Here is a 42,086-nt window from a genome sequence, read left to right on the forward strand (position 1 = left end):
GCTGGCGCGAGCAGATCGCGATGCTGCGTGAATTTGCCTGAGTTTGCCTGAAGTGCGCGGCGAAAAGCTTCGTGATGTTGTCATCGTCGATGTGCTAGCGTGTTCTGCGGCGCGCGCGCTTCATGGGCACGGCCAACGCAAAAACAAACGCTACCGGAATAACGATGCAGACCACGGTACTCACAGACTGGCAGCAGTTCATGGCGCTGACGACGCAACTCGACGGCTGGGCGTTTCGCGGCCAGCTGAACGCGCAGTGGCACCTCGAAAGCTCGCTCACGCGCTACATGCGCGACTACGTGGGCGACCGGCTGCAATGGCGTCAGCGCGAGGAGCGCGCCATTCGTGTGTTTCGCCGCAAGGCGCACAACTTTCTCGCGCATCCGGACCTGCTCAAGGACGACCTGCGCTGTCTCGCGCTCATGCAGCACCACGGCGCGCCCACGCGGCTACTCGACTTCACCAAGAGCCCGTTCGTCGCGGCCTTTTTCGCGCTCGAACGCGCAACCGGCGACGCGGCCGTCTACGCGCTGAACACCCCTGCGCTCTGGAACAGCCGCGCGCTGCCCAAGGCCAATCCCACGCTCACGCGCGACGTGATCGACCCGCGCGCGCACGACAACTTCGAGCGCTACTTCTTTAGCAACACGAACGAAATTCTCTGGTCGGGCGAACCGACCGAGATGGACGACCGGCTCGTCGCGCAGTCGGGCACGTTCGTCGTGCCGGGCGTGATCGACAAGCCCTTGCAGGCAATTCTGGAAGGCTATGAGAGCCACGAGGAACTGCTGCACAAGATCGTGCTGCCTGAACGCATCCGCATGGACGCGATGAAGTGGCTCTACCGCATGAACATCACGAATGCGTCTCTGTTTCCGGGGCTCGACGGGCTCGCGCGATCCATTGCGGTGGAGCTGGAGATCGTGTGGTCGGGCATGGTGGTGCCGGTTGCGGGCTCGCCGAACTGAATCGGCTCCGGCCCGCAGCGGCCACACTCACGGCGTTTCGGGCCGCGGCAGATTGAGGCCGGGCGCAAGGCGCGTGGCCTTGAATTCCGTCACTTCGTAGGTGGCGACGCCATGTTGCGCGAAGGGATCGGCTGCGAGCAGCGCATCGAGCCGCTCGCGCGGCATGTGCGAAGCGATGACTATGCCGCCGTCGCGCGGCATTTTCGGACCGGCGGCAATGAAATTGCCGGCTTCGAACTGCGCGTCGAGGTACGTGCGATGCGCGGGAAGGGCGTCGTCGATGCGCTCGAGCGAAGCGGTATAGATCAGCGAAACGATGTACATGGGTGGTCGATAGAAAACGGGCGGAGTGTCTATGTTATCGCGCGAGACCGCGCAGCGCCGCATGCTGTAGCAGCATGATCGTCTTGCCGTCCACGATCTCGCCGCGCTCGATCATCCTTAGCGCCTCGCCAAGCGGCACTTCGACCACTTCCAGATCCTCGCCTTCCTCCTCGACTCCGCCGCCCGCGCCGGGCCGCTCGGCGGGGTCGTATTCGCCCAGGTAGAAGTAAAGCTTCTCCGTCACGGAGCCCGGACTCATGTACGCCTCGAACGCCTTGCGCAGATTGCGCACGCGGTAGCCCGTCTCTTCCTCGACTTCGGCGCGGATGCGCTCGTCGGGCGCGGCGTCGTCGAGCAGGCCGCCCGGCGCCTCGATCATCATGCCGTCGTGTCCGTTGACGAACGTCGGCATGCGAAATTGCCGCGTGAGCACGACGTTGCCGCTTCTCGGGTCGTGCAGCAGGATGGTCGCGCCGTTGCCGCGATCGTAGGTTTCGCGGCTCTGGCGTTGCCACGTGCCATTGCTGCGCAGGAAGTCGAAGGTCACCTTGCGGAGCACATACCAGTCGTCGGACAGCACGGTGGTTTCGATCATTCGCACGCGGTCTTTCGTTGCAGTCATCTCGTTCCCCTTGGTCAGCATTCGCCATTCATGGTATCGTGCAGTTTCGTGCAAAATCAAGAAAATTCGTGCAAACCGGTTCGTGCCATTCTCATGCTCACAGATCAACGAAAGAAAGCGATACTCGCAGCGCTCAAGCGCGACGGTCAGGTGCTTGCCGGCGAACTGAGCGCGAAATTCGGCGTTTCCGAGGACACGGTGCGGCGCGACCTGCGCGAACTGGCGGCCGAAGGCCTCTTGCAGCGCGTGCACGGCGGCGCGCTGCCGGCTTCGCCGGCGGTGGCGCCCATTGCCGAGCGGCGCGGCATGGAGGTGGCGGCCAAACGGCGCATCGCGCAAAAGGCCGCGGACATGATCGCGCCGGGGCAGGTGGCGATCGTCGATGGCGGGACGACTTCGGCGCTTCTAGTCGAGTGCCTGCCGCGTGATCTGCAGGCGACCATCGTCACGCATAGCCCCGGTGTCGCGGTGGCGCTCGCGGAGCATCCCACCATCGAGGTCGTGCTGATCGGCGGGAAGCTCTACAAGCATTCGATGGTCACGGTAGGCGCGGCGGCCGTGGAGGCGATCGCGCACATTCACGCAGACCTGTACTTCATGGGCGTGACGGGCGTTCACCTACAAGCCGGGCTGAGCACCGGCGATTTCGAGGAATCCTATGTAAAGCGCGCACTGGCCGCGCGCGCGGCTGAAACGGTCGTACTGGCGTCGGCCGCGAAGCTCAACGCCGCATCGCCGTACTGCATCGGCCCGATCGGCATGGCGCAGACCATCGTCGTCGAGCGTTCGACGGATGCGAAGCTGATCGAGCCGATCGAAGCAGCTGGTGTGACGGTGGTGCGCGCTTGAGTTCGTGCGCGCGCCGTCACGCCAAGCGCGAGGCACCAGCTTCTGCACGCGCCAGTTCAGCAGTTCGGCGACGAAGAGCCCATGCTTCACGGGCGAGCGGCCGCCCGCCATGCGCGCAGCAGGGCGCGTTCCCCGAACTCAACACAAACTCTGCCCGCGCGCACCCTAAAGAAAATGCGCGCGCAACCGATAGTGCAGTAATCGAGCGGAGGATTCCCATCCCCTAGCCGTTTTGCATACCAAGGTGGCCCATGAGCCCAGCGCCAAAGTCCCTGCCGCATTCCGCGTTCGACACCAGCGTCTTGCCTCGCGATCAGCAGTTTTCCGCATGGCGCGAGGCGGTGAGCGTCATCTTCGATACGCAGACCGCCGAAGCGCGCGATGCCGGTTTTGGCTCCACCGTGAGTGGCTATCTGTTCGGCGACGTGGTGCTGGGCTCGATACGCACGGGCGCGCAGCGCTACGACCGCTCGAACGCCAAGATCGGGCGCGACGGCCACGATCAATATGTTCTGCAGTTCTATCTAGGCGGCCATTGCCGCGCGCGCGACGGCGGCCCGGAGGCGTGTACGCAACCGGGCGACATGTTCATTGTGGACGCGGCCCAACCGCTCGCAACCGAAGCCACGCAAAGCGAATTCCTGAATCTGGCGGTGCCGCGGCGCTTGCTCGCCCCTTTGCTGACTGCGCCCGACCAGCAGAGCATGCGTGTGATTCGCGGCGCCGATCCGACGGTTGCACTATTGCGCGAGCATCTGGGCGCGCTTTACCGGCACGCACCGCAGATGACGCTTACCCACGCCCAGGCCGTCATGCCCGCGACGCTTCAACTCGCGGCCAGCGCGCTCAATGCGAGCGTGAGCCCGGAACACATGCCGGCGGTTCAGCAATGCGCGTTCGTATCGATCTGCCGCTATGTGGAGAAGCGCCTGACCGATCCGCAACTGAACGCGGAATGGGTTGCGCGTGCATTCGGCATGTCGCGCGCCACGCTGTACCGCCTTTTCGAGCAGGAGGGCGGTTTCGCGACTTATGTGCGCGAGCGCCGCTTGCGGCGCTGCCGCGAGATGCTCGCCGACCCGGCGCGACGCAGCATGTCTATTGCGGGCATTGCCGCCGCACACGGATTCACCGACGCCGCGAACTTCACGCGGGCGTTTCGCCGCTCGATTGGCCTTTCGCCGCGGGCGGTACGCATGCTGGCGCTTAGTGGGGATAGCGAGCTGGCGAAAGAGGCGACGGCGGACGACTGGCGCTACTGGATGGCCTTGATGCGTTGAGCATGAATCGCGCGGATCGTGCAAGCCGCGCGTGAGACAAAACAACAAGTATTTGAGACGTAACGACAGATTTGGCTTCGAGCACCGCCGATTCATTGCCGCGTCATGCGCCTCCTGCAAAGATGCAGGCGCCTGCGAGATCCAGGCAAACGGGGGAAACATGAAAAAGGCCCACAAAAGGCCGCGTCAAGGCGGCCTGTACTACTACGAAGCGGCGTATTCGCTCGAACTCGCGCGCGGCGCGTCGCATATTTCCAGCATGCTTTCGGCGGCGACACAGGAAGGCGCCGTCCACGAAGTGATGCACGAATTCATCGCGACCCACGGCAGGGCCGCGCTGGACGCGTTTTGCTGGCTGCTGGCCGAGCGGCTGGAAAAGCGTGGCTGCGCGGCGGCTGCCATGAAAGCCCGGGACTTCGACGGGTCCCGCCGGATGCGGGAGCTGGCCTGCGCAAAGATCCACGCAATGGTCTTGCTGAACAACGCGTCGAATTGAGGCGGCCGGTTCGCCGGCGCCGCCTCGATCGCTTCGAGTATTTCGTGAGTGCGCTCAGCGGGCGAGCCTGAACGCTCCAACGGCATCGCGCAGCGAGTCGGCCTGCTCGCTGAGCGCCATGGCGGCCGCGGCCGCTTCTTCCACGAGCGCGGCGTTCTGCTGCGAGACCTGGTCCATCTGCGTGACCGCGAGATTCACCTGCTCGATGCCGTCGCGCTGCTCTTCGGACGCGTTTGCGATCTCGTGCATGATGGTCGTCACGCGGCCAATGGACTCGCCAATCTCGTTCATCGTCTCGCCGGCCGAGCGCACATACTCCGAGCCCGACGAAACGTGTTCGACCGATTCGGCGATCAGCGTTTTGATCTCTTTGGCGGCGGCCGCCGAACGCTGCGCAAGCGAGCGCACCTCGCTCGCGACAACGGCGAATCCGCGGCCCTGTTCGCCCGCGCGCGCAGCTTCCACCGCCGCATTGAGCGCGAGGATATTGGTCTGGAAAGCAATGCCTTCGATGATGCCGGTGATATCGGCGATCTTCTGCGAGCTGCCGTCGATGCGCTCCATCGTCTGCACCGCGTTGCTCACGACCTGCGAGCCGCGATTGGCGACTTCCTGCGCGCTGTTGGCGAGCGTTTGCGCGGTGCGCGCGTTCTCGGCGTTCTGCTTGACCGTCGCGGTGAGCTGCTCCATGCTCGCGGCCGTTTCCTGAAGCGAGGCCGCCTGCTCTTCGGTGCGCTGCGACAGGTCGTCGTTGCCAGCGGCAATCTGGCGCGTCGCCGTGGAAATGGACTCGGAGCTATGGCTGACCTTGCGCAACGTGTGTGCGAGGGCGTCCTGCATGGCCTTGAGGCTCGCCACGAGGCGGCCCATTTCGTCGCTGGAACGCGTTTCGAGGTTCGCGGTCAGGTCGCCGTCCGCAATGCGCTGGAGTGCGCCCTGAACGTTCTCGAGAGGCGCTGCGATCGCGCGGTGCAATCCCGCGGCGCACACGCCCGCCACCGCGAGGCCGAGCACGATCAGCGCGATGCTGCCGGCCCGCAGCCACGAATAGCGGTCCTGCGCGCGGTCGAACGCCTGCTCGCCATGCGCCTTCTGCCATGCCTCCAGCGCAGTCGAGGCCTTGGTAAGCGCGACCGAGAGCGGCGGAATCTGCTTCATCGCGATATCGTCCTGACCCTGGCGGTCGCCTTGCTTGATCGCGGCCATGAGCGGCTGGATGCCTTGCTCCAGCATGCCGGTGAGGGCGACCTGAACGCCGTCGGCGAGCGCCTGTTCTTCGGGGTCGTGCGGCAGTGAACGGTAAACCTCCCACGCCTTGTTCGAGGTGGCGAGATAGTTCTGCGCTTTTTCGAGCAAAGGCAGAACGTCGGGCGCGTCGGGGTGCAGGAGGATGCGGTCGAGCGTCGTGCGCGCGATAGTCAGATTCAGGTTCGTCTTGCCGATGTTGATGGCGGCGACCAGCTGGTTCGAGTAGGCATAGCCGAGCGCCGTATTGGTGCGCGACATGCCCGCAAGGCCGGAAACGCCGGCTGCCACGATCAGCAAGGCCAGCACTCCGACCGCGATGCGCAGACGGACAGAGATAGAGAGTCGTGCAAACACGAAGTTGGCTCCAGAACGCGAGGGGCTACGTAGCAGAAAAACGGTCGTGCTTCGCGCGTGAGACGGCAAAGCACTGAACCTGTTTACGGCTCTGGGTGAAGGAACTGAAGGTCGGCGCCGGAGTCTTTGCGCAATGGTGGTTTTCCCCAGTTTATTGGGGGGAATCGCGCGCGCCTCAGCGCGCCACGGATTTGAAGAGGCGGTTCTTTTCGAGTGTCGCCGCGTCGGGCGTTTTGGCGTTTTCTTCCGCGCTTGCGGGGGCGCTGGTGTCTTCGAGCGCTGGCCGGTGGCCGCAAGCGATGTGAACGCGCATTCGCGGCCGCGCTCGTCGCCGTGCAGGCGCACATCGGCGGCTTCGAACGTCACGTCCGCGCGCGCGTTCCAGAGCAGGGTGGCCACGTCTTCGAGCGTGGCCGTCTGCGCCATGGCGATGCCGTCGCGTCCCCGGTAATACGGTCGGCCCTTTGGAAACGGTGGTGATGCTGCTGTAGATGCACGGCTCCGCGCCGAAGATCGTGCCCGCGGCGAGCGCCTCGCGCTTGCGGCTCACCTGCTTCTTGCGGCACAGGCTTGCGACGTCTTCGGCGCGGTAGATGCTCTTCGATAGTGGGGGCTCGGTCGTCGTTGCTGCTGATTCAGGCGTGGCGGGCGCGGCGCCTGGAGGCTGGTCCGTTGCGACGTCGTCATCGTTGCCCTCGTCGTCGAGGATGTCGAGCAGCGAGACGAGGTTCTCGATATCGGCGTCCGCCGTGAGTCTCGGCTTGAGCGCCGCGACGAGTGCGGCTTTGCTCGCCTGCCAGTTCGTGCGCGTGACGTACGGCGGCTCGAATACGGCATCGCTCCCCGTACTGGCCACGACGAGTTCCTTGCGCGGAATCGACGCGCTGATCTGGGCGTGTTCGCGCACGGTTTCGTCGAACGCGTCTATGAGCGGTACGCCGTAGAACGTAGGAGCTCCGCGCGAGTTCCGCGCGGATCGCGCAGGAGCCGTTACATGCGCTGCGCGTCGAGACCGAGCGCGTCGCCGTCGGGGATCTCGCTACCGAGGTACGGGCAGACGTTCATCTTGCAGTTTTCTCAAATATTTAGGAATCTTTACTAAATGGAAGTGGAGAAATAATCCGGCGCGTATTAGATGACTGAGCTAAGGCAATGCTGATCAAGCCGTGTAAACGCGACTGATCGCGATGCTGCATGCGTAGACTTTCCTAATCACCGATGAAGATGGTCATTCCGGTTCGTTTTGTCGCGCCACGGGCGCTCTATGCGGGCTTTTCGCCCGCGCTTCGCCCATTACGGGCGGACCTGTCCCGTAAATCGGCCTCGCGACAGGTAAAGGTTTGCCAAGGCGAGTGCAACGAAGGCGCGATTGGCGTTTTTCGCCAGACCCCGATAGCGCACCTTCGTGAAACCCCACAACCGTTTGACCACGGCGAACACATGTTCGACCCGGGCGCGAATCTTCGACTTGTTGCGGTTCTTGCGACGCGCCACTTCATCGACGCTGTCCTTGCGGCGCGTGCGCTGATTGGTGAAGTCGCGGGCTTTTGGAGCCTTGCCCTAAATCATTAAGTGTTGTGAAGTCGATGCAAATTCGGATTTATCTGGTGATGATTCTTCGGCCAGTAGACTAGTCTCGTCTACTACACGCTTGAAGCGATTCGCATAACGGCACCCAATTTTTGGTTATAGCTGCGCGTCGTCGTAAAACAATTGAAAAGCGCTCCGCGTCGCGCTGGGCTTCATTCAGTATTACGGGTACAGGCAATGCATAACCGTTGTTACCGGCTTGTTTTCAACAAGCTCAGGGGTATGCTGGTCGCCGTTTCTGAAACGGCAACTGGACACGGCAACGCGAGTCATGGAGAAACCGGGCCTTCATGCACACTTCGGTCCTTCACGCTTTTCGCCATGCGCCGCGTTGTATTTGCCGCGCTTGCGCGATGCCAAATACGACAAGCGGACCCACCTACTACTATCACATGGCCACGCTCGACGCGAACATTTTGGTTCCGTTCGCGGTCGCCAGTCAGTCGCTTCGTTATGTCGGAACCTTTCATGGGCAGTTCACGAATGACGAGCTGAACTATATCGACGACCTGACGATTGGTAGCCGCTATACGGTGAGAGGTTTCAGCGGCCAGACGATGCTCGCGGCGGAAAAAGGCTTCTACTGGCGGAACGAACTCCAGTATCCGCTCGGGCAATCGGGGCAGGTTCTCTATGCGGGTGTCGACTACGGCCACCTGTGGGGTCCGGCGACCGCTTTTCTCGCGGGCACGCAGCTCGCGGGTGCGGCTATCGGCCTGAAAGGTTCGGTGCCGTCTCGCTTTGGCGCCTACAGCTATGACGTATTCGCGGGTACGCCAATCTATGCACCGTCAGGTTTTCCCGCGCCGAGCGTAACGCTGGGCTTTCAGGTAACAGCGCAATTCTGATGAACGATTCACCGACCATAAGGAGATAACAACGATGGGAAAGAGTAAATTGCTGGCGGTTTTGATGGGTGCTTCCGTGCTGCTGGCGGCATGCGGTGGCGGTAACGGGAGTGGCTCGAATGCCGCGGCAGGCGGAGCGGCGTCAGCAGCCTCCGCTCCCGGCGGAGCCTCGACACCGCAAGCTTCGGCCCAGACGGCGTGCCGGCCGGACGGCAACTTCACTTATTCGGGATCGGCCCCGCAGGTGGCGGCGAACAACGGTCAACTGGCTGTGGTTGTTGTGCCGAGTTTGCCGGCGGCGAATTCGAAGAACAGGAACATGACTGCATCGAATGCGCCCGCATCGAGCCAGGTTCAACAGACCGGTGGTGCATTTACCACGCTTGCGTCGTCGGCTGCGGCGACCGACTGCCTTGGGCTCGCCAAGGGTGCGGTGACCGAAATCGAGGGCGTCGGTAGCGATGTTGCGATTGGCCGGTGGAATCAGGCCATGGACATGGACGCCAATACGTATACGAGCGCGCAGGGCGTTCACTATGCGGTCGGCACGCCGCTGTCATTGTCCGCGACGAGCGGCGCGCTCGCATGTACCCAACTGATCGCTGATACGGTGGCGAACAATGATGGCGGAGTAACCGGTACGCTCGCAACGGCTACGGCCACGCTCGATCTCGTGGCACGCACGTTGAACAATCTGAGCCTGTCGATCAATCTGGCGGGTACCCAGTATGCGCTGACGAACTCGCAGTCGCCGTTGAATGGGATTTCGACGACCGGGCAGTTGTCCGTTCAGTCGGTTGTCGTGGGGCACGACGCGACGAAGCCGCTGGTTGCCGTTGGTTACTCGGCCACGTTGCCGAATAAGCAGGGGATTGGTGGCGTCGTCGTGTTGCAGTGCCGGTGAGGCGCCTGGGCCGGGATCTTAGCTGCGCCCGGAATGCCTGAAGCGCTTGAGCACGAGCACGCAGAGCGCCGGCAAATGCACGACGCCCATGCCGCACGCGATCATCGCCCACGGCGGCGCGATCGTGCCGGACATCATCGCGCCGACCACGCCGAAGCACAGGCCGGCCAGCAATAGCGTGGCGTGGGCGACGATGCGCTTCGGGCCTCGCTCGGTGAAGCGCGGAATGTTCACGTGGACATATACCACGATCAGCAAGGCGACGGTGGCAACGGCGGGGAACAGCATGTTCGAATCCTCGAGTCCAGCAGCGATGACGGTAAAGTCTTCGACTGTAAGGGAGGATTGCCGTTGCGTCGATGGCTAATGGCTTCGGTCTAGCACCAAACCACGCTGTCGTACGCCACCGTACGGCGATACACGTTCTTGCCGCGCCAGCTGGAAAACTCCATATACGCGCATTCCAGCACCAGAATCCAGTTCGTGACCCGCATCGCCGCCCCCAGGTTATTCGTTCGACTGCGAGACCAGTCTATGACCCGGGAGCGGCGGACAATGCGGCGAGCAACGCGCGATAACGCGTCCAGTTCGCCGCATTGCTGGATCAGGCGTGCGGCGCGAGCGGCATGAGTACGAAATCGAACGTGGAGCGCCAGGGTGCGACGCTGTCGGCCACCCGCTCGTATGGCGCGACGAGTGACGCTTTCACCCCGAACACGGCGTCCGACTGCAGGTACGGATCGTCGCCCACGAAGGTATGCGTGACCACTTTCTGGTAGCCCGGCGCGGTGATGAGGAAATGCATGTGCGCGGGCCGGTACGGGTGGCGGCCGAGGGTGGCGAGCATCTTGCCCACCGGGCCGTCGTGCGGGATCGGGTACGAGACCGGCTTGATGCCGACGAAGCGATAGGCGCCGTCCGCGCCGGTCGTGAAGATGCCGCGGTTGTTCCATTTTGGCTGTACGCCTGGCTGCTGCACATCGTAGTAGCCGTCGGCGTTGTCGGACCACACGTCGATGCGCGCGCCTTCCACCGGGCTGCCTTCGAGGTCGAGCACGCGGCCCTCGAACAGGCAGCGCTCGCCTTTGCCGTCGGCGGTGATGCACTCGCCCATCTCTCGCTCGGGCGCGCCGGCCACGTGGAACGGGCCGAACACGGTGTTTTCGGTGGCGGCGCCCGGGCGGCGGTTGTTGATGGCGTCCACGAGCATGGAAAACCCTAGCGCATCCGAGAGCAGGATGAACTCCTGGCGCTCGGCGCTGCAGAGCTGGCCTGCCGTGGTGAGGAAGTCGATGGCGGTTTCCCATTCCGGCTGCGTGAGCTGCACTTCTTTCGCGAACGCGTGGAGATGTCGCACGAGCGCGCTCATCACCTCGCGCACGCGCTCGTCGGCGTTTTCGCCAATACGCGCATTGACGGCCTCGGCGGAGGCGGCTTCGCTGAAGAACTGGGTCATGGTTAGGGGTTACCTGTAGGGTTGCCGCCTGATCGCGGTGACGTAGAGGCCGGGCCGTAACAGCACGTATTGTGCGCCTGTCGCCATCGGGAACCAAAATCTGGTCCAATTAGCCGATTCGCTTAGCCGTTCCCATTCGTCATGCTGAAAAACCTCTGGTACGTCGTGGCTGCCGCCGCGGACCTGCGTGAGCAGTTGCTGCCGGTCACGCTGCTCGGCCACCGTTTCGTCGCGTTTCGCGACGCTCAGGGCCGCGCGCAACTGCTCTCCGATATCTGCGTGCATCGCGGCGCCTCGCTTGCGGCAGGGCGCCGCGTGAACGGCGAGGTGCAGTGCCCCTACCACGGCTGGCGCTATGGCGCTGACGGCGTTTGCACCCACATCCCCGCGCAGCCGCAGGCGCGCATTCCAGCGCGCGCGCGCGTGGACAGCTACCCCGTGGTGGAGCGTCACGGCTGGATCTGGGCGTTCGTGGGCGACCTGCCCGAAGCCGGGCGGCCGCCGCTGCCCGATCTCGGCTGGGCCGACGATGCGGGTGTGCGAGTCGTGCACGGCACTTACGCGTGGGAGGCGAACTGGGAGCGCGTGATCGAGAACGGACTGGATTTCGCGCATGCGCCGTTCGTGCACGGGAGTTCGTTCGGCGCGCCCGACCGCCCTGAAATCGACGCGGTCAACGTGAACGCCGACGCGTGGAGCGGCCACGCGCGGCTCGTGATGCGGCGACCGGTGCGCAAGGGCTGGCTGCGCCGCGCACCCACGGGCGAACATGTCGACGTGGTCACGCAAACGGGCTTTCACTTGAGCGGCCCGTGCGCGACGCTCGAACTCACCCTGGCCAACGGCTGGCGCATTCATATCGCGTCGGCGCACGTGCCGGTGGACGTGGGGCGCACGCAGACGTTCTGGATGATGGGCCGCAGTTTCCTGCGCAATCCGCTCTTCGACGGACGTTTCCGTGCGCGCAATCTGCGCATTTTCGAGGAAGATCACGCCGTGCTTCGGCGCATCCGGCCGGTTCGCGTGCCAGAGAGTTGGCAGAACGAGGTATCGGTGAAGTCGGATGCCTTGCAGATCGCGTTCAGGCAGCGCGTGCTGGCGCTGGCGGAGGGCGGCTGGAACGCGCCGGAGGCGTCGCAGGGGAGCCGCGTCGCCACGGTGATTGCTTGCCCGATGCGGCTCACGGTGAACACGTGGGCGCTGGAGGCGGTCGACGCCCCCGAGGCGCCCCCAATGGCCGCGAACACCGGGACAACGCCGCGCTGAACGCCGGCGTGCCCTCGACGCGATGTGCGGCTCCGAATACCCGCTTGCCGTTCGGAGCCACGCGCCAGACCCGAAGCTCAGTGGCGCGGCGTGACCGGCTCGACAGCGGCCCAGTACGGCTCGGCGCCGTAGTACGCGTGCAGCGTGCTGCCCCACGTCGCGTCGGCCATCGAGGGCCAGTTGTCCCGGTCGAAGCCCGGCGCTTCCTTCACGCGCTCGGACGACACATTGAGCAGGAAGCACTTGCGGCTCGTGTCGAGCATGAGCACGCCCCAGGGAATGGCAAGCAGCTTGTCGCCAATGCCGAGAAAGCCGCCGCTCGACATCACCACGTAGGCCACGCGGCCGCTCTGCACGTCGAGCATGATTTCCTTGATCTTGCCGACTTCCTGGCCGTCCGAACTCAGCACGCGGTCGCTATCGAGCGTGCTCGCGGCCATCACGTCGGGGCCCGGCCCCGCGGCGCTTACGCGGCCCTTGCCGACGATGCGCGCGCCATTGCCAGTTGGCATGGGCGGAGGAATGAAGGTGGGCATGATGGTCTCCAAATATGAGGGGAACAATGTTGAGCCCGGCCAGACTCCCGACGATTCCCGTGTCAGGCGGCAGGCGATGCCGCGGCGGTTCTGGCCGCCTGCTGCGTGATACAGCAAGCGGCGTACCGCGCCGCGCCCGTCGATTCGATGCGCCGGCGCGAGGCGCATCGGGGGCGTTCCTGCCTGTTTGGAGACCCGCTTTGGGGCGCGCCGTCGATGCCTCAGGACGCAGGCGCGGCCGCCTTCTGCGGGGTGTCGACGTCGTAGCGTTTCGCCTGCTCGAAGAACGCGCGCTCGGCGGCCTTGTTCATCACCAGAATGCTGATGCGCCGGTTCAGCGGGCTGTCCGCAGTGTCGTGGTCGAGCGGCAGGACGTCGGCGAGGCCGCGCACCTGGAGCAGTTTCTCCTCGCTCAGGTGGCCGGCCACCAGCGCGCGGCGCGCGGCGTTGGCGCGCTCGCTCGAAAGCTCCCAGTTCGAGTAGCCGGTGAGGCCGCCCGAGTAGGGCACCGAGTCGGTGTGACCCGCGATCCACACGCCGCTGTCCACGTCGTTGAGCGCGCTGCCGATCTGCACAAGGATCTCGTAGGCATAGTCTTCGAGCTTCGCGCTGCCGGTCGCGAACATGGGATGCTTGAGCGAATCGACCAGCTCGATGCGCAGGCCTTCGTCCGTGATCGACATGCGGATCTGGTCGCGGTACGCGCGCAACTCCGGCTTGCGCTCGATGAGCGCCGAGAGTTTTTCCTTGAGCTGCGAAAGGCGCGACTTGTCGACCGCTTCCACGTGCACGGCGCGCGAGAGCGTGGGCTGCGCGTTCGAGCCGCCCACGGCCGGCGTCTTGCTCGAAATGTCACGGCCGCCGCCTTGCACCACGCTCGGGTTGGCAATCTATTCAGGCCGGCTCGACGAGACGCTTGAGCCGCGCCTCGTTCGCCGCGCGATCCACGTTCAGCAAGGCATCGATTTCACGCGCCGCCATCGCTTTGCCGAAGAAATAGCCCTGCGCGTAGTCGCAGCCCTTCGCTGCCAGCGTGCGCGCGAGTTCTGCGGTCTCCACGCCCTCGGCCACCGTGCTCATGCCCAGGTTCGTGGAGAGCGCGATGATCGCGTCGACGATCTTGGCGCTCTCGTTGCACGAGGCCATGGAGAGCACGAAGGAGCGGTCGATCTTCAACTTGTCCACCTTCAGCTCGCGCAGGTGCTGCAGGCTCGAATAGCCGGTGCCGAAGTCGTCGAGCGACATGCGCAGCCCCGCGTTGCGGAAGTCCGCGAGCACCGCGCGCGCCGCGTCGAAGTCGTACATCAGCGCCGATTCGGTGATCTCGATCTCCATGCGCTCGGGCGGCATGCCCTCGTCGGCGAGGATCGTGAGAAGCAGCGCCGCGAGTTGCGTGTCCTTGAACTGCGCAGGCGAGAGATTGAGCGCGAGGTGGTAGCGCGAGGGCCAGCGCAGCGCGTCGCGGCACGCGCGCCGCAATATCGAAGCCGTGAACGCGGGCGAAATCCCCATCTGCTCGATGAGCGGCACGAACACCTCGGGCGAGATCCAGCCGCGCTGCTCGTGATGCCAGCGCGCGAGAATCTCGAAGCCGGTGGTCTGGCCGTCGGCGAGGCGCACGAGCGGCTGGTAGAACGGCCGGATCTCGCCGCCCGCGAGCGCGCGACGCAGGTCCGATTCGAGCGAGGCCTGCAGGCGCAGTTCGTCGTCCATCTTCTGCTCGAAGAAGCGGTAAGTGCCCTTGCCTTCGCATTTGGCGCGATACATGGCGATATCGGCGGCGCGCAGGAGCGCGTCCGGGTCGCCGCCGTCGCGCGGGCAGCATGCAATGCCAATGCTCGCGTCCACGTTGATGCGCAGCTTGCCGATGTCGATGGGCGCGCGCGTGGCGGCGAGCATGCGCTGCGCCAGTTCGCTCGCGGCCTCGATGTGGTCGTCGCGGTGCACGCGGGCGAGCACGGCGAACTCGTCGCCGCCCAGGCGCGCGACCGTATCGCCGTCGCGTACCACGCGGCGCAGGCGCGCGGCGATCTCGCACAGCACCGTGTCGCCCGCGGCGTGACCGTGAAAGTCGTTGACGGGCTTGAAGCGGTCAAGGTCGATCACGAACACGAGGTAGTCGGGCGAACGGTGCTGCGTTCGCTCCAGCGCCGCGCTCATCTCCACCGCGAGCAAACGCCGGTTGGGCAGGCCCGTGAGCGGATCGTGGCGCGCCAGCGCCTGGGCGTGGGCCTCGGCGGCGCGCGTGGCCTCGTGGGCGATATGCAGCTCGCGGGACTTTTCGCACAACGTATCGAAGGCATGCGCCATCGCGCCGATCTCGTCGGTGCGATTCATGTCGGGCAATGCGCGCATGTCTTCGCCGTGTGCGAGGCGCACGAGCGAATCGGTCAAGGTATGCAGCGGACGCAGCAGCGTGCGCTCGAGGTAGTGCAGCAGCGCGAGGCCAAAGGCGAGCGTGGCGAGCGCGATCGCAACGGCGGCTTCGAGCGTGTGATGCACGCGTAGGATGCCGTGTTGGACCTGGCTGTGCAGCCGCTCGACAGCAAGCTCGCGCGGCGCGACGGAAACGGCTTGCCTATGCGGCGCTTCGCTTTCCGGCGGGGCGCTTTCGTCGTTCCATGTGGTATCCACGCGTTCGAAGGCATGCCCAAACGCGATCAACTGGCTTGCGAGCAGCGTGGTTTGCGCGGCGAACAAGGCAAAGAACAGGCCGATGAAGAACTTCGTGCGTGCGCGGATAGAGGCGCGCAACGTAGCGCGCGCACGAACTATCCAGGGAAGCGCCGCCGTGGGATTCAGGGCAACGGCGGGATCGGGCATGGCCGCCACGGTTTCCTGTCTCATGTCTCGATATCCGTGTGGCGTTAGATTCTGCGAGTGCGCACCTGCGCCGCGAGGCGGCGCATGGCGTAGTGATGCGACGTGCCGGTTTGCGCGTGAGCGCTGCGCGACGGTGCGCGACGCGCACGGGGCGCAGCGCTCATGCGTGTGCTGGCGCCACAGCCGACGGCAATACGCGCCGCGGCGGCGATGGGGGTGCTCTGTTTCAGTCGCAGTGTTTGCGCGAGGGTTCTCATGGTGACACCGGAAGGGGTGGAGCTTTGCCCTTTTTACGGCGATGAAAAAGCGTTGCTGAAGTCGCCAGACATGTTTTTTTTGAGGGCTTGATCGATTTCGCAACACGCTAACCAGCCGGTTAAAAACGGTATCTAATTCGGATGACGAAGCAATTCCGCCGCAGTGAAATTTCAGGGAGAAGATGCGTCATGCCTGTGGGGCCGGGCCACGCGAGCAGCGCGGGTATGACGGCGGCTGCGCTCGATGATTGCGCAACCACACGCGTACCGAACGTTCGTGCGCTTAAATTGCGGTTCCTGCATAAGGGAAATGCCTGGCGCGCAAGGCTTGCGCGAGACGCGTGGTTCGGGCAATCCCGTGCTTCAGTTTTTGCTTAATCCGGCCGTAAACCCAGCTAAGGCGCGCCGGTACGGGAAGCGCCACGCAACCGTATCCGCCCTGCCGGGCCCTCACACGATGATCACTGCTCCGCTTCCTCTGGATGAGGACGTCCGCCTTCGGGCGCTGCGGCAACTTGACATACTCGACACCGATCCCGAAGAGGCATTCGACCGCATCTCGCGGCTCGCCGCCTTCGCGTTCGACATGCCAATCGCGCTGATCTCGCTCGTGGACGAAAACCGCCAATGGTTCAAGTCGCACCATGGGCTGGCGGCTTGCGAAACGCCGCGCAGCGTATCGTTCTGTGCACACGCCGTGCTGAGCAAGCGCATGCTCGTGGTGGAAGACGCGTTGGACGACGAGCGCTTTCTCGACAATCCGCTCGTCACGGGCGCGCCGAACATCCGCTTCTATGCGGGCTCGCCGCTGCGCCTCGCCGACGGCCAGGTGGTCGGCACGCTTTGCCTGATCGACGAAAAGCCGCGCACGTTCGACGCAGCACAGGCCGCCATGCTCGCGGATTTCGCGCATCTCGTCGAACGCGAGCTGGAATTGCGCCGGCAGTTGAACCGCTCGCGTACGGCGCACGAGCGCGACCGCCGTTCGCTCGCCATCAGCGAGGCGCGCTTTCGGACCGTGTTCCAGCAAACGCCGATCGGCAAGGCCGTGGTCGATCTCGACGGCCGTTTTCTCGACGTGAACCAGAAGTTCTCGGAGATCATCGGCTACGAGGAGAGCGAGCTGCGCCGCCGCACGTTCGCATCGGTCACGCACCCGGCCGACATCGCCGCCGATCTCGCGCAAGTGGCGGAATTGCTCGCGGGCCGCCAGGCCACGTATGCGATCGAAAAGCGCTATTTGCGGCCCGACGGCCAGGCCGTGTGGGTCAATCTCGCGGTGTCGCTCGTGCGCGACGTGTCGGGCACGCCGCTGCATTTCATCGCGGCGGTGCAGGACATTACGACCCGCAAGAAGAGCGAAGAGGCGCTGCGCAACTATCATGTCGAGCTCGAAGAGCGCGTGCGCGAACGCACGGCGGAGTTGCGGCGCAGCCGCGACGCGCTGCAGACCATCACCGACAACGTGCCGGCGCTGATCGCCGTGGTCGATCGTGATCTTCGCTACCAGTTCAACAATGAGACGTTCAAGCGCGTGTTCGGCGCGGAGCCGGCGGTGCTGCGCGGGCGCAGCTTGAGCGAAACGCTGCGTCCCGAAGTGTTCGAGCAGTTGCAGCCGCTCTTTGCGCGAGCGCTGGCCGGCGAACGCGTGACTTGCGACGAGGTGCGTTATCGCGCCGACGCCGACCGCGTATGGTCGGCCACCTACATTCCGGCCAAGCGCGAAGGCAAGGTGACGGGCTTCTACGTGATGGCGCACGACGTGACCGAGCAGCGCCGCACCGAGCAACGCCTGCGCGAAGGCGCGCTGATCGACCCGCTCACGGGACTCGCCAACCGGCGCGCGCTGCAGGAGGCGCTGGGCGAACTGCGCGCGAGCGGTGAGCCCTTCGCGCTCTTCTTCATGGACATGGATGGCTTCAAGTCCATCAACGACCGCTACGGCCACGATGTGGGCGACGCTTTGCTCAAGGAGGTCGCGCGCAGGCTCGTCGCCACCGTGCGCACGGGCGACGTGGTGAGCCGCCTGGGCGGCGACGAATTCGTGGTGGCGAGCCGCGGCGTGAGCGACGCGCGCACCGGCGAGCGCATTGCGGCGGCCATTTGCCGCGAGGTGTCGAAGGCGTTCGTTGTTGCGGGCCGCGTGATCGAGACGAGCGCGAGCGTGGGCGTCGTGCTGACTGGCGTGGCAGGTGCGGCGGGTGTGGTGGACGCAACGAGCGCGGTGCTCTCGGCCGAGGCCGAGAACAGGACGCTGGCCGACGATCCGCTTTGTCTCGCCGATGCGGCCATGTATGAAGCCAAGCGCGCGGGGCGCAATACGTGGCGGTTGGCGCCGGGCGCTGAAGCGATGATGGCGTCGTGAAGCTGCGCACTCCATTTTCATGTGACTGATTCGATTGCCGCTAGCGCCTTGCTGGCGGCAAGTGCGGCTCCGCTCCCCACGCGCAGCCTCTCGCGTTATCTCGCCTGCGGGCAACATGTCTTTCCGGCTTCTGCTCCTGCCGGGCTCTCCCTCCAAAATCCTGCAACGTGTTCGGGGTGCGCAGCTTCGTGTTTCGTTGCGCCCGGTCAAGCTAACTGTCCCCTTGCTTTGCTCGAATAGGGTAAACCCAGGGCGCGATGAAAATTAATTTTCACTAAGATCCGTTCATGTAATTTCATTTACGGACTTGCCGTCCTAACCCCCGTACACGCATGCCAACCCGACCGTCAACTCCCGACACGCCCGAAGCCGAGATCGTCGCGCGCATCACCGCCGCGATGTCCGTTCTCACGCCGGGCCACCGGCGCATGGCGGAGTACGTGCTCGCGAACCTGTTCCACGCCGCGACCATGCGCATCGACGAACTGGCTGGCGCGGTGGGCGCTTCGGTGGCCACGGCCAACCGCTTTGCGCGCTCGCTCGGGTTCGACGGCTATCCGCAGTTTCGCGAGGCGCTCGTGCGCGGCTTCGAGGCCACGCTCGCGCCGGTCGAGCGGCTGCGCAGCGCGCAGGAATCGCCAACCAGCGGCGCCGGGTTGTTCGGCGCCTCGCTGGAGCAGGCCGAGTCGAACCTGCGTTTGTCGCGCCAGTCGATCGACAGCGAAGCGGCCGCAGCAGCGGTGGACGCGATTCTTTCGGCGCGCCGCGTCTACGTGATCGGTTCGGGCACGAGCGCGTTTCTCGCCGGGCTCATGGAGAACGCGCTGCTGCCGTATCTGGACAACGTGCAGGCGCTCGCCTCGGTCGGCGGTCCCACGCATTCGGCGCGCAGGCTGCTCGGCGCGAACAAGGACGATCTGGTGATCGGCATCGCGTTTCCGCGCTACGTGGACGACACGATCAAGCTCTCGCGCCACGCCGCGAAGCTGGGCGCGCGCGTGCTCGCGCTCACCGACAGCATCGACTCGCCGCTCGCACGCTTCGCCGATCTCACGCTGCTGATCCGCTCCGAACGTCGCCTTGCGGCGAACTCGGAAGCCGCTGTGCTGGCCGTCATCGAAGCGCTTTGCGACGCCGTGGCGTTGCGCGCGAAGGATTCCGTCGTCGCCGCGGCGGCCATCACCGAATCGGTGCTGCCGTGGCTCACCTCGGCCTCGGCGCAGGCGCCTGCCGCGCCTTCGGCCCCATCTTCCCCAACGAAAAAGAAATCATGAAATCGAACGCAGTCATTGCCATTCACGGCGGCGCCGGCACGATCCTGCGCGCTTCGATGGCGCCCGAAGTCGAAACCCGGTATCTCGACGCGCTGAACCGCATTCTCGCGGCTGGCCAGCGCATCCTGGCCGTTGGCGGCAGCGCGCTCGACGCAGTCGAGGAAGCGGTGCGCCTGCTCGAAGACTGTCCGCTTTTCAACGCGGGCCACGGCGCGGTCTTCACGTCCGCGGGCACGCATGAACTCGACGCCTCGATCATGGACGGCCGCACGCTCGAAGCGGGTGCCGTGTGCTGCGTGAAGCGCGTGCGCAATCCCGTGCGGGCGGCGCGCCGCGTGCTCGAGAAGAGCGAGCACGTGCTCTTCACGGGCGAAGGCGCGGAAGCATTTGCGGCGGCACAGGGCCTCGAATTCGTCGATCCCGGCTATTTTCACACTGATGCGCGCTACCGCCAGTGGCAGCTCGCACGCGGCGAAGCGCGCGCGATGCTCGATCACGATGGGGCAACCCTTCAGGCAAATGTCGAGGCTAAGGCCGCTGCAAACGCATCGGAAGACAGCCTGCCGCACGAGCCGATCGACCCGAACCGCAAATACGGCACGGTGGGCGCGGTGGCGCTCGACGCGCACGGCCATCTCGCGGCGGCGACTTCGACCGGCGGCATCACGAACAAGCAGGTGGGCCGCGTGGGCGACGCGCCGCTGATCGGCGCGGGCTGCTATGCCGACGACGCCACCTGTGCGGTGTCCACCACGGGATCGGGCGAAATGTTCATGCGCATGGTTGCGGCCTACGACGTGGCGGCGCAAATGAAATATCGCGGCGTTTCGCTTTCCGAAGCAGCCACGAATGTGGTGATGGAGCAATTGCCGCGCATCGACGGCCGTGGCGGCCTGGTCGCCGTGGACGCCCAAGGCAACGTGGTCCTGCCGTTCAACACCGAAGGCATGTATCGTGGCTACGCGCGCGTGGGCGAAGCGCCCGTTGCGTCGATCTATCGCTGAGCGGCGCATCGCTTTGCGCATCAAACGAAGGAATCCTCATCGTGCAGATGTCCTCGCACTCTCCTGATACGGCGGTGGCCAGCGATAAGGCCACGCTGCCGCCGAACCGCGTGATCGACGTGCGCGATCTCAGCGTGTCGTTCCGGCGCGGCGCGGGCACATTCGAAGCCGTGCGCAATCTGTCGTTCCACGTCGATCGGGGCGAGACGCTCGCCATCGTCGGCGAATCGGGCTCGGGCAAGTCGGTCACGTCGCTTTCGCTGATGCGGCTAGTCGAGCACGGCGGCGGCAGCATTGCAAACGGCAGCATCGACCTGCGCCGCCGCAAGGGCAGCGTGCTCGATCTCACGCGTGCGAATGGGTCGACCATGCGCTCGGTGCGCGGCGCGGACATCGCGATGATCTTCCAGGAGCCGATGACCTCGCTGAACCCGGTGTTCACGGTGGGTAACCAGATCAGCGAGGCGATCGCGTTGCATCAGCAGATGAACGCCGCGCAGGCGCGCGCCGAAACGCTGCGCCTGCTCGACCTCGTGCGCATTCCCGAGGCGCGCCGCGTGATGGACCGCTTCCCGCATCAGCTTTCGGGCGGCATGCGCCAGCGCGTGATGATTGCGATGGCGCTCTCGTGCAAGCCCGCGCTCCTGATCGCCGACGAACCGACCACGGCGCTCGACGTGACGATCCAGGCGCAGATCCTGCAGCTCATTCGCGGCCTGCAGGATGAGATGGAGATGGGCGTTGTCTTCATCACGCACGACATGGGCGTGGTGGCCGAAGTGGCGGACCGCATCCTCGTGATGTATCGCGGGGAGAAAGTCGAAGAGGGCGCATCCGATGCGCTTTTCGCCGCGCCTTCGCATCGCTACACGCAGGCGTTGCTCGCCGCCGTGCCGAAGCTCGGCGCGATGCGGGGCACTGACTTGCCAGAGAAGTTCCCGCTGCTTTCGACGAGCGAAGCGGCGCGCCCGGTGGCCACGTCAAACCTTCCGGCGAACGTGCCGAAAACGCACGCGGCGCCGGTCCTGCGCGTGCGTGAGCTCGTCACGCGTTTCCCCGTGCGCAGCGGTCTGTTCGGCAAGGTCACGGGCCGCGTGCATGCGGTCGAAAAAGTCAGCTTCGATCTTCACGCTGGCGAAACGCTCGCGCTGGTGGGCGAGTCCGGTTGCGGAAAATCGACCACGGGCCGCTCGCTGCTGCGGCTCGTAGAGAGCCAGAGCGGCACGATCGAATTCGCCGGCCAGAATATCAGCACCCTCACTGGGCCCGCGCTGCAGACGTTGCGCCGCGATATCCAGTTCATTTTCCAGGACCCGTTCGCTTCGCTCAATCCGCGCCTCACGGTGGGCTTCTCGATCATGGAGCCGCTGCTCGTGCACGGCATTGCGAAGGGTGGAGAGGCGCAGGCGCGCGTGGAATGGCTGCTCGATCGTGTGGGCTTGCCGAAGTCGGCGGCGGGCCGTTATCCGCACGAATTCTCGGGAGGCCAGCGTCAGCGCATTGCCATCGCGCGCGCGCTTTCGATGAACCCGAAAGTCGTGATCGCCGACGAATCGGTGTCGGCGCTCGACGTTTCCGTGCAGGCGCAGATCGTCAACCTGATGCTCGACCTGCAGCAGGAGCTTGGCGTGGCGTATCTCTTCATCTCGCACGATATGGCCGTGGTGGAACGCGTGAGCCATCGCGTCGCGGTGATGTATCTGGGGCAGATCGTCGAGATCGGCCCGCGCCGCGCCGTGTTCGAGAACCCGCAGCACGCCTATACGAAGAAGCTCATGGGCGCGGTGCCGATCGCCGATCCGGCGCGCCGCCACGCGAAGCGCGTGCTCGCCGCCGACGAACTGCCGAGCCCGATTCGCGCAACCGTCGACGAGCCGCAGGTCCTGCCGCTCGTGGCGGTCGGCCCCGATCACTTCGTTGCGAAGCATCGAGTGGGCGGCGCTTACTGAACGCGCCGTCAAGTCACACAATCGTTCGCTTTCTAGCTGGATCATTTCGCTGAGTCGTCAAGACTCATTGGTATGGAGACCTGATTGATGAAAGAAGTCAAAACATGGATGAAGGGCAGCGCGCTCGCACTTGCACTGATCGCGGGCGCGACTGCGGCACAAGCCGCCGATCAGCGCGCCGTGATGGCTGTCGATTCGACCTTCTCGACGCTCGACCCGTACGACGCCAACGACACGCTCTCGCAGGCGGTTGCGAAGTCGTTCTACCAGGGCCTGTTCGGTTTCGACAAGGACCTGAAGCTTACCAACGTGCTCGCCACGAGCCATGAAGTGAGCGGGGACGGCCTCGTCTATACCTTCAAGCTGCGCGAGGGCGTGAAGTTCCAGGACGGCACCGACTTCAACGCGGCGGCCGTAAAGGCGAACTTCGACCGCGTGACGGACCCGGCGAATCACCTGAAGCGCTACAACATGTTCCGCCGCATCGCGAAGACCGAAGTGGTCGATCCGTACACGGTGAAGGTCACGCTGAATGCGCCGTTCTCGGCGTTCGTGAATGTGCTCGCGCACCCGTCGGCGGTGATGATCTCGCCTGCGGCCATGAAGAAGTGGGGCAAGGACATCGGGCTGCATCCGGTGGGCACGGGCCCGTTCGCATTCGTGAAGTGGGACCCGGCTGGCGACCTCGTCGTGCACAAGTTCGACGGCTACTGGAAGAAGGGCTACCCGAAGATCGACGAGATCGACTGGAAGCCGGTAGCCGACAACAACACGCGCGCGGCGCTCATGCGCACTGGCGAAGCGGACTTCGCCTTCCGCATTCCGTTCGAGCAGGCGAGCACGTTCCAGTCGAACCCGAAGGTGGACCTGATCGCCACGCCCTCGATCATCCAGCGCTACATCAGCCTGAACACCGCGAAGAAGCCGTTCGACAACCCGCTCGTGCGCCAGGCGCTGAACTACGCGATCAATAAGGACGCGTTGGCCAAGGTGGCGTTCGGGGGCTATGCGCTGCCTTCGGACGGCGTGCTGCCGCAAGGTGTGGACTACTCGGTCAAGCTCGGCCCCTGGCCTTACGATCCGGCCAGGGCGCGAGAACTACTCAAGCAGGCCGGTTACCCGAATGGCTTCGAAACGACGCTGTGGTCGGCGTATAACAACTCGACCGCGCAAAAAGCCATTCAGTTCGTGCAGCAGCAACTCGCGCAGGTGGGCGTGAAGGCGAACGTCGAAGCGCTCGAAACGGGCACCGCCGTCGCGCGCGTGGAAAGCGCGCAGGACCCGGCAACGGCGGGCGTGCGCATGTATTACATCGGCTGGTCGTCGTCCACCGGTGAGGCGGACTGGGGCATCTCGCCGCTGCTCGCTTCGGCATCGTGGCCGCCCAAGCTCATGAACACCGCGTACTACAAGAACCCGGCGGTCGATGAGGACCTCGCGAAGGCGCTCGAAACGACGGATCGCGCGCAAAAGACGGCGCTCTACACCGACGCGCAAAAGCGCATCTGGGCCGACGCACCGTGGGTGTTCCTCGTGAAGGAGAAGGTCGTGTACGCCCGCAGCAAGCGCCTGGCCGGCGCGTATGTGGCGCCGGACGGCTCGTTCAACTTCGACGAGATCTCGATTCGCTAATGCGTTGCGCGCCGCGCCGGAACGTTCGAGTCCGGCGCGGCGCGCGCGCCCCGATGCAGTAACGCGCTCATGCTGAATTTCATTGTCAAACGCTCGCTGGGCCTCCTGCCGACGCTCCTGATCGTTGCGGTCCTGGTGTTCCTGTTCGTGCACCTGCTGCCGGGCGACCCGGCGCGCCTCGCGGCCGGCCCCGAAGCGGACGACGCCACGGTTGCGCTCGTGCGCGCCGACCTCGGCCTCGACCAGCCGCTGCCGCAGCAGTTCCTCCACTTCTTCGTGCGCATCGCTCACGGCGACTTCGGTGTTTCGATGCGCAGCAAGCGCCCGGTCATCACCGAAATTAGCGAGCGTTTCATGCCCACGCTGCTGCTCACGCTCACCAGCATGGTCTGGGCCGTGGTGTTTGGCATGGCAATCGGCATCGTCTCGGCCGTGTGGCGCAATCGCTGGCCCGATCGCATTGGCATGGCGCTCGCGGTGTCGGGCATTTCGTTTCCGGCTTTCGCGCTCGGCATGGCGCTCATGGAGCTGTTCTCGGTGCGCCTGGGCTGGCTCCCCGTGGTGAGCGACGGTTCCTGGCGCAGCTACGTGCTGCCGTCGATCACACTCGGTGCGGCGGTGGCTGCGGTGATGGCGCGCTTCACGCGGGCCTCCTTCGTCGAAGTGCTCAACGAGGACTTCGTGCGCACGGCGCGCGCGAAGGGCGTGGCCGAGCAATGGGTAGTGATCAAGCATTGCCTGCGCAACGCGATGATTCCCGTCGTCACGATGATGGGCCTGCAGTTCGGCTTCTTGCTGGGCGGCTCGATCGTCGTGGAAGTGGTGTTCAACTGGCCGGGCCTCGGGCGGCTGCTCATCGATTCGGTTTCGATGCGCGACTACCCCGTGATTCAGGCCGAAGTGCTGTTGTTCTCGCTCGAGTTCATCGTCATCAATCTGATCGTGGACGTGCTGTACGCGGTCATCAATCCGACCATTCGATTCAGGTGAGCCCGCCATGAGCACGACCCTAGACGTTGATGTACGCGCACAGGACGAAGCGATCCGCACACCGTGGCGCGAATTCTGGCGCAAGTTCCGCAAGCAGCATGTCGCGCTCGGCGCGGGCGCATTCGTGCTGCTGCTGGTGCTGATTGCGGTGTTCGCGCCGCATCTCGTGCCTTACGACCCGGAAAATTACTTCGACTACGACTCGCTGAACGCGGGTCCAACGGCTGCCCACTGGTTCGGCGTGGACGCGCTGGGCCGCGATATTTTCAGCCGCATTCTCGCGGGCACGCGCATTTCGCTCGCGGCGGGCTTTCTTTCGGTGGCGCTGGGTGCGGTGGTCGGCACGTTCTTCGGCCTGCTCGCGGGGTACTACGAAGGGTGGTGGGACCGCATCACCATGCGTGTGGCTGACGTGCTGTTCGCATTCCCAGGCATTCTGCTCGCCATCGGCGTGGTGGCGATCCTCGGCAACGGGATGATCAATGTGGTCTGTGCGGTGGCGGTATTCAGCATTCCGGCGTTCGCGCGGCTCGTGCGCGGCAATACGCTCATGCTCAAGCACCTCACGTATGTCGAGGCCGCGCGCAGCATTGGCGCGTCGGACTGGACGATCATCATGCGGCATATTCTGCCGGGCACCGTGTCGTCCGTGATCGTGTATCTGACCATGCGTATCGGCACGTCGATCATCACGGCGGCGAGCCTGTCGTTCATCGGCCTTGGCGCCCAGCCACCCACGCCGGAGTGGGGCGCCATGCTCAACGAGGCGCGCGCAGATATGGTGACGGCGCCGCATATCGCGCTGTTCCCGAGCCTCGCCATCTTCCTCACCGTGCTTGCGTTCAATCTGCTGGGCGACGGATTGCGCGACGCACTCGACCCGAAGCTGGACCGCGCATGAGCGTCGATCGTGGAGATACCGCGCCGCATGTCGGCACACTGGCGAGCGGCGCGACAGGAACGATAGCCGACGTAAGCGGCGTGCGCGTTGGACATTGCACGCTCGACGCGGGCGATGTGCAAACAGGCGTGACCGTGCTGCTGCCGCATGCAGGCGACCTCTTTCGCGAGAAGGTGCCGGCGAGCATTTGCGTGATCAACGGATTCGGCAAGAGCATCGGGCTCATGCAACTCGAAGAGTTGGGCGTGCTCGAAACGCCGGTCGCGCTGAGCAACACGTTTGCGGTGGGCACGCTTGCGCAGGCGCAGATTCGCGCGGCGGTCGCGGCGAATCCGCAAATTGGACGCGACCTGCCGACCGTCAATCCGCTCGTGTTCGAGTGCAATGACGGCTATCTGAACGATATTCAGGCGCTGGCGGTTCACGAGGAACACTATCTCGCCGCCTGCGCTGCTGCGAACGCTGACTTCGCGCGTGGCAGCGTAGGCGCGGGGCGCGGCATGTCGAGCTTCGACCTGAAAGGCGGCATCGGCACGGCGTCGCGCGTGGTGCAAGCGGCGCTCGCGCAGTACACGGTGGGTGCGCTCGTGCTGGCGAACTTTGGCCGCTTGCCGATGCTGACGATCGGCGGTGTGCCCGTGGGGCGCGAGCTTGCGGCGCGCGCTGCGTCGAATCGCGCAACGCAGGAGCCCGAGAAGGGGTCGATCATCATGCTGATCGCCACGGACGCGCCGCTCGACGCAAGGCAGCTTCGGCGCGTGTCGATGCGCGCGGCAGCGGGTCTCGCGCGCACGGGATCCGTTTATGGACACGGCAGCGGCGATATCGCCATGGCGTTCAGCACTGCGTACACATTGATGCACGACGCGCCGACCCACGCTTTGCCGCCCTTGCTCGCCGACTCGCAGCTCGACCCGCTGTTTCAGGCAAGCGCCGATTGCGTGGAGCAAGCGATTCTCGACGCGTTGTGGCGCGCAAGCACCGTACAGGGCCGCGATGGCCAGGTGCGTCTGGCGCTGCGCGAAGCGGTGCCCGATCTCGCCGAACTGCTTTCAGGCGGAGCGCAGGCGTGAAGGTCCTCATCTCGGTCGATATCGAAGGCATAGGCGGAGTCTTCAACGTTGCGCAAACGCGCGCGGGAAACGCCGAGTACGAGCAGGCCCGCCGCTGGATGACGCTCGAAGCGAACGCGGCCGTGGAGGGCGCGTTCTCGGGCGGCGCGAGCGAGGTGTGGGTCAACGACTCGCATGGCGCACGAAGCCGTCGGGCAGGTGGCACGCGACGGCGCGTGGTGGGACCGCGCGTGTGCCGCGCCGCGCGTGCGCACGTGCGAGCTGCATACGCAGACTACTGCGCTGGCTGACCTCTTTGCGCAGTGGCCCGGTGTCGAGCGCGCGGTGGGCTGTTTGATCCGGTTCGTGGCGCCAACCGCCGAGTCCCTCGTGCGCACGCTCAATAGCTTGTCGGCGATGTCTGCGGTGCTGCGATGAGGCGGCGGTCGTTCGCCGCATTGTGCAACTAACTGTCAGCCCCCCCCCACACGTCGCACAACGGATAGGCGGCTTCGCCGCCAATCCGCAAAAAAGCCTGCCGATTACCCGGTGAGATCTTCCTCCAGCCGATCGAACACGCGCCGCGTCGCGCCACGCGCGTGCAGCGCGAACAGCAGTAGCGAACGGCCTGTCACCTGGTAGATATCGCCCGCTTCGAATTCGGGCAGTTCGTCGCGCACGGGCATGTTCGTGTCGATGAGGCAGTTCCACTGATCGTTGCCCGGCACGGAAGGCAGCGTGAAATCCACCACGTCGTGATAGGCGTTGAGCACGATGAGCATGGTCGCATCCGAAGCGAGGCGCATGATGCCACTCGTTTGCGATCGTCCATCGATCAGCATGCCGAAACAACGCATCGCCGAATCGTCCCACTGCTCCCGAGCGATGGGTACGGCCGCGGGTGAGAGCCATTCGACGTCGGTGACGTCAAGCGCGGCGTTGTGCTCGCCGATGAGAAAGCGGTTGCGTCGCAGCACTGGCAGCGCGTGGCGCAGCGCGGTGAGCTTGCGCACGAAGTCGGCGAGCGCGCGGCCGGTGTCGTCAATGCCCTCCCAGTCTACCCAGCTCACCTCGTTGTCCTGGCAGTACGCATTGTTGTTGCCGCGCTGCGTGCGGCCGAACTCGTCGCCCGCGAGCAGCATCGGCGTGCCCTGCGAGAGCAGCAGCGTGGCGAGGAAGTTGCGCTTCTGGCGCTCGCGCAGCGCGCGGATTTCGGGGTCGTCGCTCGGGCCTTCCGCCCCGCAGTTCCACGAGAGATTGTCGCCGTGACCGTCGCGGTTATCTTCGCCGTTGGCTTCGTTGTGACGCTCGTTGTACGAAACGAGATCGTTCAGCGTGAAGCCGTCGTGCGCGGTAACGAAGTTCACGCTCGACCATGGCCGCCGCCCGCGCCGGTTGAAGCTGTCGCCCGAGGCGCACAGGCGCGTGGCGAGGTCGGGTGCCTTGCCCTCGTCGCCTTTCCACCAGGCGCGCGTGGTGTCGCGAAAGCGGTCGTTCCATTCCGCCCAGCCTGGCGGGAAACCGCCCACCTGGTAGCCGCCTGGCCCGCAGTCCCAAGGCTCGGCAATCAGCTTTACGCTTGCGAGGATCGGGTCCTGGCGGCAGCTGTCGAGAAAGCCGCCGCCTTCGTCGAAGCCGTAGGGCTCGCGCCCGAGGATGGTCGCGAGGTCGAAGCGAAAACCGTCCACGCCCATTTCCAGCACCCAGTAGCGCAGGCTGTCCGTGACCATCTGCAGCACGCGCGGGTGCGAGAGATTGAGCGTATTGCCCGTGCCGGTGTCGTTGATGTGGTATCTCCTGTCTTCGGGTAGCCGGTAGTACGAAGCATTGTCGATGCCTCGAAACGAAAGCGTCGGGCCCAGTTCGCTGCCTTCGGCCGTGTGGTTGTAAACCACGTCGAGTATCACTTCGAGACCCGCCTGGTGGAGGCGGTCCACCATGTTCTTGAACTCGTCGATCGAGCCGTGCGCGCCCACCGAGTAGCGCGGGTCCGGCGCGAAGAAGCCGATGGTGTTGTAGCCCCAGTAGTTCGTGAGACCGCGTTCGAGCAGGTGCGAGTCGTTCACGAAGGTATGGATGGGCAGTAGCTCCACGGATGTCACGCCAAGCCCACGGATATATTCGAGCACCGGCGTTTGCGCGAGCCCTGCGAAAGTGCCGCGTTCTTCGGGCGGCACGTCGGGATGGCGGATCGTGTAGCCGCGCACATGCGTTTCGTAGATGATCGTCCGCTCGCGCGGCACCCGCTCGCGCATCGGGTGGTGCCATGTGAAGCCCTGATCGACTACGCGGCAGCGCGGCACATAGCGCGCGCTGTCTCGCGTGTCGAACGAAAGATCGCCGTCGGGGCTCCCGATCGTGTAGCCGAACACGGCGGGATGCCAGCGCATCGCGCCCAGGTGCGCCTTCGCATAGGGATCGAGCAGCAGCTTGTTCGGATTGAAGCGATGGCCCGCTTGCGGCTCGTACGGCCCATGCACGCGATACCCATAGATGGCGCCCGGTTTGAGGTCTGGCAGATAGACGTGCCACACCTCGTCGGTGTATTCGGGCAACTCGATGCGTTCGAGTTCGCGCAGGCCGTTCTTGTCGAAGAGACACAACTCGACCTTCGTAGCGTTCGCGGAGAAGAGCGCGAAGTTCACGCCGCGGCCGTTCCAGGTGGCGCCGAGTGGGTACGGCTGTCCTTCTACGATGCGGGTAGCGGTTTTTTTCTTCATGGGCTCGTCGGTTGGGGACGCAATGGCGCGCGCCTCCAACGCCGTTGCGCGCGAGGGCGGGGGCTTCTATCAAGCAAGGTTTGGGCCTAAGACGCGCAGCGCAGCGCCACGCAGGGGCAAGACGAGGAGAGAGGGGCCGGATGCGTGGGGCATGGCGGCAGCGCAGAAGATGGTGTGCGCCGCGTGGATCGCGCCGCGCGTTGCTGCGTCAGGCGGCGTGCGTGCTGCGAGCGTGTAGCTTTGGCGCAGCGCGTGCACAGATTTACCGATTTTCTTTACGACTCCGCGCGCAGCGCCTATTTCACGGTTTGCACGACTTCGAAGCCTTCGAACTCGGGGTGGCTCAGATAGATCGGACGGTTTGCGCCGCCCGTATTGCCCGCGTTTCGATGCGCCGCGCGAAAGGCGTCGGAGCGCGTCCAGTCTTCGAAGTGCGCGTGTCTCGCCCAGATCGTGTGGCTCGCGTAGAGCACGTGGTCTTCGCGCTGCGGGCCTTTGAGCAGATGAAATTCGATAAAGCCGGGCACTTGCTTCAAGTGCGTGTCGCGCGTGGCCCAGACTTCCTCGAATGCGGCCTCGGAGCCTGGCGCGACCTTGAAGCGGTTGATGGCAAAGTACTTGTCAAGCCAGAAAAGCCTTATGTGGCGGGGGTTTTGGTGATTTGCGAATGTGCCAGCCCGCCACGCAGTCCGCCATGGCTGGCCAACACGTCTTCGCGAGGTCCAGCGTGGGCTAGCGGGGGTGGGGGGCGGCAGCGGGATCGCGCTCGGCCAGGCGCGCGGCAATCCACGCGTCCACCTCGTTTTCAGACCAGCGCACCGCGCGTGAGCCGATACGCACCGGGCGCGGGAAGTCCCCGCCGTTGATCAATTCGGTGAGCATCGATTCATCCAAGCCAATCTTGTCGAGTACCTCGGGCATGCGCAAAAGTCCACCACGCAAACGTCTGTCATGAGGCGCACAGCAGACATCGAGGGAGGCGTCGCCGAACACGCCATTCTTCAACCTCCCGTCGTAGGACTGTCAGCGGGTCACGTGCTCTCTCTGTCTGTCCTTGATGCCTGACTTTCACGACCTGATGGTGCCTGTAATGTCGTTTCCTTGGAGTCAGGGGCGGCCGGCATCGCGATGTGGACACGATTGCGCCCTGCGTTCTTAGCCGCATATAGCGCGGCATCGGCACGCTCGTGCGCTGCCACGATGTCATCTTCGCCATCGTGGTATGACGCGATGCCGATGCTTACGGTCTGCGAAATGGTCTGTCCTGCCTCGAGGGCGATCGGCGTGTTCTGGATGGAGGTGCGAATACGTTCGGCAACGGCCTGGGCCTGTTCAGCTGTTGTGTCGGGCAGGATGGCGGCGAATTCTTCGCCGCCCAGGCGGGCGGCCAGATCCTCCGCGCGCAGCGCTCCTTCAAGCACGCGTGCCACAACTGCCAGCACACGATCCCCGGCTGCGTGACCGTACGTGTCATTGACTAGCTTGAAGTAGTCCAGATCCAGTGCCAGCAGCGATAGCGGCCGGTGCTGCTCACGAGCACGCGCAACCGCCTGCGTGGAGGCCCTCGCGAAACTGCGGCGGTTCGGCAGTCCAGTGAGCGAGTCCACTTCGGCTTCGGAGCGTAGCTGAGTGAGCTGCTGGTATTGATGACTGACGTCGACGAGTGTGACCAGCAGTGCATCGGATTCATCGGCTTGCACGCCAAAGGGGAGTTGTGTGCTGCGCAGCAGCATATGCCGGGGTCCGTCGCGGGTGAGCATCGCGACCGCGTCGTTCTGACCGACCGCCTGTGTCTCTGTCCATGCTGTGGGGTCAACAAACAGCCGGGCAAACGGCTGCCCCTTGCCCGCGACCGCACCGAATACATCCAGCATGGCTTCGTTGGCAACCAGAACGTTACCTGCGCTGGTTTGTACCACAACAACCGGCGTGGGCATGTTCTTCACAATGGTCGAAATCAGGCTGGCAAACTGTTGCACCTGATCGAACAGGTGACGCTCACGGCGCACGAGCAGGTTCGCGCTCGCCAGCATGACCAGGACTGTGGCCGTGCCAGCGAGGTTGATAGACAAGCTTTGTCGTACACTCGCGCGGTATACATCGACCGAAAGGCCGACATCAAGTGTCCAGTAGCTTGCTGTGGATCCGAGCGGGATCCTGCGTGTGGCCACCAAGTGTTGCGTACCGTCCGGAGGAAAGAGCAGATAACGGGTCGTCGGCGTGGGGCCAGTCGTCGCCGTGCCGTCGATCAGCTTCTGTCCTGGCGCCACCGCGAGAGCGGCCGGGTAGCGTGCGATGACGCGGTCCGCACTGTCGCGCAACAGGACGGAAGTGCCCGCCGGCAAATTCATGGCTTCGAGCGGGCGCGGTTCGACGTTGACCACCTGGACGATGACCGCGTCGAGTTCACCTGCCCGGTTACGATGCCCCTTTGCGAAAATGATGACTGCCTCTTGTGCCCAGGTCGCAAGGTCTGTGACGAGGTCAGACGGATCATTCCGCACACGGGCAAGCACTGATTCAAGGCCAGGCACCTGGTTGCCGACACTCGCACTCGATCCGGCAAGCGGCCGGCCGTCAGGCGCGAAGACAGCAATGAGCACTTCACCGAGCGCTGGACGCATGATCATTGCCAGTTGCGTCAGCTCGACATCGGCGAGCGTCTGGCTATCCAGCATGTTCTCGATCTGCGCCGTCGACACACTTACGCGCTGCAAACGGTCCTCGATGCGTGCCGTGATAAGCGAGGCCTGGCCGTTCAGCCGCTGTGCTGCAAGGGTATCTGCGGCTCGGAAGTCGTGCCACGACTGCCATGAGTTAATCAGGATATTCAGAGTAACAAGCAGGGCAAGTGCGAGCAGCGCCCTTTGCAGCCACGATTTGCGCGCAATGTAATCGAGCGACCAGCGAGCGGCGGTAGTGAGTGAACGCGCCATGATGTCTGACTTCCGGTGCGGGCTTGTCTATCATCGTAGGCGATCGACGGCGCCACCGTATTTCAGGACGGGATCACCTCCGAGACACGTTCCCAATTCTTGCACGTCAGTTCGTTTGTGCCCGCCCGGATGACGAGTGGCGGCTCTCCAGGGGCATCTCGCCTTTGGCTTACCGGCATCCCGTATGGCTGTCCGGATGCGGCTGACTACTGCTCGACGCGTTCGGCGGTAGCCGACCCGATATAGCGGTCCTTTAACCTACAGCGCAATCGGTGACGGTGACCTGCGGGTATCGGCCATACATCCATCCGGAGTCGTCTATCTCTTCTGGAAACTTCGCAAAGCCAGTTTTCGCCATTCAGGGTTGCAAACGCTTTTGGCAACGCTATTCAACATGTCTCAGCCAATGAGGACGCCCGACTATGCTTCTTCGAAATTTGCGGCGTCAGCGCGCTGAACGGGGGGGGGGCGAGTTCGGGCCGCCCAACGCGACCATTTGCTTTTGCCGTTTGGACGTTCCAGCCGGCTGATTGATGGGAGCAATGCGTCGAGGTGACCCTCATGAGGCGCCAATGACCCAACTAATGATCGAACCAGCGATACTGGATCGCGACGGAGACGATCTGATAGTTGCCGCCCGCGCGCACGACAAAGCCTCGAGAGTAGGCAAGCTTGGCAGACCAGCCGCGACCGAGCGGCACGGCAAGCGTGACGCCACCGCGCGCGTTAGACTGGCGACCGCTGCTCGATCCACCATTGACTTCAGTAGCGCCACCGAGCGCATAGCCGAGATCGGCGGCGAGCCAGAGCCCCGGCCGAAAGCTGTATCCGCCATGGAGCTGTGCGACCGCGAGCGGAGCCTGGCTTTTTTCCCGTCCGTTGAAAAAGTTCGTGTTGTTCGTGAACAACCAGACACCGGCCGAGGCCTCGAAGAACCAGTTTCCCCATGGCTGTGATATCCCGACCTCTGGCTTGAATGCCCAACGGTTGTTACCGACGTTGACGAGGCGTGAGGGGACGTACTGGCCTGTGGGCGCCTGAATCGTCACGCTCGCGCCGAGCGAGGTAACGGGCGGTGCACGGGAAAACGCTTCAGGTGAAAGCGCGGGGTTGCCGATCAGATTCAGCGCGAAGCGAAACTGCACGTCACCGAGGCCTGCGCGATGCACCTCGGTCGGTGCACCTATGACGAGCCCATTCAGGTTGCCGCTCACGAATGGCACGGCGACGCCGATCGACGCCGCGCGGTCTGCCAGCGCGAACGTGTGCACGTAGCCGAGAACGAGGTTGTTCAGTTGTGTGCTTACACCCGTGATGGGGAGGGACGGGTCGGTGAGTACGTCGCCGCTTACGTGCGCGTAACCCAGGAGGAGAAAGTTGGTGCCGATCGGCGAGGGAGAATAGGTGCGCGGCTCCAGTTCCTGCGCGCGCGGTGCGTTTGCCAGCCACGGCAGCACGGCAGCGCAGTAACAGAGACGCAACCCGAGAGCGGGTCGCCTGCTCATGGCGGTTCAATCCGGTTTGCCGGAAGGGGGGCGAATGCGATGCGGCTGCATACGCCTCGCGAGTTCGGAACCCAGGATAGCAGCGACGTCCCCGCCGGTGAATAGGACGATGGTCTGATTGTCGTCGGGAGGCGGCGCGTGAACGGGCTCGTTTGACCTGACGGATGGAGCAATAACTGCCCTCGGCCTGCCGTCCCCGGAGCTCGCCGTGTAGGACCATAGGCCGATTTTCACAAGCCACCATAGTGGCAGTATCGGGATGTGTCGGTGCAGTGAGGCCGTCGCCAGCGCACAGCAGGTGCGGCGGTATTCCTGACCGGACCGGGTTCGCGTTGCGGCGTCCCAGCTCGAAGGACGAGCATGGCACGGCAATTGGTACACACACGGGCACTACCGGGGTTCGTTCCAGCCGTCGGATTTGTAGCGGGGCTTCACGATGCGCGTCATACATGCGTTGATGTACATTGCGGCGTTCTGCGCAGGCATGTCCGCGGGTGTGGCGACGTGCTGCGCCGCGCAAGGTGCGGTGTCGCAGCCTGCCGCTTCCGCGTCTACCCCGGCAGCCGCTGCTGCCCCCGCGTCGGCTACCGGGGCGCGCCGTATCGATCTCGGCAACCAACCATGGAAGGGTGACTTCGACGCAATGCTCGACCGGCGTGTGATCCGCGTACTCGTTCCCTATAGTCGGACACTCTATTTTAACGACCAGGGTCACGAGCGCGGACTGACTGCCGGGCTCATGCGGGACTTCGAGCGTTATGTGAACAGGAAATACAAATCGACGCTTGGCAAGCGCCCGCTCACCCTGGTCATCATCCCGACAACGCGCGACCAGTTGATCCCGGGGCTGATCGCCGGCCGGGGCGACATCGCGGCCGGCAATCTGACGGTGACCGAGGCGCGTCTCAAACAGGTCGACTTCGTGGCGCCGCGCGACCGAACGCCGGTACGCGAAGTCGTTATTACCGGGCCGAAGTCGCCGTCTCTCGCGAAGCTTGACGATCTCAGCGGAAAGACGGTCCATGTACGCGCCAGCAGCAGTTACTACGAGAGCCTGAACACGCTGAATGCGCGCTTTCGCAAGGAAGGCAAGGCTCCCGTAAAGCTTGCGCTGCTCCCCGATGCGCTTGAGGACGAGGACGCAATGGAGATGCTCAATGTTGGGCTCATCCAGATCCTCGTGGTGGATGACTGGAAAGCGAAGATATGGGCGCAGATACTGCCTGGGATCGCTGTGCACGACGATATGGCGGTGCGCGACGCTGGCTATATCGGATGGGCGATCCGTTTGCAGAGCCCCAAGCTGAAGGATGCGATCAACGACTTCTACGTCAATTACGTGAAGAAGCAGAGCGTCGCCGAGGTCCGTCTCCAGCAGGAAATGAAACGCATCAAGCAGATTTCCAACAATACGGAGACGGAGGAGATGAAGCGGTTCAGGCAGACCGTCAGCTTATTTGAAAAATACGGCGGGCAGTACCGCTTTGATCCGCTTTTGCTTGCGGCGCAGGGATATCAGGAGTCCCAGCTAAATCAGGACGCACGCAGTCACGTTGGGGCGATTGGAATCATGCAGCTCATGCCGGCCACCGGGAAGGAACTTGCAGTAGGCGACATCCGCGTGACGGAGGCGAATATCCATGCAGGAGCAAAGTATCTCGATTCCCTGATGGTCCGTTACTTTCCAGATGCACAATTTTCGGAGAGGGATCGCTCGCTCTTCGCATTCGCAAGCTACAACGCGGGGCCTGCAAAGATCGCGAGGATGCGCAAGGAAGCGGCGGCACGCGGTCTGGATCCCAACAAGTGGTTCAACAATGTCGAGATCGTGGTTGCCGAGAAGATTGGCACCGAGCCAACGACCTATGTACGTAATGTTTTCAAATATTACGTTGCCTACCGGCTGGTGCAGGAAGCCGAGGCGGCGCGCTCTCGCGCGATTGGACAGATGCGCAAGAAGGGATGATCGGCAAGCGGAGCTCGCGGATGGGCGTACGCGGACAGTGGACTATTACCCGTGCCAATGGGCAGCGCTGCAGCCGCACGTGCGCGCCAACCACTGGCGGGATCGCGATGCGCAGGCTACAACCCCGCATTCCCCGTAAGCGAGCATTGGCTCTAAACGGTGTCGCCGGAAGTAGGAAACCTGCATATCCGGCGTGCGAACGCTAGCGCGCCAGAGCCGTGAGAGCGTAGCGCAGCGGATGGCTCGATACGACGATCATTCCTCGAAAGAGCGTATCGAGGTCGACAATGACGTAGGCGACGGACGCAATTGAAACGGCGCCCAGCATGATTGTGATAAGAACCAGTGGGTTGCGGGGCGCCATCAACCCAAAGCTCAGAAAGATTCGCGTTCTGGCTGTTTGTTAAGCGTGGACGCGCAACCATTCTCCCTGCAAGCGCTTTCATGGCCGCGATGGCGTTTTGTCGGACGAAGGTCTGATATCGGCTTTGATTTCGGACGTCTAACGTGTTTCAGAAGCGCCAGGCGCGCCCATTGCGATGGAAACCAGACCTGCTATTTTATGAGGATAGGCCGCTGCCGACGTCACATTTCCGTTCGTGCGCGACCAGGAGAGGTGAGATGGAAGAGACCGAGGTCATCAATTCAACGGAGTGTCACGAGGTCATTCGCCAAAGGGCTTTCGAGCTTGCAGACACAGGCATTTTTGACGACTGGGAAGCCATTCGACGGGCGCTCTGCTCGCGCTTCCAGGTCACGCACCTGTACCAGATTTTTTCGAGCCCGTTCTTCAGGATGGATATCGACCGGCGCTGCCGGACCGCGCGTACAGGTCGTTCGCAAGCGGTGGTAACGCCTGTGGAGGATGGCAGCGGCCAGAAAACAAAGTCCCGTCTGCCGCACAGGGCGTCATCCCGACTGGCCGCAAGTTACGGGCCGAAGCGATACGATGATCCAGAGACACGGACGCGCAGGCCGGGCCTCGCGGGCGCCATCGCCGCAGCGTTGGCCGACGGCAGCGAGCGTACCGCGACCCAACTGGCGCAGCAACTCAGCGCTGGACACCGTGAGGTGCGACAAGCGCTGCGGGAAATGCTGTCGAATGACGAGGTGCACGTCGCACGACGCGCGCCGCGCTCCGTCTGCGGGCGCCCCGCGCGCTTGTTCGCGAGCGGGCCCCAGATCAGGGGCGGTCGTGACGGATCTGTCCATGCAATTTCCTGCTGGCCGAAAGCAGATCCGGTGGTGCTACGCGCCATGGACGCATTCTCTCGCCACGGGTGACGCATTGTGCTAGCTTCAGGATCATCGCTCGGGAGAACCCGGCATGAAAGACGTCTACCCACCCATCTGCCAGAGGGACGGCTTCCCGTATCGAGCTTTCGGCCCGGGGAATTGCGGCGAAGCGGCGGACACATCCGTCGCGTCAAATGCGGCCATTCCCATCGTATTCGTCGTGGACGACGACGAGCATGTGCGCAATGCCCTGTCGCGCCTGCTCCGCTCGTGCGGCTACAACGTCCAGGCATTCGACAGCGCCAGCGCATTTTTCCAGCGCGCGAACCTGACGCACGCGCCAGCCTGCCTCCTGCTCGATCTCAAGCTGCCAGACCTGAGTGGTATCCAGCTGCAAAGGCGACTGGACGGCGTCGTGCCGATAGTCTTTATTTCAGCACATGGGGACCTGAATACAGCAGTAGAAGCGATGAAGGCGGGCGCAACGGATTTCCTGGCGAAGCCAGTTGATGCGTCCGTTCTGCTCGATGCCATGCGGCGCGCGCTTGAACGTGCTCGACGGCTTTTCGACGAGCACGAACGACGTGACGAGGTCCAGCGGCGCGTCAATACGCTGACACGTCGTGAGCGTGAGGTCATGGCGCTCGTCGTGACAGGTCGGCCTAACAAGGTCGTCGCCGATACAATGGGCGCGGCGGTGAAAACAATCAAGATACATCGGGGACGCGTGATGGCGAAGATGAAAGCTCGTTCGCTGCCCGAGCTGATCCGCCTCGCCGCAATGGCCGATCTCGAAGCGCCGGAGCCCCCCATGCATCACCCTCGGGCCTCTTGCGCGGCTCTCGCCGTTCCCGGTTTATTAAAATAGGGATATTGAACTGTCGTCTCTTTCATACACTGCTCGTACCAGCAGTCCATGTTGGCAGCTAGCGCAACGTCTCGTTGTCTACCTTGAGTCGAGGCCATATGAGCACTATCATGCCGGCCGGACACGCCGAACCCGAACGACGCGCACCGATTCTCAATACCGTCGACCGTGTCTGCGAAATATGTTTTGGTCTGTTCATGGCCCTGACGTTCGTCGGTGCCGTCAAGGCGGTCACCGCAGGCGAAGATGAAGGGTACAAGATGTTCTTCGCGGCGCTCGGATGCAATCTCGCGTGGGGTCTCGCCGACGCCGTGATGTATCTCGTACGTACGCTCGCTGATCGAGGGCAGCGCCTGAAACTCGCGCAGTCCGTTAAGCGCGAGCAGGACGAGGCTGTCGCCGTACGGGTGTTGCGCGATGCATTGCCTGAGAAGCTGGAGCCGCTCGTCGAAGATGCCGACCTCGAGCGGATCCGCGCGCGCCTCGCGGCGGCATTGACGCTGCCACCTCGGGCGAATTTTGTGAGTGGTGACTTCGTCGGCGCGCTGGGGATCTTTCTGCTTGTTGTTTTGGGAACCTTCCCGGTCGCGGTGCCGTTTCTCGTCTTCAGGGATGTGACAACGGCACTCGTCGCCTCGCGCGTGCTCACACTCGTGATGCTTTTCGTCGCCGGCTTTGCGCTGGGGCGCTACACCGGTGCAGGGGCAATGAAGGCAGGTATCGCAATGATTGCGCTTGGCATTCTACTTACGATGGCGATCATCAAGCTGGGCGGCTAACCGACCCTTCTACACCCGGCCGGCCCGCTTTCCAGGTGCGAGTGGATTCCCGGCAGGGCGACCCAAAATATTGTGGGAGGTTTAGCATCATGAAGGCCGCCAACAATTCCGCGCACGCTACGCTGATGGCTCGTCACGTCGTGGCAGAATTTCCCAAGGCCCTTTGGCAGCTATGTGCCCCGATCGCATTTCTGTTTGCGCTTTACCTCCTGCTTTCCGTCGTAATGTATAACTTCGGTGGTCCGGTCGACTCTGCAAGCGGATTGCCATGCTCCTTTGGGGAAGCGCTCTACCTTTGCGCGATGAGGGCGATTACGATCGGTCAAAGCGACATCGTGCCCACCACAAGCGTTGGCCATATTGTCTCAGTGTCGCTCGGGGTGCTGGGCATACTGCTCGTAAGTACTGTTGCTGCCGCAGCGGTTCGCGGTGTCGACGAGGCGATACAAAACGCAGGTACACGTCGCTAGGTCAGTTGTCGCGCTGAGCAAATAGTAAGACCCGGTTCGAATTCTCACGGTTGATGACCCTGATGGAAATCGTCTTCACCGTTTTGATCCTGCTGCTCGCGGTCGCCGTATCGGGCGTCGTCGTGCGGCTTCTGCGTGGCCTGTTGCCATTGCCGCTCGTCCAGATCGCAATCGGTGCATTGCTTGCGTGGCCAAAGTTCGGTCTGTACGTCACCTTCGACCCCCAACTGTTTCTGCTACTCTTCATCCCGCCGTTACTCTTCGCGGACGGATGGCGCACTCCGAAACGCGAGTTCTTCATGCGGCGCCGTTCGATCCTGCTGCTCGCATTCGGTCTCGTGTTCATGACGGTGCTCGTGGTCGGCTACTTCGTGCATGCGCTCGTGCCCACCGTTTCGCTTCCCATCGCGTTTGCGCTCGCAGCGGTGCTGTCGCCGACAGACGCCGTAGCGCTGGCGGGCATTGCCGGCAAGAATCGCATTCCAGCGCAGCTGATGCATATTCTCGAGGGCGAAGCGCTGATGAATGACGCCTCGGGTCTCGTCGCGCTCAAGTTCGCGATTGCGGCCGCGCTGACCGGCATGTTCTCGCTGCGGGAGGCTTCTATCAGCTTCGTGATCATCGCCGCAGGCGGCCTTGCGATGGGCGCCGCGGTGAGCTGGCTGTTCAGCTTCGTGATACGGCGGTTGCGCAGCGTGACGCGCGAAGGCGATCCAGCGCCCGGCGTTGTCTTGACGTTGCTGATTCCGTTCGCCGCCTACCTGTTCGCCGAACATTTCCATTGTTCTGGCATTCTCGCGGCGGTTGCTGCCGGCATGATGATGAACTACGTGACTGTCACCAGCGCCGGTTCGGTATCGGCACGCGTGAGGGCGAACAGTACGTGGGCAATGGTCGAATTCGTCTTCAACGGAATGGTGTTTATCCTGCTGGGATTGCAGTTCCCGAACATCATCGGCCGTGCGCTCCTCGACGCTCACGAGACGGGTAATGGTGACGTGTGGCGGCTGATCGGCTACGTCGCAGCAGTCACGCTCGCGCTCTATACGATGCGCTTCGTGTGGGTCTGGCTGCTGCGGTGGTTTGCAAGCCTCGGAGCGGCCCGGCACGGCGTGATCAACGCTGTGCCGGGGCTACGTACCGTGGCGATCATGACGGTCGCTGGGGTGCGTGGTGCGCTGACGCTCGCAGGCGTGTTGTCGATACCCGTTGCGTTATCCAGCGGAGAGCCGTTGCCGGGGCGTGACCTGGTGATCTTTATCGCTTCAGGGGTGATCCTGACGTCGTTGCTTGTTGCCGTCTTCGCACTGCCGCAGTTGCTATATGGGACGCGCCACGGGCACGATGCCCATGCAGATGAGGAAGTCCACGCGCGCAAGGTCGCTGCGCAAGCCGCAATCCGCGCCGTCGACGACCTTCATCGAACCGTCACCGGGGATAATGGCGAGTCCGCAACCGCCTTCGCTGCGGATGCGGCTGCACGCGTGATGGATCTATACCGCCGGCGACTCGCCAGGTTCACCCACGACAGGAATTCCGCTGACGAAGTGCGCAGGGTGGAAGCGCTGGAAATTCAGTTCAGCCTTGCGGCAATGCGCGCAGAGCGCGCTGCGCTGCTGGAGCTGCGCAACGCCAACGAGATCAATGACGAGACGTTGAGCAAGCTGATGCGGGAGGTAGACTATTCGGAAACGGCGCTGACCACCCGTGAACAGGCTGCTAACTGACGGATCACGACGGTCAGCTTTCGAGCGCACTTCGGTCGGCGGGAAACACACGACGTCCGGGCCGCGCGTTTCATACAAAAGGCATGACCCGACCCTCAAGAGACCCATTGCCCCCTGAGCTATCTGTCCGCTTTCTAAACACTTTCCGACTTTGGCGCGGTGCTCTGCGGCAAATCAGATAAAACGTTGCCCTGACCTGGCGGTCGATGGACTAGTCATGATCAACCCCGTCTTCCCCGGACGTGACGTGCCACCACGCCGCAGCATCCGGTCGCCAGCCAGTGGAAGAGGTCCAGGGTGTCGTGATTACACTTCAGACACGTTGACTGCGCATGGAGCGATTACCCCTTGGTTTTTCAGTCCCTGTAGCCCAGGCTTGAACTAGCGTCGGGTCCAGCTGCGACAGGTGGGCGCGTCCGTTCAAGCCGGCGGCTACGCGCAAGCGCCCCTGATTGATCTCCTACCTGTTCCGCCGTGACGGTGAATCCGAAGTGCAGATTTCCCCGCGCCCGGCCATCGCCGCAATCGTGGCGTCCCTTTTGGGTTCACCGGTCTTGCTGTGACGGTTTCCGGAGTCGGGCCATGAACAAGTGGTTCCGCGTCATCCAGCGAGTTACTGCCCGGGGTCGGACTGACCTACCGGAGCGGGTTCGTGCCACGATCAAACGGAAAACCATCTTGGGGTTGGTAACCGTTCTGGTAACGGTGACGGCTCTTCTTGGCAATACGCTTTTGTTTTCGTCATCCGCCTTCGGGCAGTCCGGCGGCGGTGGCGGTGGCAGCGTTTTAGGCGGGGTCAGCAGCGCAACTGGCGCCGGCGCCAACGGCGGCAACAGCACCACGAGGTTTAGCGGCGGCGGCGGCGGCGGAGCGGGCGTCACGGGCGGTAGC

Annotated in this window: 33 protein-coding genes and 8 pseudogenes (1 of these 41 cut by a window edge); 25 read left to right on the forward strand and 16 right to left on the reverse strand. The window is 63.8% G+C overall.

All coding sequences use genetic code 11. The features are described 5' to 3' along the window. Together M3I54_RS21675 and M3I54_RS21680 are read left to right on the forward strand one after the other, a co-directional pair. Positions 1-41: the end of a pyridoxamine 5'-phosphate oxidase family protein gene (locus M3I54_RS21675; RefSeq protein WP_254339642.1), read on the forward strand. Its footprint begins 463 nt before the window's first position; only the last 41 of its 504 coding nucleotides appear in the window; its start codon lies off the left edge, out of view; the stop codon is at positions 39-41. 123 nt (positions 42-164) lie between these two features. Further along, the gene (locus tag M3I54_RS21680; protein ID WP_254339643.1) at positions 165-968 is read left to right on the forward strand and encodes an FRG domain-containing protein; all 804 of its coding nucleotides are present in this window, start codon (positions 165-167) and stop codon (positions 966-968) included. Between the two features lie 27 nt (positions 969-995). Here the strand turns inward: M3I54_RS21680 and M3I54_RS21685 are convergent, their stop codons facing one another. Both M3I54_RS21685 and M3I54_RS21690 read right to left on the reverse strand, forming a co-directional pair. Beyond that, positions 996-1,292, reverse strand: coding sequence for a YciI family protein (locus M3I54_RS21685; RefSeq protein WP_254339644.1), 297 nt, complete (start codon positions 1,290-1,292; stop codon positions 996-998). A 34-nt stretch (positions 1,293-1,326) separates the two neighbouring features. Further along, complete coding sequence (locus M3I54_RS21690; protein ID WP_254339645.1) at positions 1,327-1,914, reverse strand: NUDIX domain-containing protein; 588 nt, start codon at positions 1,912-1,914, stop codon at positions 1,327-1,329. A 30-nt stretch (positions 1,915-1,944) separates the two neighbouring features. On the opposite strand from M3I54_RS21690, the gene M3I54_RS21695 reads away from it, so the two are divergent. The 3 genes from M3I54_RS21695 to M3I54_RS21705 all read left to right on the forward strand — a co-directional run bounded on the left by M3I54_RS21695 (position 1,945) and on the right by M3I54_RS21705 (position 4,539). Next, on the forward strand, positions 1,945-2,763 hold the full coding sequence (locus M3I54_RS21695; protein ID WP_254339646.1) for a DeoR/GlpR family DNA-binding transcription regulator: 819 nt from the start codon (positions 1,945-1,947) through the stop codon (positions 2,761-2,763). A 251-nt stretch (positions 2,764-3,014) separates the two neighbouring features. Beyond that, on the forward strand, positions 3,015-4,043 hold the full coding sequence (locus M3I54_RS21700; protein ID WP_254339652.1) for a helix-turn-helix domain-containing protein: 1,029 nt from the start codon (positions 3,015-3,017) through the stop codon (positions 4,041-4,043). 31 nt (positions 4,044-4,074) lie between these two features. Next, positions 4,075-4,539, forward strand: coding sequence for a hypothetical protein (locus M3I54_RS21705; RefSeq protein WP_254339654.1), 465 nt, complete (start codon positions 4,075-4,077; stop codon positions 4,537-4,539). A 54-nt stretch (positions 4,540-4,593) separates the two neighbouring features. Here the strand turns inward: M3I54_RS21705 and M3I54_RS21710 are convergent, their stop codons facing one another. The 3 genes and pseudogenes from M3I54_RS21710 to M3I54_RS21720 all read right to left on the reverse strand — a co-directional run. Beyond that, entirely contained in the window at positions 4,594-6,141 is a 1,548-nt protein-coding gene (locus M3I54_RS21710; RefSeq protein ID WP_254339712.1) for a methyl-accepting chemotaxis protein, read from the reverse strand. 291 nt (positions 6,142-6,432) lie between these two features. After that, positions 6,433-6,736, reverse strand: a pseudogene (locus M3I54_RS21715) (citrate synthase); the annotation flags it as partial. 698 nt (positions 6,737-7,434) lie between these two features. Next, a pseudogene (locus M3I54_RS21720) lies at positions 7,435-7,629 on the reverse strand (transposase); the annotation flags it as partial. 279 nt (positions 7,630-7,908) lie between these two features. Between M3I54_RS21720 and M3I54_RS45385 the strand changes: the two are divergent. The 3 genes and pseudogenes from M3I54_RS45385 to M3I54_RS21730 form a co-directional block, all read left to right on the forward strand. Continuing rightward, positions 7,909-8,040, forward strand: a pseudogene (locus M3I54_RS45385) (ESPR domain-containing protein); the annotation flags it as partial. A 41-nt stretch (positions 8,041-8,081) separates the two neighbouring features. Next, positions 8,082-8,579, forward strand: a pseudogene (locus M3I54_RS21725) (ShlB/FhaC/HecB family hemolysin secretion/activation protein); the annotation flags it as partial. A gap of 319 nt (positions 8,580-8,898) precedes the next feature. After that, complete coding sequence (locus M3I54_RS21730; protein WP_254339656.1) at positions 8,899-9,483, forward strand: hypothetical protein; 585 nt, start codon at positions 8,899-8,901, stop codon at positions 9,481-9,483. An 18-nt stretch (positions 9,484-9,501) separates the two neighbouring features. On the opposite strand, the gene M3I54_RS21735 is transcribed toward M3I54_RS21730, so the two are convergent. Both M3I54_RS21735 and M3I54_RS21740 read right to left on the reverse strand, forming a co-directional pair. Next, positions 9,502-9,771 (reverse strand): hypothetical protein, encoded by a 270-nt coding sequence (locus tag M3I54_RS21735; protein WP_254339658.1) that lies wholly within the window; start codon positions 9,769-9,771, stop codon positions 9,502-9,504. Between the two features lie 316 nt (positions 9,772-10,087). Beyond that, positions 10,088-10,939 carry an intradiol ring-cleavage dioxygenase gene (locus M3I54_RS21740; protein ID WP_254339660.1) on the reverse strand — a complete coding sequence of 284 codons (852 nt, stop codon included), beginning with the start codon at positions 10,937-10,939 and terminating at the stop codon, positions 10,088-10,090. Positions 10,940-11,080: 141 nt separating this feature from the next. Here M3I54_RS21740 and M3I54_RS21745 point away from each other — a divergent pair, with 141 nt between their 5' ends. Then, positions 11,081-12,205 carry an aromatic ring-hydroxylating dioxygenase subunit alpha gene (locus M3I54_RS21745; protein WP_254339662.1) on the forward strand — a complete coding sequence of 375 codons (1,125 nt, stop codon included), beginning with the start codon at positions 11,081-11,083 and terminating at the stop codon, positions 12,203-12,205. Between the two features lie 77 nt (positions 12,206-12,282). On the opposite strand, the gene M3I54_RS21750 is transcribed toward M3I54_RS21745, so the two are convergent. From M3I54_RS21750 to M3I54_RS44885, 3 genes and pseudogenes are all read right to left on the reverse strand, one after another. Next, a complete protein-coding gene (locus M3I54_RS21750; protein ID WP_254339664.1) occupies positions 12,283-12,741 on the reverse strand; it encodes a PRC-barrel domain-containing protein in 459 nt (152 codons plus the stop codon). Between the two features lie 221 nt (positions 12,742-12,962). Next, a pseudogene (locus tag M3I54_RS21755) lies at positions 12,963-13,628 on the reverse strand (OmpA family protein); the annotation flags it as partial. A gap of 7 nt (positions 13,629-13,635) precedes the next feature. Continuing rightward, entirely contained in the window at positions 13,636-15,588 is a 1,953-nt protein-coding gene (locus M3I54_RS44885; protein ID WP_302059066.1) for a bifunctional diguanylate cyclase/phosphodiesterase, read from the reverse strand. 690 nt (positions 15,589-16,278) lie between these two features. On the opposite strand from M3I54_RS44885, the gene M3I54_RS21775 reads away from it, so the two are divergent. The 9 genes and pseudogenes from M3I54_RS21775 to M3I54_RS21815 all read left to right on the forward strand — a co-directional run bounded on the left by M3I54_RS21775 (position 16,279) and on the right by M3I54_RS21815 (position 27,426). Further along, complete coding sequence (locus tag M3I54_RS21775; RefSeq protein ID WP_254339667.1) at positions 16,279-18,186, forward strand: PAS domain S-box protein; 1,908 nt, start codon at positions 16,279-16,281, stop codon at positions 18,184-18,186. 332 nt (positions 18,187-18,518) lie between these two features. After that, positions 18,519-19,460: a MurR/RpiR family transcriptional regulator gene (locus tag M3I54_RS21780; RefSeq protein ID WP_254339669.1), complete on the forward strand. Its 942-nt coding sequence runs from the start codon at positions 18,519-18,521 to the stop codon at positions 19,458-19,460. After that, the gene (locus M3I54_RS21785; protein ID WP_254339671.1) at positions 19,457-20,464 is read left to right on the forward strand and encodes an isoaspartyl peptidase/L-asparaginase family protein; all 1,008 of its coding nucleotides are present in this window, start codon (positions 19,457-19,459) and stop codon (positions 20,462-20,464) included. Before M3I54_RS21780 ends, M3I54_RS21785 begins: the two co-directional genes overlap by 4 nt. A gap of 47 nt (positions 20,465-20,511) precedes the next feature. Then, complete coding sequence (locus M3I54_RS21790) at positions 20,512-22,413, forward strand: dipeptide ABC transporter ATP-binding protein (protein ID WP_254339716.1); 1,902 nt, start codon at positions 20,512-20,514, stop codon at positions 22,411-22,413. Between the two features lie 108 nt (positions 22,414-22,521). Next, positions 22,522-24,045, forward strand: coding sequence for a glutathione ABC transporter substrate-binding protein GsiB (gsiB, locus tag M3I54_RS21795; RefSeq protein WP_254339719.1), 1,524 nt, complete (start codon positions 22,522-22,524; stop codon positions 24,043-24,045). 69 nt (positions 24,046-24,114) lie between these two features. Further along, positions 24,115-25,035 carry a glutathione ABC transporter permease GsiC gene (gsiC, locus tag M3I54_RS21800; protein WP_254339674.1) on the forward strand — a complete coding sequence of 307 codons (921 nt, stop codon included), beginning with the start codon at positions 24,115-24,117 and terminating at the stop codon, positions 25,033-25,035. A 7-nt stretch (positions 25,036-25,042) separates the two neighbouring features. After that, positions 25,043-25,936: a glutathione ABC transporter permease GsiD gene (gene gsiD, locus M3I54_RS21805; protein WP_254339676.1), complete on the forward strand. Its 894-nt coding sequence runs from the start codon at positions 25,043-25,045 to the stop codon at positions 25,934-25,936. Continuing rightward, a complete protein-coding gene (locus M3I54_RS21810; protein ID WP_254339678.1) occupies positions 25,933-27,009 on the forward strand; it encodes a P1 family peptidase in 1,077 nt (358 codons plus the stop codon). Before gsiD ends, M3I54_RS21810 begins: the two co-directional genes overlap by 4 nt. Next, positions 27,006-27,426: pseudogene (locus tag M3I54_RS21815) on the forward strand (M55 family metallopeptidase). Before M3I54_RS21810 ends, M3I54_RS21815 begins: the two are co-directional and overlap by 4 nt. Positions 27,427-27,530: 104 nt before the next feature. Here the strand turns inward: M3I54_RS21815 and glgX are convergent. The 5 genes from glgX to M3I54_RS21840 all read right to left on the reverse strand — a co-directional run bounded on the left by glgX (position 27,531) and on the right by M3I54_RS21840 (position 34,149). Next, complete coding sequence (gene glgX / locus M3I54_RS21820) at positions 27,531-29,708, reverse strand: glycogen debranching protein GlgX (RefSeq protein WP_254339680.1); 2,178 nt, start codon at positions 29,706-29,708, stop codon at positions 27,531-27,533. 296 nt (positions 29,709-30,004) lie between these two features. After that, a complete protein-coding gene (locus M3I54_RS21825; protein ID WP_254339721.1) occupies positions 30,005-30,349 on the reverse strand; it encodes an antibiotic biosynthesis monooxygenase in 345 nt (114 codons plus the stop codon). Positions 30,350-30,440: 91 nt separating this feature from the next. After that, on the reverse strand, positions 30,441-30,629 hold the full coding sequence (locus M3I54_RS21830; protein ID WP_254339681.1) for an AlpA family transcriptional regulator: 189 nt from the start codon (positions 30,627-30,629) through the stop codon (positions 30,441-30,443). 110 nt (positions 30,630-30,739) lie between these two features. Next, on the reverse strand, positions 30,740-32,644 hold the full coding sequence (locus tag M3I54_RS21835; RefSeq protein ID WP_254339683.1) for a GGDEF domain-containing protein: 1,905 nt from the start codon (positions 32,642-32,644) through the stop codon (positions 30,740-30,742). A 581-nt stretch (positions 32,645-33,225) separates the two neighbouring features. After that, positions 33,226-34,149 carry a transporter gene (locus M3I54_RS21840; RefSeq protein WP_254339685.1) on the reverse strand — a complete coding sequence of 308 codons (924 nt, stop codon included), beginning with the start codon at positions 34,147-34,149 and terminating at the stop codon, positions 33,226-33,228. A 436-nt stretch (positions 34,150-34,585) separates the two neighbouring features. On the opposite strand from M3I54_RS21840, the gene M3I54_RS21845 reads away from it, so the two are divergent. Then, positions 34,586-36,115, forward strand: a complete 1,530-nt coding sequence (locus M3I54_RS21845; protein ID WP_254339687.1) for a transglycosylase SLT domain-containing protein — start codon at positions 34,586-34,588, stop codon at positions 36,113-36,115. A gap of 202 nt (positions 36,116-36,317) precedes the next feature. On the opposite strand, the pseudogene M3I54_RS21850 reads toward M3I54_RS21845, so the two are convergent. Beyond that, positions 36,318-36,500: pseudogene (locus M3I54_RS21850) on the reverse strand (hypothetical protein); the annotation flags it as partial. A gap of 236 nt (positions 36,501-36,736) precedes the next feature. On the opposite strand from M3I54_RS21850, the gene M3I54_RS21855 reads away from it, so the two are divergent. The 6 genes and pseudogenes from M3I54_RS21855 to M3I54_RS21880 form a co-directional block, all read left to right on the forward strand. Next, positions 36,737-37,399 (forward strand): hypothetical protein, encoded by a 663-nt coding sequence (locus M3I54_RS21855; RefSeq protein WP_254339688.1) that lies wholly within the window; start codon positions 36,737-36,739, stop codon positions 37,397-37,399. A 43-nt stretch (positions 37,400-37,442) separates the two neighbouring features. Next, positions 37,443-38,219 carry a response regulator transcription factor gene (locus tag M3I54_RS21860; protein ID WP_254339690.1) on the forward strand — a complete coding sequence of 259 codons (777 nt, stop codon included), beginning with the start codon at positions 37,443-37,445 and terminating at the stop codon, positions 38,217-38,219. A 98-nt stretch (positions 38,220-38,317) separates the two neighbouring features. After that, positions 38,318-38,998: a VIT1/CCC1 transporter family protein gene (locus M3I54_RS21865; protein ID WP_254339692.1), complete on the forward strand. Its 681-nt coding sequence runs from the start codon at positions 38,318-38,320 to the stop codon at positions 38,996-38,998. An 89-nt stretch (positions 38,999-39,087) separates the two neighbouring features. Further along, entirely contained in the window at positions 39,088-39,468 is a 381-nt protein-coding gene (locus M3I54_RS21870; RefSeq protein WP_254339694.1) for a potassium channel family protein, read from the forward strand. A 62-nt stretch (positions 39,469-39,530) separates the two neighbouring features. Further along, positions 39,531-41,195 (forward strand): Na+/H+ antiporter, encoded by a 1,665-nt coding sequence (locus M3I54_RS21875; protein WP_254339723.1) that lies wholly within the window; start codon positions 39,531-39,533, stop codon positions 41,193-41,195. A 582-nt stretch (positions 41,196-41,777) separates the two neighbouring features. Next, positions 41,778-42,086: pseudogene (locus M3I54_RS21880) on the forward strand (hypothetical protein); the annotation flags it as partial.

This window comes from Paraburkholderia sp. CNPSo 3274 (genome assembly GCF_024206475.1).
GTDB lineage: Bacteria > Pseudomonadota > Gammaproteobacteria > Burkholderiales > Burkholderiaceae > Paraburkholderia.

Bases quoted from the DNA above. Each gene is read 5' to 3' on its own strand.
- M3I54_RS21680 (WP_254339643.1), top strand. From the start codon at position 165: ATGCAGACCACGGTACTCACAGACTGGCAGCAGTTCATGGCGCTGACG.
- M3I54_RS21685 (WP_254339644.1), bottom strand. From the start codon at position 1,292: ATGTACATCGTTTCGCTGATCTATACCGCTTCGCTCGAGCGCATCGAC.
- M3I54_RS21690 (WP_254339645.1), bottom strand. From the start codon at position 1,914: ATGACTGCAACGAAAGACCGCGTGCGAATGATCGAAACCACCGTGCTG.
- M3I54_RS21695 (WP_254339646.1), top strand. From the start codon at position 1,945: ATGGTATCGTGCAGTTTCGTGCAAAATCAAGAAAATTCGTGCAAACCG.
- M3I54_RS21700 (WP_254339652.1), top strand. From the start codon at position 3,015: ATGAGCCCAGCGCCAAAGTCCCTGCCGCATTCCGCGTTCGACACCAGC.
- M3I54_RS21730 (WP_254339656.1), top strand. From the start codon at position 8,899: ATGACTGCATCGAATGCGCCCGCATCGAGCCAGGTTCAACAGACCGGT.
- M3I54_RS21735 (WP_254339658.1), bottom strand. From the start codon at position 9,771: ATGCTGTTCCCCGCCGTTGCCACCGTCGCCTTGCTGATCGTGGTATAT.
- M3I54_RS21740 (WP_254339660.1), bottom strand. From the start codon at position 10,939: ATGACCCAGTTCTTCAGCGAAGCCGCCTCCGCCGAGGCCGTCAATGCG.
- M3I54_RS21745 (WP_254339662.1), top strand. From the start codon at position 11,081: ATGCTGAAAAACCTCTGGTACGTCGTGGCTGCCGCCGCGGACCTGCGT.
- M3I54_RS21750 (WP_254339664.1), bottom strand. From the start codon at position 12,741: ATGCCCACCTTCATTCCTCCGCCCATGCCAACTGGCAATGGCGCGCGC.
- M3I54_RS44885 (WP_302059066.1), bottom strand. From the start codon at position 15,588: ATGAGACAGGAAACCGTGGCGGCCATGCCCGATCCCGCCGTTGCCCTG.
- M3I54_RS21775 (WP_254339667.1), top strand. From the start codon at position 16,279: ATGATCACTGCTCCGCTTCCTCTGGATGAGGACGTCCGCCTTCGGGCG.
- M3I54_RS21780 (WP_254339669.1), top strand. From the start codon at position 18,519: ATGCCAACCCGACCGTCAACTCCCGACACGCCCGAAGCCGAGATCGTC.
- M3I54_RS21785 (WP_254339671.1), top strand. From the start codon at position 19,457: ATGAAATCGAACGCAGTCATTGCCATTCACGGCGGCGCCGGCACGATC.
- M3I54_RS21790 (WP_254339716.1), top strand. From the start codon at position 20,512: ATGTCCTCGCACTCTCCTGATACGGCGGTGGCCAGCGATAAGGCCACG.
- gsiB (WP_254339719.1), top strand. From the start codon at position 22,522: ATGAAGGGCAGCGCGCTCGCACTTGCACTGATCGCGGGCGCGACTGCG.
- gsiC (WP_254339674.1), top strand. From the start codon at position 24,115: ATGCTGAATTTCATTGTCAAACGCTCGCTGGGCCTCCTGCCGACGCTC.
- gsiD (WP_254339676.1), top strand. From the start codon at position 25,043: ATGAGCACGACCCTAGACGTTGATGTACGCGCACAGGACGAAGCGATC.
- M3I54_RS21810 (WP_254339678.1), top strand. From the start codon at position 25,933: ATGAGCGTCGATCGTGGAGATACCGCGCCGCATGTCGGCACACTGGCG.
- glgX (WP_254339680.1), bottom strand. From the start codon at position 29,708: ATGAAGAAAAAAACCGCTACCCGCATCGTAGAAGGACAGCCGTACCCA.
- M3I54_RS21830 (WP_254339681.1), bottom strand. From the start codon at position 30,629: ATGCCCGAGGTACTCGACAAGATTGGCTTGGATGAATCGATGCTCACC.
- M3I54_RS21835 (WP_254339683.1), bottom strand. From the start codon at position 32,644: ATGGCGCGTTCACTCACTACCGCCGCTCGCTGGTCGCTCGATTACATT.
- M3I54_RS21840 (WP_254339685.1), bottom strand. From the start codon at position 34,149: ATGAGCAGGCGACCCGCTCTCGGGTTGCGTCTCTGTTACTGCGCTGCC.
- M3I54_RS21845 (WP_254339687.1), top strand. From the start codon at position 34,586: ATGCGCGTCATACATGCGTTGATGTACATTGCGGCGTTCTGCGCAGGC.
- M3I54_RS21855 (WP_254339688.1), top strand. From the start codon at position 36,737: ATGGAAGAGACCGAGGTCATCAATTCAACGGAGTGTCACGAGGTCATT.
- M3I54_RS21860 (WP_254339690.1), top strand. From the start codon at position 37,443: ATGAAAGACGTCTACCCACCCATCTGCCAGAGGGACGGCTTCCCGTAT.
- M3I54_RS21865 (WP_254339692.1), top strand. From the start codon at position 38,318: ATGAGCACTATCATGCCGGCCGGACACGCCGAACCCGAACGACGCGCA.
- M3I54_RS21870 (WP_254339694.1), top strand. From the start codon at position 39,088: ATGAAGGCCGCCAACAATTCCGCGCACGCTACGCTGATGGCTCGTCAC.
- M3I54_RS21875 (WP_254339723.1), top strand. From the start codon at position 39,531: ATGGAAATCGTCTTCACCGTTTTGATCCTGCTGCTCGCGGTCGCCGTA.